This is a genomic window from Methylophilus sp. VKM B-3414, from assembly GCF_032248435.1.
Lineage (GTDB): Bacteria > Pseudomonadota > Gammaproteobacteria > Burkholderiales > Methylophilaceae > Methylophilus > Methylophilus glucosoxydans.
Window position 1 is genome coordinate 1 of the sequence record NZ_JAVTLI010000013.1, and the last position, 57,671, is coordinate 57,671.

Annotated in this window: 44 protein-coding genes, 4 tRNA genes and 1 pseudogene (1 of these 49 running past the window's edge); 36 read left to right on the forward strand and 13 right to left on the reverse strand. The window is 50.5% G+C overall.

Translation table 11 applies throughout. From position 1 onward, the window contains the following. Positions 1–21: 21 nt before the first annotated feature. Positions 22–3,927, forward strand: coding sequence for an Ig-like domain-containing protein (locus Q9292_RS12785; RefSeq protein WP_313988702.1), 3,906 nt, complete (start codon positions 22–24; stop codon positions 3,925–3,927). Between the two features lie 135 nt (positions 3,928–4,062). Here Q9292_RS12785 and Q9292_RS12790 read toward each other — a convergent pair whose 3' ends face one another. The 6 genes from Q9292_RS12790 to Q9292_RS12815 all read right to left on the reverse strand — a co-directional run bounded on the left by Q9292_RS12790 (position 4,063) and on the right by Q9292_RS12815 (position 10,772). Continuing rightward, complete coding sequence (locus Q9292_RS12790; RefSeq protein WP_313988705.1) at positions 4,063–5,523, reverse strand: bifunctional 2-methylcitrate dehydratase/aconitate hydratase; 1,461 nt, start codon at positions 5,521–5,523, stop codon at positions 4,063–4,065. Between the two features lie 95 nt (positions 5,524–5,618). After that, on the reverse strand, positions 5,619–6,794 hold the full coding sequence (gene prpC, locus Q9292_RS12795; protein ID WP_313988707.1) for a 2-methylcitrate synthase: 1,176 nt from the start codon (positions 6,792–6,794) through the stop codon (positions 5,619–5,621). A gap of 32 nt (positions 6,795–6,826) precedes the next feature. Continuing rightward, positions 6,827–7,705, reverse strand: coding sequence for a methylisocitrate lyase (prpB, locus tag Q9292_RS12800; RefSeq protein ID WP_313988710.1), 879 nt, complete (start codon positions 7,703–7,705; stop codon positions 6,827–6,829). A 116-nt stretch (positions 7,706–7,821) separates the two neighbouring features. After that, the gene (locus Q9292_RS12805; protein WP_313988713.1) at positions 7,822–8,820 is read right to left on the reverse strand and encodes an HpcH/HpaI aldolase/citrate lyase family protein; all 999 of its coding nucleotides are present in this window, start codon (positions 8,818–8,820) and stop codon (positions 7,822–7,824) included. Between the two features lie 2 nt (positions 8,821–8,822). Further along, on the reverse strand, positions 8,823–9,881 hold the full coding sequence (locus tag Q9292_RS12810; RefSeq protein ID WP_313988716.1) for a MaoC family dehydratase: 1,059 nt from the start codon (positions 9,879–9,881) through the stop codon (positions 8,823–8,825). A gap of 9 nt (positions 9,882–9,890) precedes the next feature. Next, the gene (locus tag Q9292_RS12815; RefSeq protein WP_194746978.1) at positions 9,891–10,772 is read right to left on the reverse strand and encodes an HpcH/HpaI aldolase/citrate lyase family protein; all 882 of its coding nucleotides are present in this window, start codon (positions 10,770–10,772) and stop codon (positions 9,891–9,893) included. A gap of 181 nt (positions 10,773–10,953) precedes the next feature. Between Q9292_RS12815 and Q9292_RS12820 the strand changes: the two genes are divergently transcribed. The 13 genes from Q9292_RS12820 to Q9292_RS12880 all read left to right on the forward strand — a co-directional run bounded on the left by Q9292_RS12820 (position 10,954) and on the right by Q9292_RS12880 (position 25,640). Beyond that, on the forward strand, positions 10,954–11,688 hold the full coding sequence (locus Q9292_RS12820) for a GntR family transcriptional regulator (protein ID WP_313988720.1): 735 nt from the start codon (positions 10,954–10,956) through the stop codon (positions 11,686–11,688). Positions 11,689–11,880: 192 nt separating this feature from the next. Next, the gene (locus Q9292_RS12825) at positions 11,881–13,083 is read left to right on the forward strand and encodes a malic enzyme-like NAD(P)-binding protein (protein WP_313988722.1); all 1,203 of its coding nucleotides are present in this window, start codon (positions 11,881–11,883) and stop codon (positions 13,081–13,083) included. 4 nt (positions 13,084–13,087) lie between these two features. Then, positions 13,088–13,480 (forward strand): succinate dehydrogenase, cytochrome b556 subunit, encoded by a 393-nt coding sequence (gene sdhC, locus Q9292_RS12830; protein WP_194746975.1) that lies wholly within the window; start codon positions 13,088–13,090, stop codon positions 13,478–13,480. Between the two features lie 6 nt (positions 13,481–13,486). Next, positions 13,487–13,840: a succinate dehydrogenase, hydrophobic membrane anchor protein gene (gene sdhD / locus Q9292_RS12835; protein ID WP_194746974.1), complete on the forward strand. Its 354-nt coding sequence runs from the start codon at positions 13,487–13,489 to the stop codon at positions 13,838–13,840. Between the two features lie 10 nt (positions 13,841–13,850). Further along, complete coding sequence (sdhA, locus tag Q9292_RS12840) at positions 13,851–15,638, forward strand: succinate dehydrogenase flavoprotein subunit (RefSeq protein ID WP_313988726.1); 1,788 nt, start codon at positions 13,851–13,853, stop codon at positions 15,636–15,638. A 1-nt stretch (position 15,639) separates the two neighbouring features. Beyond that, the gene (locus Q9292_RS12845) at positions 15,640–16,386 is read left to right on the forward strand and encodes a succinate dehydrogenase iron-sulfur subunit (protein WP_228518643.1); all 747 of its coding nucleotides are present in this window, start codon (positions 15,640–15,642) and stop codon (positions 16,384–16,386) included. A gap of 9 nt (positions 16,387–16,395) precedes the next feature. Further along, entirely contained in the window at positions 16,396–16,686 is a 291-nt protein-coding gene (locus tag Q9292_RS12850; RefSeq protein ID WP_313988730.1) for a succinate dehydrogenase assembly factor 2, read from the forward strand. Continuing rightward, a complete protein-coding gene (locus Q9292_RS12855) occupies positions 16,683–17,813 on the forward strand; it encodes an HpcH/HpaI aldolase/citrate lyase family protein (RefSeq protein WP_194746971.1) in 1,131 nt (376 codons plus the stop codon). Before Q9292_RS12850 ends, Q9292_RS12855 begins: the two co-directional genes overlap by 4 nt. A gap of 225 nt (positions 17,814–18,038) precedes the next feature. Next, positions 18,039–19,688 carry an acyl-CoA synthetase gene (locus Q9292_RS12860; RefSeq protein ID WP_313988734.1) on the forward strand — a complete coding sequence of 550 codons (1,650 nt, stop codon included), beginning with the start codon at positions 18,039–18,041 and terminating at the stop codon, positions 19,686–19,688. A gap of 25 nt (positions 19,689–19,713) precedes the next feature. After that, the gene (locus Q9292_RS12865; RefSeq protein WP_313988737.1) at positions 19,714–21,219 is read left to right on the forward strand and encodes a fumarate hydratase; all 1,506 of its coding nucleotides are present in this window, start codon (positions 19,714–19,716) and stop codon (positions 21,217–21,219) included. Positions 21,220–21,297: 78 nt separating this feature from the next. Beyond that, the gene (locus tag Q9292_RS12870) at positions 21,298–21,630 is read left to right on the forward strand and encodes a hypothetical protein (RefSeq protein ID WP_379077940.1); all 333 of its coding nucleotides are present in this window, start codon (positions 21,298–21,300) and stop codon (positions 21,628–21,630) included. A gap of 205 nt (positions 21,631–21,835) precedes the next feature. After that, positions 21,836–24,415, forward strand: a complete 2,580-nt coding sequence (gene acnB / locus Q9292_RS12875; protein ID WP_313988740.1) for a bifunctional aconitate hydratase 2/2-methylisocitrate dehydratase — start codon at positions 21,836–21,838, stop codon at positions 24,413–24,415. A gap of 241 nt (positions 24,416–24,656) precedes the next feature. Beyond that, on the forward strand, positions 24,657–25,640 hold the full coding sequence (locus Q9292_RS12880; RefSeq protein ID WP_275354872.1) for a crotonase/enoyl-CoA hydratase family protein: 984 nt from the start codon (positions 24,657–24,659) through the stop codon (positions 25,638–25,640). 41 nt (positions 25,641–25,681) lie between these two features. Here the strand turns inward: Q9292_RS12880 and Q9292_RS12885 are convergent, their stop codons facing one another. Then, on the reverse strand, positions 25,682–27,874 hold the full coding sequence (locus Q9292_RS12885; protein ID WP_313988744.1) for an ATP-binding protein: 2,193 nt from the start codon (positions 27,872–27,874) through the stop codon (positions 25,682–25,684). A gap of 233 nt (positions 27,875–28,107) precedes the next feature. Between Q9292_RS12885 and Q9292_RS12890 the strand changes: the two genes are divergently transcribed. Continuing rightward, positions 28,108–29,223 carry a DUF2914 domain-containing protein gene (locus tag Q9292_RS12890; RefSeq protein WP_313988747.1) on the forward strand — a complete coding sequence of 372 codons (1,116 nt, stop codon included), beginning with the start codon at positions 28,108–28,110 and terminating at the stop codon, positions 29,221–29,223. 60 nt (positions 29,224–29,283) lie between these two features. On the opposite strand, the gene Q9292_RS12895 is transcribed toward Q9292_RS12890, so the two are convergent. Further along, positions 29,284–30,120, reverse strand: a complete 837-nt coding sequence (locus tag Q9292_RS12895; protein ID WP_313988750.1) for a 23S rRNA (adenine(2030)-N(6))-methyltransferase RlmJ — start codon at positions 30,118–30,120, stop codon at positions 29,284–29,286. A 106-nt stretch (positions 30,121–30,226) separates the two neighbouring features. On the opposite strand from Q9292_RS12895, the gene Q9292_RS12900 reads away from it, so the two are divergent. Next, complete coding sequence (locus Q9292_RS12900) at positions 30,227–30,958, forward strand: cation diffusion facilitator family transporter (RefSeq protein ID WP_313988752.1); 732 nt, start codon at positions 30,227–30,229, stop codon at positions 30,956–30,958. A gap of 39 nt (positions 30,959–30,997) precedes the next feature. Next, on the forward strand, positions 30,998–31,177 hold the full coding sequence (locus tag Q9292_RS12905; protein WP_018985002.1) for a tautomerase family protein: 180 nt from the start codon (positions 30,998–31,000) through the stop codon (positions 31,175–31,177). Positions 31,178–31,648: 471 nt separating this feature from the next. Here Q9292_RS12905 and Q9292_RS12910 read toward each other — a convergent pair whose 3' ends face one another. Continuing rightward, the gene (locus tag Q9292_RS12910; RefSeq protein ID WP_313988755.1) at positions 31,649–32,341 is read right to left on the reverse strand and encodes a PEP-CTERM sorting domain-containing protein; all 693 of its coding nucleotides are present in this window, start codon (positions 32,339–32,341) and stop codon (positions 31,649–31,651) included. A 122-nt stretch (positions 32,342–32,463) separates the two neighbouring features. Continuing rightward, positions 32,464–32,778: pseudogene (locus tag Q9292_RS12915) on the reverse strand (transposase); the annotation flags it as partial. 181 nt (positions 32,779–32,959) lie between these two features. Between Q9292_RS12915 and uvrC the strand changes: the two are divergent. The 6 genes from uvrC (at position 32,960) to Q9292_RS12945 (ending at position 35,947) form a co-directional block, all read left to right on the forward strand. Then, positions 32,960–34,759: an excinuclease ABC subunit UvrC gene (gene uvrC, locus Q9292_RS12920; RefSeq protein WP_313988758.1), complete on the forward strand. Its 1,800-nt coding sequence runs from the start codon at positions 32,960–32,962 to the stop codon at positions 34,757–34,759. 30 nt (positions 34,760–34,789) lie between these two features. Then, positions 34,790–35,371 (forward strand): CDP-diacylglycerol--glycerol-3-phosphate 3-phosphatidyltransferase, encoded by a 582-nt coding sequence (gene pgsA / locus Q9292_RS12925; protein ID WP_275354884.1) that lies wholly within the window; start codon positions 34,790–34,792, stop codon positions 35,369–35,371. Positions 35,372–35,477: 106 nt separating this feature from the next. Next, positions 35,478–35,553: transfer RNA gene (locus Q9292_RS12930), tRNA-Gly, on the forward strand. 61 nt (positions 35,554–35,614) lie between these two features. Next, positions 35,615–35,688, forward strand: a tRNA-Cys gene (locus Q9292_RS12935). Between the two features lie 18 nt (positions 35,689–35,706). After that, positions 35,707–35,782, forward strand: a tRNA-Gly gene (locus Q9292_RS12940). A gap of 78 nt (positions 35,783–35,860) precedes the next feature. Next, positions 35,861–35,947 (forward strand) — tRNA-Leu (locus Q9292_RS12945). A 314-nt stretch (positions 35,948–36,261) separates the two neighbouring features. On the opposite strand, the gene Q9292_RS12950 is transcribed toward Q9292_RS12945, so the two are convergent. The 3 genes from Q9292_RS12950 to Q9292_RS12960 form a co-directional block, all read right to left on the reverse strand. Continuing rightward, on the reverse strand, positions 36,262–37,104 hold the full coding sequence (locus tag Q9292_RS12950; protein WP_275354885.1) for a PEP-CTERM sorting domain-containing protein: 843 nt from the start codon (positions 37,102–37,104) through the stop codon (positions 36,262–36,264). A 550-nt stretch (positions 37,105–37,654) separates the two neighbouring features. Next, the gene (locus Q9292_RS12955; RefSeq protein WP_275354886.1) at positions 37,655–38,113 is read right to left on the reverse strand and encodes a GNAT family N-acetyltransferase; all 459 of its coding nucleotides are present in this window, start codon (positions 38,111–38,113) and stop codon (positions 37,655–37,657) included. Then, positions 38,098–38,751: a helix-turn-helix domain-containing protein gene (locus Q9292_RS12960; protein ID WP_194746957.1), complete on the reverse strand. Its 654-nt coding sequence runs from the start codon at positions 38,749–38,751 to the stop codon at positions 38,098–38,100. Before Q9292_RS12960 ends, Q9292_RS12955 begins: the two co-directional genes overlap by 16 nt. A gap of 350 nt (positions 38,752–39,101) precedes the next feature. Here Q9292_RS12960 and Q9292_RS12965 point away from each other — a divergent pair, with 350 nt between their 5' ends. From Q9292_RS12965 to Q9292_RS13025, 13 genes are all read left to right on the forward strand, one after another. After that, complete coding sequence (locus tag Q9292_RS12965) at positions 39,102–40,343, forward strand: FAD-dependent oxidoreductase (RefSeq protein WP_194746956.1); 1,242 nt, start codon at positions 39,102–39,104, stop codon at positions 40,341–40,343. 18 nt (positions 40,344–40,361) lie between these two features. After that, positions 40,362–40,622, forward strand: coding sequence for a sarcosine oxidase subunit delta (locus Q9292_RS12970; protein WP_018987286.1), 261 nt, complete (start codon positions 40,362–40,364; stop codon positions 40,620–40,622). Continuing rightward, entirely contained in the window at positions 40,619–43,513 is a 2,895-nt protein-coding gene (locus Q9292_RS12975) for a 2Fe-2S iron-sulfur cluster-binding protein (protein ID WP_409934501.1), read from the forward strand. Before Q9292_RS12970 ends, Q9292_RS12975 begins: the two co-directional genes overlap by 4 nt. 2 nt (positions 43,514–43,515) lie before the next feature. Next, positions 43,516–44,190 carry a sarcosine oxidase subunit gamma gene (locus Q9292_RS12980; protein ID WP_313988770.1) on the forward strand — a complete coding sequence of 225 codons (675 nt, stop codon included), beginning with the start codon at positions 43,516–43,518 and terminating at the stop codon, positions 44,188–44,190. 42 nt (positions 44,191–44,232) lie between these two features. Continuing rightward, complete coding sequence (gene glnT / locus Q9292_RS12985) at positions 44,233–45,567, forward strand: type III glutamate--ammonia ligase (RefSeq protein ID WP_313988773.1); 1,335 nt, start codon at positions 44,233–44,235, stop codon at positions 45,565–45,567. A 58-nt stretch (positions 45,568–45,625) separates the two neighbouring features. Next, entirely contained in the window at positions 45,626–46,522 is an 897-nt protein-coding gene (locus Q9292_RS12990; RefSeq protein WP_018987290.1) for a class II glutamine amidotransferase, read from the forward strand. Next, complete coding sequence (locus tag Q9292_RS12995; protein ID WP_018987291.1) at positions 46,510–47,202, forward strand: protein glxC; 693 nt, start codon at positions 46,510–46,512, stop codon at positions 47,200–47,202. Before Q9292_RS12990 ends, Q9292_RS12995 begins: the two co-directional genes overlap by 13 nt. Positions 47,203–47,204: 2 nt before the next feature. After that, positions 47,205–48,542 (forward strand): FMN-binding glutamate synthase family protein, encoded by a 1,338-nt coding sequence (locus Q9292_RS13000; RefSeq protein ID WP_194746950.1) that lies wholly within the window; start codon positions 47,205–47,207, stop codon positions 48,540–48,542. A 259-nt stretch (positions 48,543–48,801) separates the two neighbouring features. Beyond that, positions 48,802–48,990: a hypothetical protein gene (locus Q9292_RS13005; RefSeq protein WP_194746949.1), complete on the forward strand. Its 189-nt coding sequence runs from the start codon at positions 48,802–48,804 to the stop codon at positions 48,988–48,990. 2 nt (positions 48,991–48,992) lie between these two features. After that, positions 48,993–49,772, forward strand: a complete 780-nt coding sequence (locus tag Q9292_RS13010) for a hypothetical protein (protein ID WP_313988779.1) — start codon at positions 48,993–48,995, stop codon at positions 49,770–49,772. A gap of 260 nt (positions 49,773–50,032) precedes the next feature. Continuing rightward, complete coding sequence (locus Q9292_RS13015) at positions 50,033–50,887, forward strand: YihY/virulence factor BrkB family protein (protein WP_275354903.1); 855 nt, start codon at positions 50,033–50,035, stop codon at positions 50,885–50,887. 201 nt (positions 50,888–51,088) lie between these two features. After that, entirely contained in the window at positions 51,089–51,337 is a 249-nt protein-coding gene (locus Q9292_RS13020) for a helix-turn-helix domain-containing protein (RefSeq protein WP_194746946.1), read from the forward strand. 351 nt (positions 51,338–51,688) lie between these two features. Beyond that, positions 51,689–57,671 carry the 5' portion of a tetratricopeptide repeat protein gene (locus Q9292_RS13025; RefSeq protein ID WP_313988783.1) on the forward strand. The gene runs 1,160 nt beyond the window's last position, so 5,983 of the gene's 7,143 nt are visible here — the first part of the coding sequence; it begins with the start codon at positions 51,689–51,691; its stop codon lies beyond the right edge, outside the window.

The window sequence follows — 57,671 nt, forward strand, 5'->3', positions numbered from 1 at the left end:
CCACCTAAGGCAGAGATTGCCTTGGATGCTAACTTTGGTGGTGATGGCATCATCAACATTGAAGAAGCCAAGGCGACTTCCTCGATTCCTGTGACTGGTACAGTGGGTGGTGACGCTAAAGTTGGTGATCCAGTGATTGTGACGATCAACAACAAAGATTATGCAACGACTGTAATCACCCGTGCGGATGGCAAGCTGGGCTTCAGTGTGAGCGTTGCCGGTAACGAACTTGCCGCTGACTCAGACAAGACCATTGAAGCGAAAGTGACTGTCACAGACAACGCTGGCAACACAGCCAGCCAGTCTACACAGTTGACCTACACGCTGGATCTGACGCCACCCGTTGCCACTATTTCGCTCGATGCTAACTTCGGTGGTGATGGCATTATCAATATTGCTGAATCTCAACCAGGTGTTAATCAGCCAGTGACTGGTACTGTAGGTGGTGAAGCTAAGCTTGGTGATCCAGTGGTAGTCACTATTAATGGCAAAGATTATCTGACAACAGTGGTGACTCGCGCAGACGGTAAACTAGGCTTCAGTGTTAGTGTGCCTGGTAGCGAATTAGTCGCAGACAGCGATAAAACGATTGACGCTAAAGTTTCCACAACGGACTCAGCTGGTAACGTTGGTGTTGCAACAACTCAACTTACCTATACTGTCGATGTCACTGCACCAAACAAACCGACCATAGACAATATTTATGATGACTTTGGTACGAAAAAAGGAGACGTCCCAAGTGGTGGCGTTGCCGATGATGCGACGCCAACACTCACTGGTAAGGCTGAGGCTGGCAGTACGGTCACCGTTTATGATGGCAAGACTGTGATTGGAACTGCTGTCGCCGACAAAAATGGTAACTGGACCTTTACACCATCGACTGATATTGCTAAAGGCTTGCATAACTACACGGTGACTGCAACAGACAACGCTGGCAACACCAGTGTGCCAAGCGATAACTATGCTTACACTTTGAACCAGTCACCAGTTTTTGTGACTTTAGATGGCAGTGCCTCTGTGTCTGAAGATGGTTTACCAAGTGGTATTCTGGATCCAGGTGAGCCTTCAAACATTATTGCTTCTGGTGATTTAGGTATCTCAGATCCAAATGGTGATTTGCAGAGTGTGACATTGACTGCACCAACTCAAACCTATACGTCTGGTGGCGTGGCAATTACCTGGGCTGGAAGCAACACCGGGACGCTGATCGGTTCTGCTAATGGTCAGGAAATCTTGCGCATATCCATTGATAACTCAGGCAAGTACGCTGTCAAGTTGTCAGGTCCGCTGGATCACCCTGCTCAAGGTGAAGATACGCTTGCCCTGAAGTTTGGTGTAAATGCTAAAGACTCTGATACCACAACTACTGGTTCTATTACAGTCAATGTGGCTGATGATGCGCCGATTGCTACCAATCAGACGGTCACTGCTCAGGGCGACAAAGGCACAAACATTATGTTTACCATTGATGTCTCTGGCAGTATGGCGTCACTGGATGGCGTCAATGGCACCTCACGTCTTGCTAGTGAAGTGAAGTCCATCAATACCTTGTTGGATCAATATGCTTCATTGGGTGGTGATGTCCGTGTCATGATTGTGACTTTCTCTGATGGTTATTATCAGAAAACGCCGACCTGGGTGACAATCTCTGAAGCAAAACTACAGTTGGCTTCCTTGAAAGCACTGTCCGGTACCAATTACGATGCTGCATTGGATGGTAGTAAAACAGCATTTAATTCAGCCGGAAAAATTCCTGGTGGTCAGAATATTGGGTACTTCTTCTCAGATGGCGAGCCCAATAGTGGCCGTGAAGTAGGGGATAGCGATAGACAGGCATGGGAAGCCTTCCTGAAAGCCAATAACATTAATGAATATGCGATTGGTGTGGGTAGCGGCGTTTCAGCGACTCAGGTGGCTAACAGCATGAACCAGATTGCATACAATGGCTCAAGCGGCACGGATACAAATGCAATTCAGGTATCCAACTTTGCGCAATTGGATGCTGTACTGAGCCAGACTGTACCAACCCCTGTTGTTGGCAGTTTGACCAGTGGCGGTGGCTTCGGCGCAGATGGTGGCTATGTCAAATCGGTGGCGATTGAGGGGACCACTTATACCTTTGATGCTAAAACAGGTTCAATTGCCGTCGCTGGGACGAATAATAGCTCTTACAATGCGACCACTCATCAGCTGACAGTGGTCACTAAAGCTGGCACATTTGTTGTAGACATGGACGATGGTAAATATGCCTTCACCCCAGGACAGACAAAAGTAACGCTCATCAACACCACTTTTGATGCCAATGGCAGTAGTCAGCAAACGCCAGTGCCTTTAGGCTGGTACACAGACAACAAGAGTGGCACGATTGAGATTATGCCAAGCACTATTTATGGCTTGTCTGCAAGTTACGGCAATGTGCTTGAGATTGAAAACTATAACGGTGATGGAAATCTATACACTTATATCAATCCAAGCAAAGATGCAGTGGTGACATTAAGTTTTGATTATGCGGCACGTGCTGGTCATACATCAGGGGTTGACTCTGCAATTCAAGTAATTGTGAATGGTAAAGTCATTGATACGGTCAATACTGGAAGCTTGAACATGAGTACATTCTCATACAGCTTCACAGGGACTGGTAGCCAGATGCGCGTGGAGTTTAAATCAGTGGATACGAACAGTACTGGTGGTTTGCTTGATAACATTAAAATCACGACTTCAAGCACTACCCAGCCTGCAGACAGCACTAAAGTTACTTATACATTAAGTGACAAAGATGGCGACACCAGCACTGCTGATTTGACGGTGAATGTGGCGAAAAATAATACCTATACACCTACACCGCAGGTGGCGCCTGATGTCTCTACGGCTGTCGGTGCGGCTGGCTTGATTACCTTGCCTGGCCTGTTGAATGTTGATTTGCTTGACTTCTCAAGTCGTCAGAATTTCACAGCAAGTGATGCCAATAACAACATTACTAACGTCAATATTGCGTTCAATGCTGGGATTGGTGTGATCATCGGCTCTACACTGATGAGTTACTCGCAAGCGGTAGCGAATGAGTTAGGCTTAAAAGTAAGCTATACAGAAAGTAGCGGCTTCCTTGGCTTAATCGGTGCAAATGGCAAACTGGTGGTTACAGCTGCTGACGGTGGCACGATCGACAACCTTGCTCTGAATGAATTCCTGTCAACGGTGAAGGTGAATCCGCAGCTTCTTGGCGTCAATGTGTTGGAAAACTTTACGATCACAGCAACTGACAGTACTGGCCTGCAAGATAGCGCAAGTGCAAGCAATCTGCTCAATCTCAGCTTGTTGAGTAGCAATAACACTACGCCAATTATCGGTGGTGATGCAGGTGACAACGTTGTTAACGGTACCTCCGGCAATGACATTATCTACGGCTACGCTGGCAACGATACCTTGAATGGTGGCGATGGTAATGACATCCTGCGTGGTGGTGCTGGTAATGACACCTTGAACGGCGGTAATGGCAACGACATCCTGATCGGTGGTAAAGGTAACGATACCTTGACCGGTGGCGCGGGTGTGGATGTGTTCAAGTGGGATCAAGGCGATGATGGTGCTGCTGGATCTCCTGCACTTGACACAATCAAAGACTTTAATAAAGCCGCGGTCAGCCAAGGTGGGGATGTGTTGGATATCCGTGATTTGTTGCAGGGTGAAAATCCAACCAACCTGGTCAACTACATGCACTTCGAGAAATCAGGCAGCGATACCATTATTCATATCAGTTCGAATGGTGGCTTTGCTAATGATGCACACAATGTTTCAGGTGCATTCAATAGTGGTCAAGAAACGCAGACCATTGTGGTGGCTGGTGTCGATTTAACCAACGGCCAAACCAGCGATGCAGCCGTGATCGCAAACTTGCTGACACAGCAAAATATTGTTGTGGATCACTAATCGCAGCAGTATTGCTAATAGCAGTTCAAGAGCGACCCTTGTGGTCGCTCTTTTTTTATTCAGCGTTTGGGTTTGATACAGGCAATAAAAAAGAGCGCTGCTTGAGCACTCTTTTTAGAGACTGAGTTTGCGTTGTTAGAGCGCCAGCATATCCACAAACGCATTCACAGCAGTGGCTTCCAGCTTGGCCTGATCCTGACACAAGGCCAAAATGTCGGCTTGTCTTGATGTGTCAAAGCGACGTGCCAGATTGGTTTTGAATTTCTTCACCAGTTCCGGGATGCCTTCGCCACGGCGGCGGCGATGGCCAATCGGGTATTCCACCGCAATATTGCTGGATTGCGTGCCATCCTTAAAGTAAATCTGAATGGCATTGGCAATGGATCGTTTTTCCGGATCCAGATAGTCACGCGTATATTCTGCTTTTTCGACGCAAGTCATCTTGTCACGCAGTGCATCTATGCGCGGATCAGCGGCTGCGGCATCTTCGTAATCCTGTGCAGTTAAACTTCCTTTGAGCAAACCAACGGCTGCCATATATTGAATACAATGGTCGCGGTCAGCAGGGTTATCCAACGGGCCGGTTTTATCGATGATGCGAATGGCGGACTCGTGTGTGGTGATAATAATCTTGTCGATGTTGGCAATGTCTTCCAGGGTTTGCAGACGGCTGCCCACTTCCTTGTTGAGCTGGAAAGCGCACTCCACCGCTGTTTGCGCATGAAATTCGGCCGGGAACGAGATTTTGAACAATACCTGTTCCATCACATAGCTGCCGTAAGGGCGCTGGAACTTGAAGGCATTACCTTTGAACAAGACGTCATAAAAGCCCCAGGTTTTGGCTGTGAGTGCACTTGGGTAGCCCATTTCACCTTGCAAGGTCATCCAGGCCAGACGCACCGCTCGCGAGGTGGCATCGCCTGCCGCCCAGGATTTACGTGAACCGGTGTTTGGACTATGACGGTAGGTACGCAAGCTTTGACCATCAACAAAGGCATTAGACACAGCATTGATAATATCTTGTTTGTTACCCCCCAGTAATTTGGTCACAACAGCGGTAGAGGCAATTTTAACCAGAATGACGTGGTCCAGACCCACTCTGTTAAAGCTGTTTTCCAGCGCCAGTACGCCCTGAATTTCATGCGCCTTGATCATGGCGGTGAGTACGTCTTTCATAGTCAATGGCGCTTTGCCTTCGGCCACATTTTTGCGCGACATGTAATCCGCTGAAGCCAGAATCCCGCCCAGGTTGTCAGACGGATGTCCCCATTCTGCGGCCAGCCAGGTGTCATTAAAATCCAGCCAGCGGATCATGGCGCCAATATTAAAAGCGGCCAGGATAGGGTCCAGCTGATAAGGGGTGCCGGGAACTTTGGCGCCATTCGGCACAACCGTACCGGCAATCACGGGGCCTAGTAATTTGGTACAGGCGGGATAATCCAGTGCCTCGAAACCACAGCCCAGCGTATCCATCAGGCAGTTGCGGGCGGTATCGTAAGCTTCATGAGAGTTGATTTCAAAATCTGCCACGTAGTTGGCGATATCTACAATGACTTGATCGGGATCGGGACGTACATTAGAAATATGGGCGGACATAAGAGATTCTTTCAAGTAAAAATTTACGCAACAGAGGCTACAGCAGAGTTTTCTCTGTGCTCTCTGAGTCCTCTGTGGCTAAAAAATGGGTAAGACTAACGTTTGTCTAAAGGCACAAACGCTCTGTTATCTGGGCCGTTATACTCTGCATTCGGCCGAATAATCTTGTTATCGATACGCTGCTCAATCGCATGCGCGACCCAGCCGGTGGTGCGCGAAATCACAAAAATTGGCGTGAACATGCCAGTTGGAATCCCCATCATGTGGTAGCTGGATGCGCTATACCAGTCCAGGTTGGGGAACATCTTTTTCTCGTTCCACATGATTTCTTCAATGCGGGCCGAGATATCAAACAATTTCATATTGCCTGCATCTTCACAAAGGGATTTGCTTACGCGCTTGATGGATTCATTACGTGGATCGGCAATGGTATACACGGGATGGCCAAAGCCAATAATGATTTCTTTGCGCGCCATACGAGCCTTGATATCTGCTTCAGCTTCATCTGGTGTTTGGTAACGCTCAATAATCTCCATGGCGGCTTCATTGGCGCCGCCATGTTTGGGCCCCCGTAGTGCGCCAATCGCACCGGTGACGCAAGAATACAAGTCGGAGAGGGTGCCAGCGATCACGCGTGAAGTGAAGGTTGAGGCATTGAACTCATGTTCGGCATAGAGCACCAGTGAGGTGTTCATGGCTTTGATATGCAGCTCGGACGGTTTTTTGCCATGCAGGAGATGCAGGAAGTGCGCCGCGATAGAGTCGTCATCAGTTTCTACCTCAATACGTACACCGCGATGGCTAAAGTGGTACCAGTAAATGAGGATAGAGCCGAAACAGGCAATCAAGCGGTCCCCCAGAGCTTGTGCGCCAGCAGTATTGCGGTCGGTAGCTTCTGGTTCCAGTGTCCCCAGCATCGAGCAGCCTGTGCGCATCACATCCATTGGATGCGCATTGGCTGGAATCTGTTCCAGTACGGCTTTAAGTGCACTGGGCAGGCCGCGTAGCTTTTTGAGCTTTTGATGATAAGCGGTGAGTTGTGGTTGGGTGGGCAGCTCACCGTGAATCAGCAAATAAGCGACTTCTTCAAACGTGGCATGTTTAGCCAGTTCGATGATATCGTAACCGCGGTAATGCAGGTCATTACCGCTATGGCCCACGGTACAAATGGCCGTGGTGCCCGCAGCCACACCCGCCAGCGCGACGCCTTTTTTACGCTTGGGTGCTTCGCTAGCGGGAGCTGTGTTGATAGGATCAGTGGTGGTGTTCATAACTAACCTCCTTTATCTCTGGTCGCGTGCGCTTATTTTTTATATAGCGCGTCTAGTTTCTGTTCAAAAGCGTGATAGCCAAGATGCTCGTACAGGTCCGCACGTGTCTGCATCAAATCCAACACATGTTTCTGTGTGCCATCCTTGCGTACGCGCTGGTACACCTGAAGCGCCGCCTGGTTCATCGCGCGGAAGGCTGACAGTGGGTACAAGACCATGCCAACGCCTGCCGTGGCCAGTTCCTCTACGGTGAATAAAGGGGTGGAGCCAAATTCGGTGATATTGGCCAGTACCGGCACCTTGACGGCCTCGACAAACTGCTGATACATCCCCAGCTCCGTCATCGCTTCCGGAAAAATCATGTCCGCACCTGCTTCTACGCAAGCGCAGGCGCGGTCTATGGCAGATTGCAATCCTTCCACCGCCAGCGCATCCGTGCGCGCCATGACCACGAAGTCATCATAGGGCTTGGCATCGACGGCAGCTTTTACCCGGTCTACCATTTCCTCCAGGCTCACAATCTCCTTGTTGGGGCGGTGCCCGCAACGCTTGGCGCTGACCTGATCTTCAATATGCACCGCTGCAGCCCCTGCTTTGGCAACGCTTTTAATGGTACGGGCAATGTTAAATGCCCCGCCAAAACCGGTATCAATATCGACCAGCAAAGGCGTGTCGACCGCGTCGGTAATGCGGCGCACATCGACCAGTACATCTTCCAGACCAGAAATCCCCAAGTCAGGCAGGCCTAAAGAGCCAGCGGCCACACCACCGCCAGACAGGTAGATGGCCTTAAACCCGGATTGTGTGGCGAGCATGGCGTGGTAGGCATTGATGGCACCTATGATTTGTAGCGGCTTTTCGGCGACCAGCGCCGCGCGGAAACGTGCACCTGCTGTAGTGATTTGTTGCATATTAAACCTTTATCTTTAAGCCACAGAGAACACAGGGGTCACAGAGAGATACATCAAACCGAATGAAAAATGTCTCAGATTTTCTCTGTGTGCTCAGTAAGCGCTGTCGCTAAGTATTAAAAGAACGCGTGTTCAGCATCTTCTGGCATGGCCACACCCGTTTGTTTAGCTTTTTGCAAGACCTCCCAGAAGTAGCGATAGGTCGCGCGGTCATGCAATTCACCTGCATATTGGATCGGCCCCCAGTCAGCGGCCTGTGCTGCCAGCAAAATGTTGGCTGCATCCGTCACTTCGTCATAATTCGGTTTCATGGCATCAACGATGGCCTGAATTTGTGTCGGGTAGATACTCCACATGCGCATAAAGCCAAACTCATTGCGCGCGCGTGCGGCGTCGCTAAAGGTCACTTCCACATTCTTGAGATCCAGCGTTACGTTATGGGCAGGCACGACACCATTTGCCAGTGCTGCGGAGACCACTTCCGTTTTGGCACGCGCCAGCAGGCGGTGATCAAACTGGCCAGGGCTGCGCATCGCGGTTGCAGGGATGGCGCCATGGTGGGCGCTGACAAAGTCCATCAGGCCAAAGTCCAGCACTTGCAACCAAGGCAGTTGTGCAATCTCGTGCACTTGGCGCAGGGCGCCATGGGTTTCAATCAGGATATGCACCGGGATTTCGCGGCGTATGCCATGTTGTTTGGCAACTTCTTGAATATAGCCGATCATTTCACGGGCTTGCGCGATGTCGGTACATTTAGGGATCGTCAGGTAACTCAAGACTTCACCCGCCCCCCCCACCAAAATATCGATATCTTTTTTCCAGTGCGGATGCGTATAGTCGTGAATGCGTGCCCCTGCCATCTTGTATTGGTTGGCAGCAGAATTCAGCACGCGCACGATCATTTCCGCATGCGCCTGCTCCTGGCCGCTGGCAGCGCCGTCTTCACAGTCGCAGGTGATGTCAAACACAGGACCGACCGCATTGGGATTGGCCGAGTCTTGCAAGGACAAGGCTTTCAAAATCAGCTTTTCGCTGCCTGCAAAATGCTCACAAGCCGGGATCACCGGAAAGGGTTTTTCGCCACCAAAGAGCGCCTGATTAGGATGAACGGCCATGGTTAGTTTCCTTTTCGTGGAATTAAAACGGTGTAATCAAGATCGAGTACCACATTGGGGTGGTAGCCCTGTGAGGTCTTGATGTTCTCAACATGATCTGGCGGAATATTCTTGAGGCCGATCATGCGTAGTCTGAGGGCGCCGAGCTGCGGGTGGGGCAGCGTCCATTGATCCAGCACTTCCGTCATGCAGTAAATCGTGTCGCCTGCGTAGCTGGGGTTGGCATGTGTGCCGCCATTAATCGCCGCAATCGACAGCGCGTTCTCCAGGCCTTCAAAGCTCAATGCACGGCAGGCGGAAATCACTACGCCGCCATAGACCAGACGCAGGCCTTGTGGCGTGGATTGCATCAGATGAGCATCAAAATGCAGTCTGGCATTGTTTTGGTACAAATGGGTAGCCAGCGTATGATCGCTGTCGTTAATGGTGAGGCCAGCGGGATGGCGCAAACGTTCGCCTACGGTGTAGTCTTCCCAGAAGTAACGGCCACCAGTAGCCACCGCGATTTCCTGATGCACATTAAACGGGGCGGGCAGGCGCAGATCCTTGGCAGCGACAAAGGCAGGCAAGTCAGGGATCACCGTGTCCGGCGCTGGAGCCGCCAGATTTTTCTTGTGCACCATCACCCAGCGCACCCAGCTTAAAACCGGTTGCTGGTCTTGATTAACCGAGGTCGAGCGTACCCAGACCACGCCATTTTTGCCACTTGAGTTTTGCTTGAGGCCGATCACTTCGCTGGAAGTGGTCAAGGTGTCACCGACAAATACCGGCTGGATAAACCGTACATCGGCATATCCCAGGTTTGCCACGGCATTGACCGAGATATCCGGTACCGTTTTGCCAAACGCGATATGAAAAGCCAGTAAGTCATCAATGGGCATCTGCGCATAGCCCAACGACAAGGCAAACGGTGCGCTGCAATGCAACGGATTGCGTGCGCCAGTCAGCGCAATGTATAGCGCAGTGTCACCGCTGGTGATGGTGCGCGGCGTCGCATGAGGGATGACTTCGCCCAGCTTGAAGTCTTCAAAAAAACGCCCGGCGTTGATTTTGCCTGTCATGTTGATTCCTTAAATGAATTCTTCTTCTAGCTCTGCAATCGCTTCTGATAATTTGATGAGTCGTTGCGCAGCTTTAATATGGTGGTGTTCCACCAGTTTGTCGTTGACCACGACCGTCCCTTTACCACCTTCGTTTGCCTCTTTCAGGGCTTTAATGATCAACCTTGCATGTTCGACCTCAGACCTTTGCGGGGTATACGCATCATTGCAATAAGCAATTTGCGCCGGATGCACCAGTGACTTGCCATCCATGCCTATGTCGCGCCCCAGGCGGCAGGCATATTCAAACGAATGCATGTTCTTAAAATCAGACGTAATGCCGTCGATCACGCCTTTGCCATACGCACGCGCCGCCAGAATCACCAGCGATAAGGAGGTGAGGATGGCAGAGCGTTCATGCGTCACACGTGCATGCAGTTGCGAAATGAGGTCAGAGGTGGCCATCACCATGCAGATCACGCGCTCAGAGGCGGCTGCAATTTCCTTGGCGTTTAATACTGCCAGCGGACTCTCTATCATCACCATCATCGGCACATCCTTGCCACCGGCATCATCCAGCAGCTGTTGTGCCTGCAATACGTCTTCGCGAGACTCGATATTGGGGAACAGAATGGCATCTGCGCCAATATTGGCCACTGCCTTGATATCGTCATGGCCCCAAATCGAGTGCAGATCATTGACGCGCACCACCACTTCACGTTTGCCATAGCCACCTTGCTTGACGGCATTAACAACGTTCTCCCGTGATTGCACTTTGACATCCACCAGAATCGGGTCGCCCAGATCCAGAATGACGGAATCGGCCGCTAATGTGCGAGCACGCTCCAAATAGTGCTGATTACAGCCAGGGACATATAGCATCGAGCGTCGTGGTCTGAGTGCATATGACATGGGTTTTCCTTTGTTGCAGCGAGAATTGAATTCATTATTCATGAATAGAAAAACTCTGTCAACAAATATCTTATGTCTTATATAAGATATAAAATAGTAGACAACAAAAAAGCGCTGTGATATAAATTGAATAACTAATTTTTTGGCGTCTTGTGATGCCTGCAAGTGTGGAGTCAAGGATATGGATAAACAAGTCGGATCGGCCAGCTACAGACCGTTATATGACCAGATTAAGGTGTTGATCACCCAGAGCCTGATTGGTGGGGAGTGGCGCCCGGGCGACATGATCCCTAGTGAGATTGATCTGGCTCAGCGTTACAAGGTCAGTCAGGGCACGGTGCGCAAGGCAATAGATAGTCTGGCTACTGAAAATATCCTGATTCGTCGCCAGGGCAAGGGTACGTTTGTCGCGACCCACAATCAGGATGATGTGAAATTACGCTTTTTGCGTCTGACTGCGGAAACCGGCCAAAAAGAATTGTTACAGAATGAGTTTATCTCCTGTATTAAAAGCAAAGCCAGTGTGCATATCGGTAAGGTGCTGGAAATGAAGGCCGGCGCGACCACCATAGAGGTCAAGCGCTTGCTGACTTTTTCCGGTAGACCTCTGATTTATGACCACATTATTGTGCCCGCTGCGCCATTCAAAGGCTTGAATCGCGCCAAGGTGGAAGAAAGCAATGGCTCTATGTACAGCATGTATGAGTCGCAGTTTGGCATACGCATGATCCGTGCTGAAGAGCGGATCAAAGCGGTGGCCGCAGATGCTGAAGTGGCGAAAGCCCTGGGGCTGAAAGAGGGATATCCGCTGCTGAGTATAGAGCGCGTGTCATTCACCTATGGCGATAAGCCAATGGAGTGGCGGTTAGGTTTGTGTCTGACCGATGACCACCACTACATGAGTGAATTGGAATGATTGAAAAATCTTCATTAGCGGCGTTGAGCTGCGCATGTCCGTCTGGCTGCTGAAGTTTTTGAACTATTCGGGATAAAAGAAATGACTTTTGAAAACATATTTTCGCGTTGTTGGGCTTCGCTAGCCTAGCCAACATGTATTTTGAAAAGTCTTGGTCGACGCAAAGACTGGTGAATAGAAAGAGGTTAATGAATGGATGACTTGAAAAAACGCGCGCTGGACTACCACCAGTTTCCCAAGCCGGGCAAGCTGAGCGTGGAGTCGTCCAAGCCATGCGCAACGCAACAGGATTTATCCCTGGCCTACACGCCAGGGGTGGCCGCGCCAGTGCTCGAAATAGAGGCGGATCCTGCCAATGCCTACAAGTATACCAACAAGGGAAATTTGGTGGCGGTGATCACTGATGGAACAGCCGTGCTCGGACTGGGCAACGTCGGTGCTTTGGCCGGCAAGCCGGTGATGGAAGGCAAGGGCGTGCTGTTTAAACGCTTTGCAGATATTGATGTGTTTGATATCGAAGTCAATGCCGCCACGCCTGACGAGTTTATCCAGACTGTCGTCAATATCGCGCCGACTTTTGGCGGGATCAATCTGGAAGATATCGCTGCCCCGCACTGTTTTTATATTGAATCCGAACTGAAAAAACGCCTGGATATTCCGGTGTTTCATGATGACCAGCATGGTACGGCCGTGATTGTGGCAGCAGCCTTGTTAAATGCGCTTGAGCTCCAAGGCAAAACCTTGCCCCGCGCCAAAATTGTGTTTTTAGGTGCGGGTGCGGCGGGTTGCTCATGTGCCAAGTTGCTTAAGCTGATGGGTGCCACCGATATCACCATGGTGGATCGCAAAGGCGTGCTCGATTTGGCGCGGGATGACTTGCATGACAACAACCGTGCGTTGGCGATTGCGGCTGGCAAGGTGAGCTCGCTGGCCGAGGCCATGCAGGGCGCAGATGTATTTATCGGGGTGTCGGCCAAGAATGGCTTGCCAGCAGAGCTGGTGGCCAGTATGGCGGCCAAACCGGTGATTTTTGCACTGGCCAATCCAGATCCTGAAATTTTACCCAGCCAGGTTTTCGCCGTGCGTGATGACGTGATTATGGCCACCGGCCGCAGTGATTTCCCGAATCAGGTTAATAATGCCTTGTGCTTCCCCTATTTGTTCCGTGGTGCGCTGGATGCCAAGGCCAAACAGATTACCGAGCAGATGAAAGTGGCGGCAGCAAAAGCGCTCAGTCAACTGGCGCGCGAGCCTGTGCCGCAGCAAGTACTGGAGGCGTACCAGTTAACGTCTTTGTCGTTTGGCAAGGAATACATTATTCCCAAGCCGTTTGATCCACGCTTGATGGAATACGTGGCTGGTGCAGTGGCACGTGCAGCGCAGGCAGACGAGTAGCAGCATGATTGTTAAAAAGCAGAAAAAACAGCGGCCCAAGAATCTGGATTTATTCACGATCCGGCTGCCGGTCAATGCCGTGGTGTCTATCATGCACCGGGCCAGTGGCGTCGCACTGTTTTTGATCCAGCCATTGCTTTTATGGACCTTGTATCTGTCATTGTCTAGCGCTGCGGGTTATCAAAGCGTGGCCGGCCAATTGCAAACATGGCCAGTCAAGTGTCTGGTCACGGCCTTGGCCTGGGCGTTTTTTCATCATTTTTATGCAGGTATTCGTCATCTGGCAATGGATGTGCACTGGATGACCACCCTGCAAAAGGCAAGATTCTCCAGCCGCGTTGTGCTGGGGTTGGTGGCATTCACCATGTTGTGGATGTTATGGGCGATTTGGGGCTGAGTCAGCATGCTATTTGAACTGCTTACGGCGAAATATCCTGGCATGCGTCGCTGGCTGACGCAGCGACTGTGTGCCTTGTCCATGGCCTTGGGACTGTTGTTATTCTGCATGCGGCTGCTGTGGTTGTCGCCAGCAAGTTATCACGACTGGGTGGCCTTGTTTGCGCCCTGGTGGTGGCGCCTGCTGACACTGTGGTTTTTTATCTGCATGTTATTGCATGCGTGGCTGGGCGTGCGTGATGTGTTGCGGGATTATGTGCCGCATCTGGGCGTACGGTCGGTGCTGCAACGATTGGTAGATATTGCGGTGTGGGGAAATGCACTCGCAGTATTGTGGATTTTATTTGGAATGAAGATTTAAGGTGAATGGCATGACCAAGACAGCGCAGGGGACAGGTGCAAGCAAACTACAGCATCATCAGGTAGATGCCGTCATCGTCGGCGGTGGTGGGGCTGGCTTGCGTGCGGCTTTGCAGCTGGCGGAATCCGGCGCCGATGTCGCTGTGCTGTCCAAAGTGTTCCCCACCCGTTCACATACCGTGGCGGCACAAGGCGGCATTGCCGCCGCGCTCGGTAATGTGTCTGATGACAACTGGTTGTGGCATATGTATGACACCATTAAGGGTTCGGACTACCTGGGCGACCAGGATGCAATTGAGTTTATGTGCCGCAATGCGGCCAAGGCCATTATTGAACTGGAGCACTTTGGCATGCCGTTCGACCGCCTCGAAAATGGCCGCATCTTTCAGCGTCCGTTTGGCGGCATGACCCGCAATTTTGGCGAGCAAGCCATTTCGCGGACCTGTGCTGTGGCGGACCGCACCGGCCATGCCATGCTGCATACGCTGTATCAGCGCAACGTCAAGGCCAACACTCAATTCCTAATTGAGTGGTTTGCCCTGGACCTGATTCGGGATGCCGATGGGGATATCTTGGGCGTGATTGCGCTCGAAATCGAAACCGGCGACATTCATGTCATTCATGCCAAAGCCACCATGCTGGCCACGGGTGGCGGTGGCCGCATCTTCCAGGCCAGTACCAATGCTTATATCAATACGGGGGATGGCTTGGGCATGGCCGCGCGCGCAGGCCTGCCGTTGCAGGATATGGAGTTCTGGCAGTTTCACCCCACCGGGGTATTGAATGCCGGCGTATTGATTACCGAAGGCGTGCGTGGCGAGGGCGGTTATCTGGTGAATAGCGAGGGCGAGCGTTTTATGGAGCGCTATGCGCCCAATGCCAAAGACCTGGCCAGCCGCGATGTGGTGTCACGTGCCATGGCGACCGAGATTAAAGAAGGCCGCGGCGTTGGCAAGCATAAAGACGCGGTGTACCTCAAGCTAGATCATTTAGGGGAAGACATCATCAGCAAACGCTTGCCTGGCATCCGCGAGATTGCCAAAACCTTTGCCGGTGTAGACCCAACCCAGGCGCCTATCCCGGTGGTGCCGACCGCGCATTACATGATGGGTGGCGTGCCCACCAATCTGGATGGTCAGGTTGTGGTACATGACGGCCAGTCTGAGCGTGTCGTCAATGGTTTGTATGCGGTGGGCGAATGTGCCTGCGTCTCTGTGCATGGCGCCAATCGTCTGGGCTCTAACTCTTTACTGGATCTGGTGGTGTTTGGCAAAGCGGCAGGTGACAAAATGGCGGCGGAGATTGCTGCCAACCGTGTGCACAAGCCGCTGCCAGCGAATGTCGCGGATGCAACGCTGGCGCGTGTTAACCGCCTTGAAAATGGCGGGGGCGAGAAAGTGGCTGAGGTGGGCTTGGCGATGCGCCAGACCATGCAAAAACATTGCGGGGTATTCCGTTTTCCTGATTTATTGGCCGACGGCGTAGACGCCATCAAGCAGGTGGCCCAGCGTGCCGGGCAGTTAAGAATTGCTGATACGAGCAAGGTGTTTAACACAGCCAGGGTCGAAGCACTGGAGTTGGATAACCTGATGGAGGTGGCGCTGGCAACCATGCAAGCGGCCCATGCGCGTCAGGAAAGCCGCGGCGCCCATGCCCGTGAGGATTATCCCGAGCGTGACGATACGCATTGGCTCAGTCATTCGCTGTATTTTGCCCGCGAGCAAAAGCTGCTGTACAAGCCGGTGCGCCTCAAACCATTGACCGTAGAACCATTCGAGTTGAAGAAAAGGGTGTATTGATATGCGTTTCTCTATTTACCGGTTTAATCCCGACGTAGACAAAAAACCCTATATGCAGGACTACGAGGTCACGCTGGAAGACAGTGACCAGATGTTATTGGACGCGCTGATGCGGATTAAAGAACTGGACGAAACGCTCAGTATGCGCAAGTCCTGCCGTGAAGGTGTGTGTGGCAGTGATGCCATGAATATCAACGGAAAAAATGGCCTGGCCTGCATTACCAAACTCAGTGATCTGCAAGAACCTGTGGTATTGCGTCCCATGCCTGGCTTGCCTGTGATTCGCGATCTGGTCGTGGATATGACGCAATTCTTTGATAACTATCATTCGGTGATGCCTTATTTGCAAAACCACGACACGCCGCCGGAAACCGAGCGCCTGCAAAGTCCGGAAGACCGTGCCAAGCTGGATGGCTTGTATGAGTGCATTTTGTGTGGGGCTTGTACAACCTCTTGCCCCAGCTTCTGGTGGAATCCGGACAAATTTGTCGGTCCGGCAGGGCTGATGCAGGCTTACCGCTTTATTGCCGATAGCCGTGACCAGGAACAGGATGCGCGGTTGGAGAATCTGGAAGACCCTTACCGTTTGTATCGTTGCCACAACATCATGAACTGTACCGATGTCTGTCCGAAAAAGCTGAATCCAAACGCTGCCATTGCAGCGATTAAAGACCTCAAGATCGAAAAAGCCAAGGCCCATCAAGACAGCAAGCCGGGTAAGAAGATCTTTGGTATCAAAGTGTTATAGGGGGAAGCCATGCTGAATGCTGAAATTTTACGTGACGCCGAGCAGCGGCGACTGACCTGGCGCTGCCGCCGCGGCATGCTGGAACTCGATATCGTATTGCAACGTTTTGTCAGTGAGCAATTTGGCAGCCTGACACTGGCAGAAATGGAGCAACTGGATGCCTTGCTGGAACTGCCAGATAACGTGTTTTGGGACCTGATTCAGGGCATAAAAGCTCCGACCGGAGATCTCAAACCTATGGCAGCCCTTCTTCAAAAATTGAGTGCGAGCCGGCCGACGGCAGAACAGGAAACCAGATGATTCAGCATATGGGAGAAGAGCCGATTGCACTGGATGCCAGTGCCTTGGGGGATTACTGGCCAGGCATACAGTTGTATTACCCGCCAGTGAAATATGCGCCCAGCCTGGGCATTTATGAAGACATGGAGCAGGCGGCCAACCGCATGGTCAAGCATGCACACTTTACCAATGCGCATACGCTGATTTTTGACCTGGAAGATGGCTGTCGGCAGAAAGAAATGAGCCGCACCTTGCTGCGGCAGGAGCTGCCCAAACTGCGCAAGGTCAATGAGCGCGTCACCATTGCCATCCGCGCCAACTCCTTCCGTACCGATGAGTACGAAGAAGACATGAAGCTGGTACGCGACATGGGCGAATTTATTGATGTCGTCATGCTGGCCAAGGCGGGTGAATCCTACGGTGCCGCCGAGGTGCGTGATCTGTCTAGCTTTTTGTTGAGTATCAACCCGCAAATCACCATACAGCCGATTATCGAACACCCCAAATCGCTCAAGATTGCGCCTGAACTGATGCAATACGACACCGTGAAACATGTGGTGTTCGGTATCCATGACTTCTCTAAAGCTTTGGGGATCCACATCACGCCCGAGCATTGGATAGAAGAGCTGTTCTATTTTATCAACCAGTTGATTTTTGAAGCCAGGATCGCCGGTAAAGGTGTGATTGGCGGTGTGGAAACGCTGATTGGCAGCAATATCATGCCAGATAAGTTTGTCGAGCCGCACGACGTGCGTCGCTGGCTGGATTTGCATGGCGATAACGAGTCGCGCGTGGTGTACAAACATGCTTGCCAGGAAGCGGCCATGGGCCTGACCGGCAAGCAGGTGATCCATCCCGGGCATATTCATTTGTGTAAAACCGCTTACACGCCATCGCCTACCGAGATCAACCAGAAGGTGGCGATTTTGAAAGCGGCGATTGAAGCCGATGCCTTGTTGGGTGGGGCGATCAAGTTTGAAGGCGAGATGTTGGACCCGCCCATGTTTGGGAAGGCGTTACAGACGCTGCTGAGAGCACATGCCTTGCGCGCGCTCAAGGTCAGCGATATGGAGTTTGCCTTGCATGTATTGCAGTTGATGCCGGCGCAGGTAGTACGCCAAAACTGGCCCTACGGCATTCTGCTTTAAATCAATGGCTGCGCGGGCGAATCACGGCGTTGCGCGGTACTCGAAATCCTCATGTACTTTTAGTACATTCCGGTTTCTGTGTTCCGTGCGCCTTGTGCTTCATCCCGCTCGCTCATTGATGAGCGTTTAAGCGTCATTGAAGATTTAAAAAGCATTTTCAAAAGAAATGCATATAACAGCATCGCATCAACCATGCGTGCATAGAGTGATTGGAAAGGTTTGAACATGACACAGTTAGCCCCTTATCCACAATGGCAATGGGAAATTCCTGAATTTTTCAATATCGGGGTGGCGTGCAGTGACCGCCACTTGGGCACACCGACAGCCGATGAAATTGCCATGATTGTGGAGGATGACAGTTTTGGTACCAGCATCATCACCTTTGCCGAGTTGGCGGCCAGGACAGACCGTTTTGCGCAGGTGTTGCGTGGATTGGCTGTCAAGCCAGGGGACAGGGTGCTGATTCGCCTGCCGAACAGCCTGGATTACCCGACGGCCTTTCTCGGCACCATGAAAACCGGGGCGATTTCCGTGCCGACGTCTACTTTGCTCACTGCAGAAGAAGTGGCTTATCTGGCTAAGGATTCCGGCGCCGTGGTCCTGGTAACTGACGCGGCCGCCTGGCAGGCGATGTCTGCCAAAATGCAGCAGAATATCGCGCAAACACCCTATCTGAAACATGTGCTGCTGACACAGTTATCCGGGGAGGTCTCGCCCGTGGATGGGTTTAATGTCGTATCGCTGGAGGCAGCCGTGGCGAATGTGACTGACGCAGCGCCCGCCTATACCACGCGGGCAGAAGATCCGGCTTATTTGGTCTATACCTCAGGTACGACTGGCTATCCTAAAGGCGTGTTGCATGCGCATCGTGCCTTGTTGGGGCGCCAGCCAGCCGCCCAATACTGGTTTAACTACAGCGAAACGGTGCAAGACCGCATCATGCACTCCGGTAAGTTTAACTGGACCTATGTGCTGGGCACTGGCCTGATGGACCCGTTATATCTGGGTAAAACCGTGATTGTGCACGAAGGCAAAAATGATGCGCAAAAGTGGCTGGATTTGATTGCCAAACACAAAGCCACCATCTTTATTGGTGTCCCGACCATTTACCGCCAGTTATTGCAAAAAACCACCGCTATCCAGGCAGATATTCCCAGTGTGCGTCACTATATGAGTGCGGGCGAGCATTTGTCGGACGAGGTGTTAACGCAATGGCGTGAGCGTTTTGGGTTAGATATTTATGAAGCGGTAGGCATGAGTGAGTTTTCCTACTATCTGTCACAAAGTGTGTATCGGCCGATTCGTGCGGGCTCTGCCGGTTTTCCGCAACCTGGGCACCAGATTGTATTGCTCAATCCCGACACACGGGAGCCGGTGGCCGAAGGTGAGGAGGGCATGATCAGCGTGCCGGATAATGACCCTGGCTTATTCCTCAATTACTGGAACTTGCCGGAAGAGACCACCAAATACAAGCATGATGGCTATTTCTTTACCGGCGATTACGCCAAGTATGATGCCGATGGCTATCTCTGGTTTTTGGGCCGTAAGGATGACATTATCAAGAGCTTTGGCTACCGCGTTTCGCCGTATGAAATCGAGCGCGTCTATAAAGGCCATCCGGCCGTGGCCGATTGCGCAGCCGTTGGCGAAGAGATTGAAAAAGACAAATTGCTGGTGGTGATTTATGTGATCCCCAAACCGGATGCCGAGATTGCCCCAGAAGAACTGATGGTGTTTGGCAAGCAGCATCTGGCGGCGTATAAAGCGCCGAAAACAGTCTACCTGGCCAAGGAGTTTCCACGCACCAAAAATGGTAAAATCTTGCGTAAAGATGTCAGCCCTGCCATTGCTTATCAGAAAAGCAATGCGCGCTAAAACGCCCGCCTGAAAGATCTAGAACATGGCCCTGATTAAAACCAAAGACTTTATTGAAAGCATTGCAGATGCCTTGCAATATATCTCCTACTATCATCCGGAAGACTATATCCGGGCCCTGGCGGCGGCTTATGAACGCGAGGAATCGGTGGCAGCCAAGGATGCGATTGCCCAGATTTTGACCAACTCACGCATGTGCGCCGAAGGCAAGCGTCCGTTATGCCAGGATACCGGCATCGTGGTGGCCTTTATCAAGGTTGGCATGCATGCCAGGTTTGAAGGCGACATGACGCTGGAAGCCATGGTTAATGAAGGCGTACGCCGCGCCTATCTGCATCCTGACAATACGCTGCGCGCTTCCATCGTCAACGATCCGGCCGGGACACGCAAAAACACCAAAGACAATACGCCAGCGATTACCCACGTGGAAATGGTCGCAGGGGATAAGGTCGACGTGCAGGTGGCAGCCAAGGGGGGCGGCTCCGAGAACAAGTCCAAACTGGCGATGCTGAACCCGAATGAAAGCATTGTCGATTGGGTGCTCGAAGTGGTGCCGGAAATGGGCGCAGGTTGGTGTCCGCCAGGCATGCTGGGCATAGGCATAGGCGGCAGCGCCGAAAAAGCCATGTTGTTGGCGAAAGAATCATTGATGGCCCCGATCGATATTCAGGCGTTGCAGGCACGAGGTGCGCAAAACCGCATTGAAGAGTTGCGGCTGGAGTTGTATGAGAAGGTCAATCGCTTAGGCATAGGCGCACAGGGTCTGGGTGGCTTAACCACGGTACTCGATGTGAAAATTCTCGATTACCCCACCCATGCAGCCAGTTTGCCGGTGGCGATTATCCCCAACTGTGCCGCCACCAGACATGTGCACTTCACGCTGGATGGCTCAGGGGTGGCGGTGCTGACTCCGCCCAGCCCTGAGGTTTACCCGGATGTGCATTGGGCACCTAGTCCGCAAGCCAAGCGCGTGAATCTGGAGACGGTGACGCGCGAAGAAACCCAGCGCTGGAAAACCGGCGACACGCTGTTGCTGACCGGCAAGATTCTGACCGGTCGTGATGCCGCGCATAAACGGATTCAAACCATGCTGGCCAAAGGTGAGCCCTTGCCGGTGGATTTCACCAACAAGTTTATCTACTACGTTGGCCCGGTCGATGCCGTGCGCGATGAGGCGGTAGGCCCCGCTGGCCCGACCACCGCCACTCGGATGGATAGCTATACCGACATGATGCTGAACACCGGATTGCTTGGCTCCATCGGTAAAGCTGAACGCGGTGACGAAGCGCTGACTGAGATTGCCAGACACAAGTCGGTCTACCTGATGGCGGTTGGTGGTGCGGCTTACCTGGTCAGCAAGGCCATCAAACATGCGCGCGTGCTGGCATTTGAAGATTTAGGCATGGAGGCCATCTATGAGTTTGAAGTGGAAAACATGCCGGTGACGGTGGCAGTGAGTGCCGATGGCGATTCTGCGCACAAGAGCGGCCCAGCCCTCTGGCGCAAGAAGATTGCGCTCAAAGCGGTTTAATGTGCTTTCCATCACAGAACATGCGCACGATTTGCTAAACACTACGTCATACTACTAAGCGTCAGAATGGGGGTAAGTATGATAAAAGGATTAAAAGCAAATACAGGTGTCAGCATGTGTTGCGCCGTTGCGCTGATGATGTTGACTGTGCAAGCGCACGCAGAGTCTGCCCTAGAGTATTTTACGGATAGCACTGGCAAATATGCCGGACCGAGTCTGGAAGACCAGGTGGCGTTAATGGACACCGACCATAATGGTTTTGCCGATGTGTTTGAGGTACGTGCCTACCTGGAAAAGCAACATGGCAAGGGCTATCAGAAAGAGCTGCTCGATAAATGGGAGTCCTCTGCTGCTGGCAAAAGCTGCAGTACCCCGTTTGCCAAGCAACTTTACGGAGACAGTACACGCTGACAGCGTTCGCAGTGTTGTTTTGATGCTGACAACGGCTGTCATTTTGATCAATTGCCAGAATGTTACAAGCAGTTAACATTCTGGCGGAGGGAGTGCATTATAATCAAATCAAAAGAATGCCTCGCGGCCAGTGGTTAATACCGGCCCATTCCCCGATTTTCGTTTTATTGCCCAAGTTTGATTTATTAAATAGAGCCTACACATCATGTTAGAAGCATACGACACCCACGTAAAAGAGCGCGCTGCGCAAAACCTTCCTCCCTTACCCCTGAACGCTGAGCAAGTGGCCGCCCTGGTTGAGTTACTCAAGTCTCCTCCAGCCGGGCAGGAAGCCTTGCTGGTGCATCTGCTTGAAAACCGCATTCCGGCCGGTGTAGACCAGGCGGCGTACGTCAAAGCGGCCTTTTTGGCCGATATTGCCAATGGCAAGGCCAGCTCACCCTTGATCAGCGCTGAAAAAGCCGTTGAGCTGCTGGGGACCATGCTGGGTGGCTATAACGTGCAGGCACTGGTGGCTTTACTGGATACGCCCATGGCGGCGCATGCCGTGAAGGCCTTGTCCACGACCATCCTCATGTTTGATGCCTTCCATGATGTGGATGCCAAAATGAAGGCCGGTAACACGCATGCCAAAACATTGATGCAAGCCTGGGCAGAGGCACAATGGTTTACCAGCAAGCCAGCGCTCAAAGATGAGATCAAAGTGGTGGTGTTCAAGCTGGATGGTGAAACCAACACCGATGACCTGAGCCCGGCGCAAGATGCCTGGAGCCGTCCCGATATCCCGTTACACGCCAAGGCGATGCTGGTCAACCGTATGTCTGATGGCCTCAAGGTGATTGAGGACCTGAAGCAAAAAGGCCTGCCATTGGCTTATGTAGGCGATGTGGTCGGGACAGGTTCTTCACGCAAATCTGCCATCAACTCAGTGCAATGGTGGATGGGCGACGATATTCCGTTTATCCCGAACAAGCGCACGGGTGGCGTGGTGATTGGCAGCAAGATTGCGCCTATCTTCTTTAATACGGCTGAAGACTCTGGTGCCTTGCCGATTCAATGTGATGTCTCCAAACTGAATACGGGTGATGTGATTGTCATTAAGCCGTTTGAAGGCAAAGTGTTGTCTGAAGCGGGCGAGGTTCTGGCCACATTTGAAATGAACCCGGTTACCCTGGCGGATGAAGTGCGCGCCGGTGGCCGCATTCCGCTGATTATTGGCCGCGGCCTGACTTCAAATGCCCGCAAAGCGCTGGGCTTGGGTGAGACTGATCTCTTTATTAAAGCGGTGCCTGCCAAAGATACTGGCAAAGGCTATACGCTGGCGCAAAAAATGGTGGGCCGTGCGTGTGGCCTGCCTGAAGGCATGGGTGTGCGACCAGGCACCTATTGCGAACCTAAAGCCACCACCGTCGGCTCTCAGGATACGACAGGCGGCATGACGCGTGATGAGCTCAAAGAGCTGGCCTGTCTGGGCTTTAGCGCCGATCTGGTCATGCAGAGCTTCTGCCATACCGCGGCCTATCCAAAGCCGGTTGATATCAAGTTGCAGCACGAGCTGCCAGAGTTTATGTCCAGCCGTGGCGGTGTCAGCCTGCGCGCTGGCGATGGCGTGATCCACTCCTGGCTCAACCGCATGATTCTGCCGGATACCGTGGGTACGGGCGGTGATTCGCATACCCGTTTCCCAATAGGTATCAGCTTCCCGGCCGGGTCTGGTCTGGTGGCGTTTGCCGCAGCAACCGGGGCGATGCCACTGGATATGCCTGAGTCGGTCTTGGTGCGCTTTAAAGGTGAAATGCAACCAGGCATCACTTTGCGTGACCTGGTGAACGCGATTCCTTATGCGGCCATTCAGGAAGGAACCTTGACCGTCGGCAAGCAAGGCAAGAAAAACGTATTTAACGGCCGCGTGCTTGAAATTGAAGGCTTGCCTGATCTCAAGGTCGAGCAAGCGTTTGAATTGGCCGATGCCTCGGCAGAGCGCTCTGCCAACGGTTGCACGGTGCTGCTGAACAAAGAGCCGGTGATCGAATTCCTCAATTCCAATATCGTGCTGATGCAGAACATGATCGAAAACGGGTATGCCGACGCACGCACGCTGGAGCGCCGGATTGCCAGCATGAAGGCCTGGCTGGAAAAACCGGAGCTGTTGCAGCCTGACAGTGATGCCGAGTACGCCCATGTGATTGAGATTGATCTTAACGAAATCAAAGAGCCATTGGTGGCCTGCCCGAATGACCCGGATGACATCAAACCCTTGTCAGCAGTGGTGGGGGACAAGATTGATGAGGTGTTTATTGGTAGCTGCATGACCAATATCGGCCATTACCGTGCTGCGGGCAAGGTGCTTGAAGGTGCAGGTGGCATCCCAACCCGCTTGTGGATTGCCCCACCGACCCGCATGGACGAAGCACAACTGCGTGCCGAGGGGGTTTATTCCACCTTTGGGGTGGCAGGGGCCCGTACCGAAGTGCCAGGCTGCTCGCTTTGCATGGGTAACCAGGCGCGCGTGGCGGACAAGGCCACCGTGTTCTCGACCTCTACCCGTAACTTTGATAACCGTATGGGCAAGGATGCTCGCGTCTATCTGGGCTCTGCCGAGCTGGCGGCGGTGTGCGCCAAGCTGGGACGCATGCCGACCATGCAGGAATATATGGACACCTTGGGCAGCAAGCTGACCAATACTGCCGAGATATACAAATATCTCAACTTCAATCAGATGACGCAGTATGCCGCCTCTCTGGAAAACAGTAAAAAGATTATTCCGATCAAAGAAACGGCATAAGGGCTTAATCTTCAAGTACAACAAGGGGGCGCAAGCCCCCTTTGTTTTTTATCAGCATCGTTATTTTGTTTTCTGCTGTTGTTTTTCCAGCCGCACATTTGCTTGCAACTGTAAAAGCGGTAACGGCGATATTCGCAGGTGATCTGTTTTGATTATGATGTATTGGCTGTAAGCAATGATGGCTGCGGCTAGCACAGCCATTCATTGGTTTAACAGGTTGCCAATATCCAAGGAGAAACCCATGAAATCGTGCGAACAAACACTGCCTTACCTCCCTCAACAACGCTTGCTTGCTCATGATTACGGCCAGGTGTACTGCCGTTATGATGAAAAATCGCAGGCATTGTGGACTTATCTTTCTCAGCCGCAACGGATTCCGTGCATCAATCACGCCTTGTTGCTGGACTTGCATGCGCACCACCATGATATCGAACGCAGTGGCGGTTATGTTGAGACCGCGAACGGGGCGTCATTGCCGATCCGCTATTCGGTATTTGCCTCTGCCACGCCCGGCTATTTTAATATGGGTGGCGATCTGCAAAAGATGGCTGCTGCCATCCGCCAACAGGACCGGGCGCAACTGGAGGCCTATGCCAGACTCAGTATAGACGTGGTGGCACAACGCGCTTTCCGCTTTCAACTGGCCAATGTCACCAAAATTTCACTGCTGCAAGGTGAGGTGTTGGGGGCAGGCATAGAAGCGGCTTTAACCAGTGATGTGTTGATTGCAGAGCGACAGGCTGTGTTTTGCTTTCCCGAGCTATTCTTCAATATGATTCCAGGCATGGGGGCTTACAGCCTGATTGCACGCAAAGCAGGCATGGCAGTGGCTGACAAGATGATTTTGGGGTGCGAGCGCTATAGCGCGGAAGAGTGCCTGCAAATGGGGTTGATCGATATGGTGGTCGAGCAAGGGGAAGGCGAGCAGGCCGTACGCACCTTTATCGATAAAAACAATAAACACGCCGCAGGGTTTTTATCCGCACAAAAAGCCAAGGAAAAAATTCATCCGTTAAGCTATGATGAATTGACGGCAATTGTGCAGCTTTGGGTTGAAAATGCCTTGCAACTCAGTGAGCGCGACTTGAAAGTGATGGACCGTTTTTATCGTGCGCAGTCACGCTTATTTCAGCCAGTGCCTGCAGATCAGCAGAGAGAAGCTGTGCTGACACCGTCTACTGAAAGTGAGGCGTTCTTCGTGCATGACCGCGTTGTGAACCAGTAAGCGTGTGCTTGATATTTGGGGATGCCTGGCGCTTGCACTAGCTATTTTTTTGACCGCTTGGATGAAAGCTTGTCTCGCTGTTGCATGAGCTGGCCACGGGTTTCTTCGTAGCAGTCTGCAACTGCCTGATATAGCAGGGAAATGGTCGAGGCATCCTTCATGTTTAAGCCCAGCAGGCGACGACTGTGCTTGCTCAATGGAATCAGACCCATGTTGGCGGATTCCCCAGCCAGGCTGTGCGCCAGTGTATGAACTTGCGCAAAGTTGAGGTCCATGCATTGCTTGCCTAAGTCGCGGACCAGGTCATCTGTTGTCTCGATAAACTCGCGGATAAGTTTGTTTAAAAACGCCTCGCTGCCACCGAGCTTGAGCAAGTGCGCCATACGGTCCTGATCCAGCAGCGGCTCGGTCATCGGTGCAATGGTCGGGATACTTTCTGCCATTGCCGAGGGATGCGCATCTGCTGGCGATTGCGCTTTGCCACGTTTTTTCGAAGCGGCTGTGGTGACGGCAAGCGCCTCTGCGCCTGCTTGCGTGTCAAGCGTGCTTGTAATGGCTTCCACCAAAGTTTGAATCTGGCGCGACACCACTGGCTTGGTCAATACCTGATAGACCCCGGCGCGCAAACAGCGATCCTGTGTGGCTTTGGTGGCATCGGCGGTGAGGATCACGGTACGGATAGGCTGACTGCCCGGCAAGGCATGATAGATCCTGAACACTTCCAGGCCATTCATTTCCGGCATGTTGTAATCCAGGATCATCAGGTCAAACTGATGCTGCTCCAGCATATCAAGCGCGGCATCACCGTTGTCCACGGATTTCACCACACAGTGCATTCTTTGCAGGGTCTCATTCAGGATCATCCGGTTGACTACATTATCATCTGCAATCAGCACACGGATTTTTTTGCGGAATCGGGTGTGGCTACTTAATGGCACCACATTGGAGGCGTTATCCAGGTTGATTTCGGTGCTCCGGTCAACACTGGGCGCGATTGCGTGGGTCAGTGGCAAGCTGACCTCAAACACTGTGCCTACATTTTCCTTGCTGCTCACGCTAATGCTGCCACCCATGACCTCAACCAGTTGCTTGGCAATCGTCGTACCCAAGCCCGTGCCGCCATAACGCCGGGTGATGCTGCTATCGGCCTGGGTGAAGCTGTCAAAAATAAAAGGCAAGGCTTCTGCCTTGATGCCGATGCCGCTATCCTGGATGCGGAAACATAACAGGCTGCGGTTGGCATACTGTTCCTGGACACTGACCGTGATCTCGACGCCACCGTGCTGCGTGAATTTAATCGCGTTGGCGATCAAATTAGTCAATATCTGCTCCAGATGATGCATGCTGCCAGAAAAGTGCCGTTCCGCTTCATTGGCGAGATTGAACTTCAACCAGAGTTGCTTCCGTTCCACTTCAAGTTGAAACACGAGGTGCAAGCGGTTGATCAAGTCTGGCAGGTAAAAAGCAATCTCTTCGAGATCGACTTTACCTTTTTCAATCTTGCTGATATCGAGCACGTCATTGATGAGCTTTTTCAGGCTGCTGGCTGAGGCTCCAACCATATTCAAGAATTCGGCTTGTTTGCGGTCAAGCTTGGTCTGTGCCAGCAGTTCACTGGCGCCAATAATGCCATTGAGCGGTGTGCGCATCTCATGGCTGATATTCGACAGAAAGTTTGTCTTTGCCTCGCTGGCCTGGTCAGCCTCTTTGGTGGCTTTTTCCAGGCTCACCAGCAACCGTAGGGCATGCGGTGGAATCAGTAACAGCGTCAGCAAAAAGCCATAAGCCAGATGCTGGTGTTCTATCCAATAAGGGTTTAAATACAAGGTTAGACTAAAGCCCACCAGGCTTAGCATATAGCAGCCTTTGAAAAACTTGGTGCCATAACGCAAGCCATAGCCAATAATCAGCCACAGATAAATGCCGATAAATACGCCGGCCATCGCCCCCGAGATCATTTGCTCTAGCGAGGTGGCGGTGATGTCCATCACCATGGCGGTCCATTGCCGTTTTTCGTTTTTGGCCGGGTTGCGCAAGATGTTATACAACATCAGAAAACCAAAGCCCAGATAAATCAGACACAACAATACGGGTTCATAGCTGCTGCGATTAATCAGCAAGTAAAGCGTGATCATGCTGACAAAAAGCACACGGATCAGTGCCTGCTCAGTTTCATAACTGACAGATTTGATCTCGCTTACTTTGTACACCAACTGCTTTACTAGGGTTCGCATGTTTGATGGGATATCAGGGTATTAGCCAATGATTAGTGAGAGAAAAACTTAACTTTATTGATAGTTAACGGCTTTTTCTTAAGATAACTTAAAGTTTAACAGGCAAGGTTTGATTATCAAAGTAAGTTTACTTTTCAAACGCGCAAAATAAGATTGTGTTTCGTGCAGCGCATGCGCAAAATACCGCCCTGATACAAAACGCTGCCTGATGACAGATGTGGAAAGTGTAATGAATGATGACTGATCAAGCGCCAGCCCTTTCAAGATGGTCACGTTGGCTCGCCCGTAGCCGCATGGCGCTGCCGATCGTGTTTTTTATCGGCGGCTTTGTCTGGGACGCGATTACCATAGGCAAAAAAGTCGCGATGTCCGACATGATCATTTTTGCCTTGTATTTGCTGGTGGCCGCTATTCTCATGTACCAGTTGGCCGAACCTTCTTCTTCCATCCGGCGGCTGGGCGAGCGGCTGTTGAGCTTCCAATGGGTACAGCACAAAGTCACGCGCTGGCCAGTACACGATTGGCCATACTGGGTATTACAATTTTTGTTTGGCAGCCTGTTAAGCGCTCTGTTTATTCTGTACTTCAAAAGCTCCAGCGAGGGCGTGGCCTGGATTATTACCCTGGTGTTGGGCGCGTTGCTGGTCGCCAACGAGTTTCTTGAGAGTGAATACCGGCGCCTGAGCTTGTGCTGGAGCATGTTCGGCCTCTGCTCCATCCTGTGGTGTAACTTTGCCTTTCCCTTTTTGTTTGGCAGCGTGCATGCGGCTTGGTTTTACCTAAGTACCTTGCTCGGGGCGACCATCACTTATGTGCTTTACCAGCGCGCGCCGCATCACAGAGGCAGAATCTGGCCGGTGTGGGCAATTGCCGGGTTACTCATGCTGGCTTACCGGCAAGACATGATTCCGCCTGTGCCGTTGGTCAAGCAAGCCGTGGTGGTAGCCTACGATCTGGAAAAGTCACCACAAGGCTACTGGATGACGGTGGAAAAGTCGCCCTGGTGGCAGTTTTGGCGGGTGGATACCGACCATTTTTACTTGCAGCCCGGTCAGCGGCTGGTATGCTTTTCTGCCATTTTTGCGCCACAAGGCCTCAAAACCCATCTGCTGCATGATTGGCAGAAGAAACAGGGTGACCAGTGGGTGAGTGTCTCTACCCCGGGGTTTTCATTGACTGGCGGACGTGACAGCGGTTATCGCGGCTATACCTATAAAACCAATCTCACGCCAGGCGAGTGGCGGGTGCGTATCCAGACTGGCAACCAGCAAACCATCGCCAGCCATCAATTCACCGTCACGCTTGGGCAGGGCAGGGATACGCATAAACGCATCCGTATCCGCTATTAGTGGCATGGCTGTTTGCCCATTTCAGCTCGCCTAATCAAGACTAGTTGAATCAAGTCCAGTCTAGCGCTGTTTGCCTTCGCAACTGGCCTGCGCGCCTGCATCTTGCGCTAACACTTGTGCCAGCCACGGCAGGTGCGGCTCTACCGATTGCCGCAAGGTCCACGGCGGGTTAATCACCCACATGCCACTGCCATACATGCCAAAGCCATCGGCTGAAGGTTGTTCTACATCCAGCGTCACATGCAAAAAGTCGGTGTCCAGACGGCGCAGCTTGTCTATCATTTGCTGCGGTTCTGGGCGTTGCAAGCGCGGGTACCAGATTAAATAAGTGCCTGTGGCAAAGCGCTTCAGACTGTCTTTAATGCAATCCACCACGCGTGAGTAATCATCTTTGACTTCATAAGGCGGATCAATCAGCACGATGCCACGTTTGGTCGGTGGCGGCAGGCAAGCCTTGATGCCCTCAAAGCCGTCTTTTTGCTGAATCGCGATTTGCCGTTTTTGTGATGCAAATTGCTGTTCCAGCAAAGCCGCATCGGCCGGGTGTAGCTCAAACAAGCGTAATTTATCCACCGGGTTGATTAGGTGGCTGGCCAGCCAAGGTGAGCCCGGGTAAAGCATCTGCTGATCTTTATTTGCTGCAGCAATAGCCTCCAGATAGATTTGAAACGGCTCAGGCGCCTGGCTTTGCTGCAAACGCAAAATGCCATCCACGTATTCCGCCGTTTTATTTGCCACGCTGCTATCCAGACGATACAGCCCAGCGCCGGCATGGGTATCAACCACCCAGTAAGGCTTATCTTTCTGGTTAAAATAATCCAGCACCAGGCTGAATATCCAGTGTTTTAAAACGTCGGCATGATTGCCAGCATGAAAGGCGTGTCTGTAACTTAACATGATGATTTTCTCTACAAGCCAGCATTATCCCAGATTTTTCAAAAGAGACTGTTTTATGTCGGATAAGCTATTGTGAAAAGCAGCTAATTTGCATTAGCATGCCATCATGAAACCTAGCCATACAACTCACGAACACTCTCACTCATCTGGTCGCTGCCCTTATGGTCACGATCACGCAGATCATCACGGTCATGATCACAATCATGAACATGCGCATAGCCATGATGATCACGAACACGGCAACCCGTTCTCGCTACCATTTCTCGCCATTTCCATCTTTACCGTGGTCGAGTTTATCGGCGGCTGGTGGACACAATCTCTAGCCTTGCTCAGCGACGCCTGGCACATGCTGTTTGATGTGCTGGCCCTTGGCCTCGCGATGTGGGCAGCACAGCAGGCACGCAGCGGACATCCAGCCTCCAAGCAAACCGAGCGCCGCGTCTCCATGATCAACGCCGTCTCCATGCTGCTAGTCACCGGCTGGATTGTGTACGAAGCCATCGAGCGTCTGCAAAATCCGCGGCCAGTCGCAGGCGGCTATGTCAGCATTATTGCCCTGGTCGGTTTACTGGTTAACGTCGTTGTTGCCAAACATATGCATCATCAACACGAGCATCATGGTGCCGATGCAAACTTAAACCACCGCGCCGCCTTTTTGCATGTGTTGGGCGACTTGCTCGGCTCAGTCACTGCTGTGGTCGCAGGCGCAGTTATCTACTTTACCGGCTGGATGAACATAGACCCCATCTTGTCTATCCTGATTTCAGTACTGCTGCTGGTGGTCACGCTCAACCTCATCCGCGATATTCTCCGCGGCGGCGCAGGACATCACCACTAGTTTAAAGATCATTTAACCAACCACAGAAGGAGCGTCAATATGCCTTATGTCAATGTGAAACTAGCAGGCTCAGTCACCAAAGAGCAGAAAAAACAAATTGCCAAAGAGATTACTGAAACATTGCAAAAGCACGCCCACAAGCCAGCGAATTACACGTATATCGTGTTTGAAGAGGTCGAGTATGAGGATTGGGCGATTGGTGGGGAGCTTTTAGGGTAGGTCAATGCAAGCGAAACGAAAACCGAAAGATTTTAATCACGTTGCGTTTGTGGAATTTATGAAATATAAGGCTATAAAAAATTGCCTAACCAATCTCTAGAGGGACTTCCCCTTGATGTCAAGCGAAACCCACCTGAACACTCGAGAATTCGGGTGTTTTTTGTTTGTATTTCATATTCCCAGCATCACACCAATCATCCTGCTAGTTTTCAATATCTTAAAAGGGTTAAACTGCCTCTGGCCTTGATGCGGATCAGTGTTGGTTACGCGGGCCAGGATAATAGCCGCGCACAAAGACCTCATTCCATCATCGGCCTGACAAGAACGAATCATCAGTACCAGATTCTATTCTTAGATGAGCACATTCCATGATGAGACTCAACGGTAGTGACTTGGATTTTTTATTCCAATTTAAATGAAAAAGCCCTGCATAAAACAGGGCTCGTTTAGTATTTGTGATTCAAACTATTGTCATGTGCGCCTTGCAGTAAAACTTAGTAAACCCAATCCTAGAACCAACAACGCGTAAGTACCCGGTTCTGGGACTGGTACTGAAATAGCATTTCCATACAGTCTAAAGGCTAAGTCGCTCTGGACGGTCGTGTAACCATTAAACTGCGCAAAAGGATTATCTGGGTAGGCGGTGATAAGTACTTTATGAGAATTATTTCCATAAGGAGCATCCATAATTCCTAATGTTGGAATCCCATAAAATGAAATCCAGTAATTTTTGTTAGCTTCGAGCGTCACGGGACGAATAATTGTCCCCTTTGCTTCAACATAAGCATATAAATCACTCTCAAGTCCCTTTGTTCCAGTTAACTGCACTTTCTCAGAAACAATGATCTCTCCTGGGGTTCCGCTCAGATCCTCACGAATAATTAAATTAGTTTTATATGGCGACCAATCTCCGTCTACGATAATCGGAATAAAAGCAAAACGAGAATAGTAAAGATCTACTCCGGTCAAAGAAACGTCATTAGTGAAATTTATTTGTTCGTAGTGCTGACTATAAAAATTATTTGACCAAGATGAATTGTAGATGTTGTATTGATCAGGACCATATAATTTTCCGTCGGTACTTTCTGGACTAAAGTCCCATAAAACAGTTGCATTAACACTAAAGGAAAATAGCAGGAAAGCTATTGTTATTATTCTTAACATTTTTAACCTCTCAAAATTTTAGTTAATTATTCTTATTCATGAGTCTAGCAATCTTACATTTACTTGTAAATCGGATGATATGACTATTGTGCTTTAATCGGCTCAAAGATGGGCCGCCATTTATAGCGCGTTTGATGTTTCGGAATCAGTTGTGGCTCGAAGCTACCTGCGTGGTCTCCGGGGATTTTGTAGGCAATTCGCCAAAATCACCTTTGAGGCTTTTGCGGCTTTTACCATTACGGGTGTTGTCAGTGGCATTCTTTGACTGGCTCATGCTTATCGTGGCTAAGGTGTTCGACCATCTCTGCTTAAAGGGCGCGTTCAATTAAGGCTTGGGTTATCTGTTTGAGCAATCCATTCTCACCAATTAAATTTTCGGGCTTTTTATAGTTCGCCAACAATCCATCAATCAGGTCGTTGGGGGGGGATACGGTCATTTCTACTCTGACATTTGGGGCCAGAGCAAAAACGTTTATTAAAATTTAATACTTTTTAGCTTGGCGCTTGTAATTCACTTTTAACCTGAAACCAAAATTTATGCACATTGAAAATAAATTGTGCATTTACGTTGTTGAATGGCTTAAAACTCGAGTGAATATCTGGTGTTAAAATACTTAGATGTTTGACCCCAAACCCATCCTGAAAAACCTTCCAAACCTGCCCGGCGTTTACCGCATGCTCAATGCGGAAAATACTGTGATCTATGTCGGTAAGGCCAAAGATTTAAAAAAGCGGGTTTCAAGTTACTTTAATAAAAATCTTGCTAGTCCGCGTACCAAAATGATGGTGTCGCAGATTACCAATATCGAGACCACAGTGACGCGCTCTGAGGCTGAGGCGTTGCTGCTTGAGAATAACCTTATCAAGAGCATCATGCCGCGTTACAACGTGTTGTTTCGCGACGATAAGTCTTATCCCTATATTAGCCTGACGGGCGATGCGTTTCCGCGGCTGGCGTTTCACCGCGGTACGCAGCGCAAGGGGCATCAGTATTTTGGGCCTTTCCCCAGCTCGCCTGCGGTACGTGAGAGCATACAGTTACTGCAAAAGGTGTTTAAGCTGCGCACCTGTGAAAACACGGTGTTTGCCAATCGGTCACGGCCTTGTTTGCAGTATCAGATTGCGCGGTGTACTGCGCCGTGTGTGAACCTGATTTCGCAGGAAGACTATGCGAGTGATGTGCGCCACGCGGCGTTATTTTTGCTAGGCAAAACCAGTGAGGTGATTGATTCTTTGGCGGATGGGATGAATACCGCAGCTGAGGCGATGGAGTATGAGCAGGCGGCGGTGTTGCGTGACCGTATTCAGGCCTTGCGTCAGGTACAGGCCAAGCAGTTTGTGAGTGACTTTAGCGTGAGTGATGCGGATGTGATTGCCTGCGCCGAGATTGAGGGGCAGCACTGCATTAACCTGGTGATGATCCGTGGCGGGCGCCATTTGGGCGACAAGAGCTTTTTCCCCAAGAACGCGCAGGATGCCGAGCTGGTAGAAACGGTAGAGGCGTTTATTACCCAATATTATGTGGCGCAAAACACGCCGCCTTTGCTGGTGTGCGGGGCAGAGATCGACAAAACCGAGTTTGAAACCATGCTCAGCGAGCAGGCTGAACGCAAAATCCGCGTGCTGACCAATGCCATTGGCGATAAAAAAGTCTGGCTCAAAATGGCTCAGACGAATGCCGAGTTGGCACTACAACAACGGTTGGCGACTTCGGCCAATCAGCAGGCACGCTTGCTCTCTTTGCGTGAGGCGCTTAACCTGGCCGAGAACACCGAGCGCATTGAGTGCTTTGATATCAGCCATACCATGGGGGAAGCTACGGTGGGCAGTTGCGTGGTGTTTGACCGTGGTGATATGCAAAACAGTGAATACCGCCGCTATAACGTCACTGGTATCACGCCAGGCGATGATTATGCTGCGATGCGGGATGTGCTGACCCGGCGCTATAAAAAAGTCGCTGCGGGCGAGGGCAAGCGCCCTGACCTGATTTTTATTGATGGTGGCAAGGGCCAGTTGGGCGTGGCGATGGAGGTCATGCAGGAGGTCGGTTTGGACGATATCCTGCTGATTGGTATTGCCAAGGGAGAAGAGCGCAAACCGGGTCTCGAAACCATGATTTTCTCCGACACCGGCGAAATGCTGAATTTACCCGTGGATAATCCCGGCCTGCACCTGCTACAACAAATCCGCGATGAGGCACACCGGTTTGCCATTACCGGCCACCGGGCCAAGCGCGCCAAAGCGCGCATTACCTCTAGCCTGGAGGAGATTGAAGGGGTAGGGGCCAAGCGCCGCAAAGCCTTGTTGACGCGATTTGGTGGCCTGGATGCGATAAAAAGTGCTAGCATAGACGAGATTGCACAAGTCGAAGGCATTAGCCTGGCACTGGCGCAAACCATATACGAACGATTGCATTAAGCCATTGCAACAGCCCTGAGCAAAATAACCATGTGGAATGTCCCCAATATACTCACCCTGCTACGCATCGCGATGATCCCGGTGTTTGTTGGTATCTTCTTTTTGCCCGCGAATGCCATCGCCAGCGACGGGCTGCCAGCACACTGGGTAAACCTCACCGCTGCAAGTGTGTTTATTCTGGCCTCATTCACCGACTGGCTGGATGGCTACTGGGCCCGCAAATATCACCAAATGTCCAAGTTTGGCGCGTTTCTTGACCCCGTAGCTGACAAGCTGATGGTGGCCGCCGCCTTGATTGTGCTGGTGGAGTTGCACCGGGTCGGCGCTGTCGTTGCATTGATTATCATCGGCCGCGAAATTGCCATCAGTGCCTTGCGCGAGTGGATGGCCAGCATAGGCAAAAGTGCCAATGTTGCGGTCGCCATGGTTGGGAAAATCAAAACCGCCGCACAAATGGTCGCTATCATCCTGCTACTTTGGTTTGATCCGCTGTTTGGCATCAACATCCAGTGGCTGGGTGAATGGCTCATTGTGATTGCCGCCTTGCTGACCCTGATCTCCATGGGTTACTACCTGCGCGCGGCGTGGCCGGCGATACGCGAAACCATCTAAAAAAGCAAGGCGAAAAAAGACATATTATTTTCAAAATCTTCCTTGACACCGGTCTCAAAATCATTAAAATGCCAGCTTCTTTACGACACATGACGTAAGGAAATACGCGGGAATAGCTCAGTTGGTAGAGCGCAACCTTGCCAAGGTTGAGGTCGCGAGTTCGAGACTCGTTTCCCGCTCCAAATTCTGGGGAAAGCGCCGCTTTCCCTTTTTAACATAAGTTGTTTTTATGTTGTTGGTTCTGGCGCGATAGCAAAGCGGTTATGCCGCGGCCTGCAAAGCCGTTTAGGCCGGTTCGACTCCGGCTCGCGCCTCCAGTCTCATGTAGTAAATATGCGGGAATAGCTCAGTTGGTAGAGCGCAACCTTGCCAAGGTTGAGGTCGCGAGTTCGAGACTCGTTTCCCGCTCCAAATTTCTCTCAAGCACACATTCTGGCCGCTATGCAAAATAGACGACAGTGTTAGAATACAAAGCTTGCTAGACCTACCGCCCGGATGGTGAAACTGGTAGACACAAGGGACTTAAAATCCCTCGGCTTAACGGCTGTGCCGGTTCGATTCCGGCTCCGGGCACCAGTAAAAACTCAAATAAACCAGCGACTTAGCTGGTTTTTTTGTTTTTTCATTTTTCTTTGAATATCTCTATTTTTCATTCGCACTGTGGCGCAATTGTGGGGCGAGCTGAGTTGCAACTATTTTAATTTTGGGTTATCTTGACTCACGAATATTTTTCACTCAACACCAAAAGCCACTCCTAGGCATTAACTTAGGCCATACACCTGACGCGAAATCAGGCGTATTAGATAGGGTGGAAAAAGAAGTGACTCGAACTCTCATGCCTACAAATAATAAAGGCCGGTTATCCCGGCCTTTGTTTTATCAGGTGTTAGTTATGCTTGTTTATTACGGCGTACTGCAATACCTAGCAAACCTAAGCCTGCAAATAGCATCATTAGGCTTTCGGGCTCTGGGACGATAGTGATCTGACCTGGAGTAATAGCCCAAGCATAGAGTAAAGCATTCTTGTAGTTGGTTGACCTTGAACCAGCACTCATTAAAAAATACCATGAAATAGTATTTTCTGTATTTGGTTGTCCATATTCTGAACCAGACCAATATCCATCAAACATCTCGTTATCAAATTTATTATCGAGATCCTGGATCCCAAAAGGAAGGCCAAGGTCTATGACATTAAAACCATTTCTATCTCGGAAGGAGTTACTGCCTAATTCCAGATGAAATAGCTCTGGTAATTCATCGCCACCGATTGTTCCATTCGTAGCTACGTTATATCCACAATTTGATCCCCCAACGCTGTCAAAACAAAAAGTGGGGTTGGTGAATGTAGGTATCTCCCAATGCGTACTACCTCCATAACTGATACTGTTTAAATAATTGGCAAATGCCATAGCACCAAACCAAGTGGTTCTACCTAGTTGAGTGTCACTGAAATCATCGGCACTAAGCGTATATGTTCCGGTGGGACTGTAATAGTTAGGATAGTTTGAGATGGTCGGGCTAGCACTTAAAATATTATTTACCACAGTATTAAAACCATAATTTGCAATCATGCTACCAAGTAGGTTGCCATCTTTTGTCCAAGTAGCATCACTCACCGAGCTGTAAACTAAATCCTTACCATTAGAATTATAAGAAGTTAAGGTGGCTTGTGCGTTGAAACTGATTAATGCGATGGATGCTGCGAGAATTGCTTTTTTTATTGTTGAAGCCATAAAACTACCTCTCCTAAATTATTTTTGATTTTTGTAAAACGGCGTAATAACGTCCCTCGCGATTATGCCTAAGTTAAGTTAAAGCAAAAAGTCTATTGTTATGGCCCGAATGGGCTATTAGAGGTTCTTAGAGATGAGATTTAAAGACTGTGACTTTTATAAAAATGTATAACATTGTGTATAACTACAATGTAGTATTTTAATGGAATGGCTTAAATATTTGGCATAAACGCAACATTCGGTTCAGGCTCCGGCACCAATACTTCCCTTATATATTCTGGCTAATTAGGCTGGTTTTTCATTTTCAAATTTTTCTACACCTGTCTGTGAATGACTGTATTTTTTATGCATGCTGTGGGGTTGGTGTGGGATTCATGTATTCGGTTGTCTAACAGCGCGGGTGAGGTCCAGATATCCATTTAGGTGGGGCAAGCTCCGTTTTCATTTCTACCTAGTGACAAAATAGGCACTGAGAAAACAGTAGTTTGGTGAATGAGCATGCTTTCTCACCTTAGTCGGTGAGAGATGACTAGTTAAAAATGTACAACAATTATAAAAATAATCTTCTCGCATTTAACTGAGTGCTTTCCCAACCCAGGTGCCGGTAATACCCTATCGCGGGTTCATTTTCAATATCGACCAATAGCTGGGCACGAGTCGCTCCTTTTTCTTTTGCCCAATCTAATGCCGACTGCAGTAATTTTTTACCAATTCCTTGCTGTCTAAATTCTGCATGAACGACCATGTCCTCTACCCAAGCAGAGCGTGCTCCTTGTGCAGTAGAGATGACTAGTTGCGCGCTAACCATTCCAATCAGTTTCCCGTCTTCTGTAAATGCCGCCTTGATTACCCCATGTTCTGGTTGTGATATCAGCATAGTTAAACCGGCTTTTTGTTTCTCCATGTCCGGTTTGAAATCGGCTTCTATACTAAATAGCGCATGTAGAAGGTTGGCTAGTTGAGCGGCATCTTTTTCTTGTGCATCTCGAATACTTATGACTGCGTCCACTCACTGCCTCCTGAATGATCAACTGGGTCGTGATGAATAATAGCCAGGAAACGGATTGGGACCTCTATGAGCTTGGCTGGCTGATGCGGCTGGTCTCCTCTAAAGGTCAGTGAGTCGCCTGGCTCAAGTAAGAAAGTCTCCAAGCCTACCTTGTACTCTAATACCCCCTCCAGCATATGAATAAATTCAGTCCCGCCATGTTCAAAAGGGGGGAATTCTTCTGCCTGATCTTCCAGCGTGATCAAGAACGGCTCAAAAGTCTTTTGAGGCCCTTGGTCATAGGCTAATAAATGATATGTGTGGCCGAGCTTTGTGCCGCGGCGTACCACTTCCATACCATGCCCTTTTTTAACGAATTGTGCATTTCCTGAGGGAGCGTTGTAGTCGCGGAACAGCCTTGAAAGCGTTACGCCAAGCGCGTTGGCTACTTGTTCCAATGTTTCAAGACTAGTCGATACATGACCATTCTCAATTTTACTGAACATTCCAACACTAATATTCGCTCTCTCAGCGACATCAGCAATGGTCAGGCCATGTTGTTTTCTGACCTCTTTAATGACATTCCCCAAGTGTTTACCCAAAGGTTTGGATTCTGTTTCAGTAATAGGGACAACATTTTTTTTCAAATCAGAGGTCATTGGCGGCTAAAACTCCCATATCCATTCTTCTCGTTCAATTATCACAGGCCCAATAAATCAAGTGACGGCAAATCAAGCTCCTGCTGGAGAATTAATTGACTAACTCTTTCTTAGTCATTAACCCATCCTCAGCCACTTTTTTAAGAATATTCACATGCTCTAAATGTGTTCATCAGACCAAATTATGCACCAAATCATTGCAAAATAGGTAAATTTATTCCTGACAGGAAAAAAATATTCATAAAGCCGTTGACAGCGGTTTTTGCAATGCGTATAAATGGAATTGTTGTTTCCTGCTGGGAATAAAATTTTCATGTCGAGATTGATATTGGATCGTTGCGGAGCGTTGAATGCCTCTAAGATTGCTTAAATATGCGTTGAGTAAAGAGTACAAAGAGACTCGGTTTTTTAGGGAGAATGTGACCCCTAAGAAAAGTTACGACGCAGTCATTATTGGCGGAGGCGGACACGGTTTGGCTGCAGCCTACTATCTGGCTAAAGACCATGGCATGACTAATATTGCCGTGCTTGAAAAGGGTTACTTGGGTGGAGGCAACACCGGCCGCAATACCACCATTGTCAGGTCTAATTACCTGACCCCAGAGGGCGTGAACTTCTATGATGCCAGCGTCAAAATATACGAAGGTTTGTCCGAAGAGTTAGATATCAATCTATTCTATTCAACGCGCGGCCATTTCACATTGGCGCATACAGAGTCAGCGATGCGGACAATGCGTTGGCGTGCTGAGGTCAATAAACATGTGGGCGTGGATAGTTATGTCGTTGGTCCGGATGAGATCTCAAAAGCCTGCCCCCAGCTAGACATCAGCTGCAGTGGCCATGCGCCCATTCTCGGGGCTTTGTATCATGGGCCAGGTTCTGTGGCTCGGCATGATGCTGTCGCTTGGGGTTACGCCCGCGGCGCCGATAGGTTAGGTGTCGATATATTTCAGAGTACAGAAGTGACTGGCATCGATATCAAGGGCGGTAAGGTTCAAGGGGTACAAACGAGCCGAGGCTATATCTCTACCCCCAGAGTGCTTTCAGCGGTGGCAGGGTTCACTCCCCGCATCTGCAAAATGGCTGGCATTGATACGCCTATTGTCATTCATCCATTGCAAGCCTGTGTGACTGAGCCAATGAAACCCTGGCTGGATTCAATCCTGGTTTCCGGTAGCTTGCATGTCTACGTCAGTCAATCTTCCCGTGGCGAATTGGTCATGGGGTCTTCGTTGGATCCCTATGAGGTTCATTCGACCAGGTCTTCTTTAGACTTTGTGGAGGGACTGACGTCTCACATGTTAGACATGTTCCCATTCCTCTCCAATGTGAAGATCGTCAGGCAGTGGGGCGGCATGGCAGACATGACCCCTGACTTCTCTCCCATTATGGGCAAGACACCGGTGGAAGGGTTTTACCTCGATGCTGGCTGGGGAACATGGGGATTCAAGGCCACACCGATCAGTGGAAAAACGATGGCTGCCACGATTGCTAACGATATGGCGCCAGATCTCATCAAGCCTTTCAGACTTTCAAGATTTGAAGAGTACGAATTGACTGGCGAAAAAGGTGCGGCTTCGGTCGGTCACTAAGCATCAGGAAGATTAGAAATGAAATTACTTACTTGCCCGATTAATGGCGTGAGACCACTAAGCGAATTTGTCTTTGGTGGTGAACTTCGTGATATGCCCGAAGCTGAATGCAGCGACAAAGAGTGGGCCGATTATGTTTATAACCGTAATGGCGCGCCAGGGCTAAAAAAAGAATGGTGGTATCACTCACCTAGCGGAACCTGGTTTGTTGCAGAAAGAGACACCTTAACCGACAACGTAGCACGTACATACTTATACGAACAGGAAGCTGCTAAATGAGCATGAGGTTGCAAAATACTTCCGGTGAGTGGATCAATCGGAACAACAAAATTAAATTCTCATTTGAAGGTAAGGAATATGAGGGTTTTGAAGGGGATACGATTAGCAGCGCCTTGTGGGCTGCTGGCGAGAAAGTGTTAGGGCGTAGTTTTAAATACCATCGGCCCAGAGGCATTTTTACCCTGGCAAATCATGACGTCAATATCATGGTGACAGATGGTGTCGATACCAATATCCGAGCCGATGTTGTTCAGGTTAAAGCGGGGATGAAACTCCAAGTAGTGAATGTTGACGGCGGGGTGATGGCGGATAAGAAGCGCTTTCTTGATTCGATATCGGCGCTCTTACCCGTTGGTTTTTATTACAAAGCATTTCATACCCCACGTGGTTTGTTTCCATTTTGGGAGCGCATCATTCGCAATGCAGCTGGTTTGGGCGTGGTGAACTTTAACTATCCACGGCTCTTAAAAAAGAAACAGCATGCGCATTACGATCTCATTGTGGTTGGCGCTGGCCCTGCAGGGTTATCTGCTGCTTTGACTGCAGCCCGTGAAGGCTTAGAGGTTCTGTTGGTGGATGAAAATGCCAACCCCGGCGGAAGTTTTGCTTACGACAATGCAGGCAATTCAGCGCATCACGAACAGTTAGCAAATATGGTGAGTGAAGCACAAAGCCTGCCTAATTTAACAGTGAAAACTAACGCTTATGCAGCCGGATATTATGCTGATCATCTGATCCCGATCGTAGACGAATCTGGAATCACAAAAGTACGTGCTAAAGCTGTGATTGTTGCCAGTGGCGCCTTTGAGCAACCTCCTGTGTTCAGAAACAACGATCTACCGGGTGTTATGCTTGGTTCCGCCGCGCAACGTCTCATGGCACGATATGCCGTTAAGCCATTCTTGAAAGGCTTAGTCGTCACCGCTAATAGCCATGGTTACCGTGTAGCGCTTGATCTGATTGCATCTGGCGTAGAGGTCGCGGCGATTGTTGATATGCGAGCGGATGGAGAGACAGATGCCATTTCCAGTGTGGTCGCAAATAAAGGCATACCAATCCATAACGGTGCTTGCATCTATGAGGCTGTGCCGGTATCCGGCAAGTTAGGCGTCAAAGGCGCGATTGTTGCGGATTACGATGAAGCCTCTGCGCAGGCCGATATTCGGAAATCCATACAGATTGACTGTGACGGTATCGTCATGTGTGCAGGCTGGGCGCCTGCTGCTGCATTGCTTTATCAGGCTGGCACCGGCATGCGTTATGACGATCAAATACACCAATTCGTACCGTCAAAACTGCCCAATGGCATTTTCGCTGCAGGTAAGGTAAACGGTGTTTTTGGCTTGAATCAACGCCTCCAGGATGGCGCCCGTGCTGCCTCTGATGCCCTCAAGTATTTGGGGTATGTTGGAAACGAGACCACAGTAGACAGTTTTTCCGGCTCATCGCCTAGCCATCCTTATCCGATTGTGATGCATCCCAAAGGTAAAAACTTTGTAGATTTCGACGAGGATATCAGCGTAAAAGATTTCATTCATGCGGCTCAGGAAGGCTTCGATAACATCGAATTAATGAAGCGTTTCACGACAGTTGGCATGGGGCCTAGCCAGGGCAAGCATTCAAACATGAATGCGATTCGTATTCTGGCGCGCATTAGAAGTCTTCCAGTCAATAAAATTGGCACGACGACTGCACGGCCCTTCTTTCATCCCACACCAATAGGTCATTTGGCAGGCAGGGGGTTGCATCCTCATCGAGATACCCCGCTGCATCAGTGGCACGCAGAACACGGTGCAGTGTTCACGGATGTTGGCGCATGGAAACGTCCAGCTTACTACAAAGTGGATGGGCAAACCAAAGAGCAGTCTATCCAGAACGAAGCAAAAGCCGTCAGAAGTGCAGCGGGCATCATTGATGTCAGTACCTTGGGCAAGATAGAGATTCATGGCGCCAATGCCGCTGAATTTTTGGAACGTTTCTACACTGGTAATTTTAAAGATCAAAGGCTTGGGCGCTCCCGATATGCCTTAATGCTGGACGAATCAGGGGTAATGGTAGATGACGGTGTCGCTTGCCGGATCGGAGAAAATTTCTTCTATGTGACCGCAAGTACCAGCAATGCAGCCGCGGTTTACCGTGAGATGCAGCGGTGGAATCAGATTTGGGGCCTGAATGTGACTTTCATCAATGTCACGGGCGCATATGGCGCGGTGAACATTGCCGGGCCATTAGCCAGAAAGGTGCTGCAGAAAATCACCCTTTTGGATCTCTCTGAAGACCAGTTTTTATTAGGTGCAGTGGCCGATACGTCCATAGCAGAAATAAAGGCACGAGTGATTCGCGTTGGATTCGTCTCTAACCAGGCCTATGAGATTCATGTGCCTGCTTCATCTGTGCTTAAGTTGTGGAGTTTGCTGCTAGACAGTGGAAGCGTTGATGAGCGTGTTAAACCATTTGGGACAGAGGCACAAAGATTGCTTCGATTGGAAATGGGCCACCCATTAGTTGGGCATGATACCGACGGTCTTACCAACCCCTTTGAGCTTGGTGCTGACTGGGCCATCAACCTCAATAAACCTTTCTTTATCGGTAAACGCAGTTTGCAAATTATCCGCAAACGTCCTCTGCTAAAAAAACTGGTGGCTTTTTCGTTTAAGCCAGATTTCCAGGGCCCTCTGCCATGTGAATGTAATTTAGTGATCAGCAAAAGTGGCCAGATTGAGGGCAGGGTCACCAGTCTATCGTTGAGTCCTACACTGCAAAGATTCATCGGGTTTGCATATGTATCCCCAGCGAATACAACGTTGGGTGACGTCTTGAGTATTAGAACTGACAGCGGCCAGATGGTGGAGGCCTATGTTGTCCAGTCACCATTTATTGAAGGGGATTAAATATGGAAATGGTATTTGACCGACACTCCCCCGTCAGTTTTGCGCAGTCAGGGTTAACGATGAAGAAAGCAATCTTGAACGGGATGGAAATCGTTCTAAGTTATGAAAATACGGATATCGAGATGCAACGGATGAAGAAGCTCGGTATTTGTGATGTGAGCGCATTTTCCAGAGTAGGCATTAAAGGCGCAAAGGCCGTTGAGTGGCTTGAATCCCAAGGATTTACCATACCAAAAGCACCCAATACATGGCGTAAAGATCACGCTGGAGGATTGGTGTTAAGACTTGGGCGGAGTGAATTTTTATTAGAAGGTTTCCACCAGGGGAAGATTGCAATCAATGCAAATGATGCATCAGAGCATCTTTATGAAGTGGCGCGTTATGACGCTTCGTTCATCCTGAGCGGCGTGCATTTCCGCAGTGCATTCAGTGAAATTTGTGCACTAGACCTGAGTGAAAGCGCATTTGCTGCGGATGCTGTGTTGATGACCAGTGTGGCTGGCGTGTCTGTGACTTTAATCCGCCAATTGCTGAATGGGGAGCTGGTCTACCGCTTATGGTGCGATGGTAGCTATGGTAACTACATGTGGAGCACGCTCACCGAAATCGCCGGGGAGTTTGGCGGAGGCGCTGTTGGCCTGGATGTTCACTTCAAACAGATGATAACTAGTTCTTGATCGTTTCGAATTTTAATTAATAAATTTTAGGTGAGGCACTCAATGAAGTCTTTGCAGGAAGCACAAAAGTTTTTGCAGGAAAACAAGGTCAAGTACGTCCTTGCCCAATTCGTCGATATTCATGGGGTAGCCAAGGTCAAGTCCGTGCCGGCTGAGCATCTCAACGATATCCTGACGAAGGGCGCAGGTTTTGCTGGTGGTGCAATTTGGGGGACAGGCATTGCACCCAATGGCCCTGATTACATGGCGGTTGGTGAGCTGAGCACTATCGGCTTGGTGCCTTGGCAACCTGGTTATGCGCGACTGGTGTGCGATGGACATGTCAACAATAAACCACATGAATATGATGCACGCGTCGTTCTTAAAAAGCAGATTGCCCGGTTATCCGAACGTAGATGGACTTTCTACACTGGATTAGAGCCAGAGTTCTCATTACTGCGTCGTGACGAACAGGGTCAGATTCAGCCGTTTGATGAAACTGATACGTTGCAAAAACCATGTTACGACTATAAAGGGATCACAAGACACTCTGAGTATCTAGGTAAGTTAACTGAGTCGCTGATTGCGGCAGGGATGGATGTTTATCAAATTGATCATGAGGATGCGAATGGTCAGTTTGAAATTAACTACACCTACTCCGAATGCCTCAAAAGTGCAGACGATTACATTTTATTCAAGATGGCTGCGAGTGAAATCGCCAATGAGATGGGCATGATCTGCTCGTTCATGCCTAAGCCATTTAGCAATCGGCCAGGCAATGGTATGCACATGCATATGTCCATAGGGGATGGAGAAAAAAGCCTGTTCCAAGACGACAATGACCCCTCTGGCTTGGGGTTGTCTAGCCTGGCCTATCATTTCCTGGGTGGGATTCTTGCGCATGCCCCGGCACTGACCGCCTTATGTAATCCGACCGTAAATTCGTACAAAAGACTGGTCGTTGGGCGCTCATTAACCGGTTCAACGTGGGCGCCAGCGTATATCAGTTACGGTAACAATAACCGTTCGACATTGGTGCGTATTCCTTATGGCCGCTTAGAACTGCGGCTCCCTGACGGCAGCTGTAATCCATATCTTGCAACCGCAGCCGTGATCGCAGCGGGCTTGGATGGCGTTGCCCGTCAGTTAAACCCAGGCAAGGGACATGATGAGAATCTCTACGATTACAGCCCCGAGGAACTTCAAGCGTTGAAGATTGGCATCCTTCCGCAGAATCTGGGTGAGGCATTGGATGCGCTTGAGAGTGATGAGGTCATCATGGATGCGCTGGGGGCAAATCTTGCCCAAGAGTTTTTAAAGATCAAACGCATGGAGTGGATAGATTATCAACGGCATGTCTCCCAGTGGGAAATTGATAGGTATGTTGAGTTCTTTTAATTGTTTGATGTGCGTGACGCATGGGTCATCGAACATGAAGTATTGATAGGAGAAAATGATGTGTGGGATTGTAGGATTGTTGGTTAAAAACCAGAGTATGCGCGCAAATATCGGCCAATTGATGATGCCGATGCTGATTGGGATGACAGAGCGAGGGCCGGACTCTGCTGGCATGGCGGTGTTTACATCTCCAGTGGATGCAAATGCGTTGAAATATAGCCTGTATGCACCGACGGCAGATTTTAGCTGGAAGGCATTGGAGCAAGCATTTAATTCTGAGCACTCAGACCAAGTCACTCTCGCGGTGAAGGGGAATCATGCGATTCTCACCTCCGCAGTGGACACCGTGAAAGTAAAAAGCTGGATCAAGCAAGCCTATCCGCAGATTCATATCCTTTCTGTGGGGCAATCGATCGACGTTTACAAAGATACCGGTCTGCCTGCGGATGTGGCTGCGCGTTATGATTTGCCAGCGTTGAGTGGCACGCATTTGGTGGGGCATACACGGATGGCGACTGAATCTGCCATTACGCCAGCGCATGCGCACCCTTTTACAGCAGGCACAGACTGGTGCCTGGTGCACAATGGATCTCTTTCTAACCCCAACAGCCTCCGTCGCAAGCTGCAACATGAAGGGATCAATTTTGAAACCGACAATGACACTGAAGCAGCCTGCCGCTTCCTTGAGTGGCGTATGCGTGAAGGTGACGATTTGAAAACCGCCCTGGAACATGGTTTCGACGAGCTGGATGGTTTCTATACATTGCTGATGGGTACCAAAGATCAATTGGCCTTGGTGAGGGATCCATTTGCGTGTAAGCCTGCCGTGGTCGCCGAGCATGATGATTATGTTGCGATCGCTTCAGAGTTTCGCTCTTTAGCCCACCTTCCTGATGTGAAGAATGCTCACGTTTTTGAACCTTCACCAAAGGAGATGTACGTATGGAAAGTCTAAAATTTGACTTGGAAAATACCGAGTTGCGTACCGTGAATCAATATCTGCATCGTCCTGCAGCAGAGTTGAGTGGTAAAAACGTGGTCATTAGCAACCCCAATGGGGCTCACAACATCGCAGTCGGCCTCAATGCTGAGGTGAATGTCACGATCGATGGTCACGCCGGATATTACGCCGCAGGCATGAACCAACTGGCGACAGTCACTGTGACCGGCAGTGCATCTACTGGTGTGGCGGAGAATATGATGTCCGGCGTGGTACATGTGAAAGGCTTCGCTTCTAATGCTGCTGGCGCAACGGCGCAAGGTGGTTTGTTAATCATTGACGGTGACGCCGGGCTGCGCTGCGGCATCTCGCTCAAAGGGGCTGATATTGTGGTTGGCGGTTCTGTGGGCAGCTTTTCCGCATTCATGGCACAAGCTGGCAATCTGGTGGTGCTTGGAGACGCAGGTGAGGCATTAGGCGACTCATTATACGAAGCTCGACTCTTTGTGCGCGGTAACGTCAAGAGCTTGGGTGCCGATTGTGAAGAGAAGGAGATGGATCAGGAGTCACGCAATATTTTAGTGGATCTTCTGGCCAAATCCGGGCACGCAGAGGTGGATCCGGATAGCTTCAAATTATTTGGCTCTGCACGCACTCTCTATAACTTCCATGTTGATAACGCAGGAGCATATTAATCATGAGCGACACCTCTAAAAAAACTCCGCAAACAGAACCGCGTTTTTCTGCGACGTTCGATCCGGGAACGATGTCAGAAATTCGCCGTGCAGCAGCCACCGGCATTTATGATATTCGTGGCGCGGGTGCTAAACGAAAATTGCCACATTTCGATGACCTATTATTCTTGGGGGCTTCTGTCAGTAGATACCCACTTGAAGGCTATCGTGAGAAATGTGGCACAGATGTGGTCCTCGGAACACGTTATGCCAAGAAACCTATTCACCTCAAGACCCCAGTAACGATTGCGGGCATGAGCTTTGGTGCGCTGTCTGGGCCAGCAAAAGAGGCGCTGGGCCGTGGGGCTAGCGCAGTCGGTACCAGTACAACCACTGGGGATGGCGGTATGACACCTGAGGAGCGTGGTCAGTCTTCGATTCTGGTCTATCAATACTTGCCTTCTCGGTATGGCATGAACCCAGATGATCTGCGGAAAGCGGATGCCATTGAAGTGGTGATTGGCCAAGGCGCGAAGCCTGGTGGCGGGGGGATGTTGCTGGGCCAGAAAATTAGTGACCGTGTCGCGAAAATGCGTTGCTTGCCTAAAGGCGTTGATCAACGTTCTGCATGTCGCCATCCAGACTGGACTGGTCCAGATGACTTGGAAATTAAGATTGCTGAACTGCGTGAGATCACAGATTGGGAAAAACCAATTTATGTGAAGGTGGGGGCGACGCGTCCATATTTTGATGTCACTCTCGCTGTTAAATCGGGTGCCGATGTTGTGGTACTCGATGGTATGCAAGGTGGGACCGCTGCCACACAAGAGGTGTTTATTGAACATGTGGGCATCCCTATTCTTGCGGCAATTCGACCAGCTGTTCAGGCGCTGCAAGATATGGGTATGCACCGTAAAGTTCAGCTGATTGTTTCGGGTGGTATCAGAAATGGTGCTGATGTCGCTAAAGCCTTGGCGTTGGGCGCAGACGCTGTCGCTATCGGCACCGCTGCATTAATTGCGTTGGGTGATAACGATCCACATCTGGAAGAGGAATACCAAAAACTTGGGACCACTGCCGGCGCTTATGATGATTGGCATGAAGGTAAGGATCCTGCAGGGATTACTACACAAGATCCAGAATTGATGAAGCGTTTAGATCCGGTGAAAGCTGGCCGTCGCCTTGCAAACTATCTCTCTGTGCTGACGATGGAGGCTCAGGTGATTGCTAGAGCATGCGGTAAATCTCACTTGCATAATTTGGAACCTGAGGATTTGGTGGCACTCACGATTGAATCCGCTGCGATGGCCAAGGTTCCGCTCGCAGGCACTAACTGGATTCCAGGCGCGTCTTCGTTCTGACATAAAGCGACTAATCAATACTGCAAGAAGGGGCAAGGCTAAGAGATCTTGTCCCTTGACGTTTGGTAGATGATCGTACGGTTATCCTTTGGCCTTTACTCTATCCAATGTGCTAGTAGAGGAGAGCTGTTGGTTTTTGAACGTTACTATTACTCCATTCAAGGTTTAATATTTCAGACTGCTGCAAAAATAGCCTTAGCCATCCTCATAGTTGACAAGGCTGCGAGATTGCGACATTCTTAGCCCAACGGAGGTCGAAATGCTATTCCTAAAGATGAGCGCCAATAGTAAGTTGCTGGCAGAGCAGGTCAAAAATGCCAAGAAAAAATACCCGACATTAAAAGTGGTCGGTCGTGGCACGGTGACAATTAACCCGGCCAGCATTGTCAATTCAGCCAGTTTTCAGGCAGATGCTTCAAAGATTGCGAATCTTCCCCTGCAAAAATAGCCATGGGGGTGTTATTTGTTCTGCTGATATTGGTTTCAGGGTTTCTTGTTTGTCATTACCATCCCCAGTACTTCTTTAAGCTGCATCGATACGAAGGCCAGTATCTTTACCTGCAAGCGGCCTATCTCGGTATTCTCTGCCTGATCTCGGCGGCCATTTTTCATTTTTTGTTGATCAATCTGTCAGCGATCGCGGTGTTTGAGGGGACGCGTACTCTTGGTATCGATTATGTCGATTTGCTGGCCCGTTATCTGCCGGATAGCCTGGGACTCACCGAGGGGGATAAAAAACGCTATGTGCTGTTAGGTGTGATTGCCCTGACGACATTGTTGATGCCGTTATTGATTTCAAAGTGGGTGTATTGGCGGCTTAAACATTATTTGCAGCTCGATAGTGATGAAGAAGTGGATATTGTCATTATGTCGGAGTTGTTTTCTGACAGTCCTTTGGACCAGTTGCTGTTTTCGGCGATGATTAACGATCGCAACCTGATGTTGGTGCTGGATGACCGCAAGGTGTATGTGGGGCGGGTGGCCACTATGGGCGAGCCCAACGAGAATGAGGGTGCGGATCAGGAAATCAGTTTTCTGCCTTTTGTGAGCGGTTATCGCGACAAAGACACGTTGCAGGTGATGTTTACTACCGATTACAAAAAAGTCGGCGACAATTTGCCGCTGGTGATCCGGCAAGAGTCGATTGTCAGTGCGCGTGAGTTTGATTTTTCTGTGTATGATACCTTTCAGGAGACTGGTAGACCTTCAGCAGGTCTAGCCACTACCTAATCTGTAAGCGGATCCCAAACGGTTGGGTGATGCCTTACAAATCTTTGAATACCAATCCCGCATGCTTCGCCGTAACTCTGTGCGGTCAGCCGCCGCGCAGTCCGTCGGCCATTTCTGACAGCGAGATACCCCTTTGACCGATAGGGCGTGGCCGTGCCCTTGGGTATGCTGGAGTCAGGTTTCTGCTGCGTTTAACGTTGGCAAAGCTACCCCTTGCTGCTAAACGGCAAGTCTTTATAGTCTATGCATGGATAATCTGGATGAAACAAGTCTGGCTACTGGTGAAAACGGCCTTTATCGGTTGGCGGGATGATTACGCACAAAGCATGGGTGCCGCCCTTGCTTACTACACGTTGTTCTCGATTGCACCGCTTTTATTGATAGTGATTTCAATTGCGGGGCTGGTATTTGGGCAGGAGGCTGCGCGCGGTGAAATTATTGGCCAGTTGAATAGCTTGATGGGGCAACGTGGCGCGGTGGCAATACAAACACTGCTAGAAAGCGTGAGCCGACCGTCCGAAGGCATTGCTGCCACTGCCATTGGGGTGGTGCTATTGCTGGTAGGGGCGACTTCTGTGTTTGGCGAGTTGCAGGATTCGCTGGACCGTATCTGGAAAGCGCCGGTGCGGGAAGGCAGCGGCTTGTGGCACTTGTTGCGGGTGCGCTTGTTATCGTTTGGCATGATTCTGGGCATAGGCTTTTTGCTCATGGTCTCACTGGTGTTTAGCGCCGGGCTGGCGGCGATCAGCAAATGGTGGTCGCCGGTGTTTTCTGGCTGGATACTGATTGCGGGGATACTGAATACCGTGTTCAGTTTTGCATTGACGACTGGTATGTTCGCCATGATTTACAAGACCATGCCACGTGCACAAATTCAATGGGATGAAGTGTGGATAGGCGCCATCATTACGGCAGTTTTATTCACCATCGGTAAGTGGCTGATTGGCATTTATATCGGCAACAGTGCATTTTCCAGTGCCTATGGGGCAGCCGGGTCCATTTTGGTGTTGTTGATCTGGGTTTATTACTCCGCGCAGATATTCCTGATGGGCGCCGAATTGACGCGTGCCTATTCGCATGTGATGGGCACGGCAAAGCGTATTGACGTTGATTGAACCAAGTCAGCCTAGCATGCGTCTTTTCACGTATCGCAAACACTTTATAAAATTGTATAATGTTTTGTGTCCTCAGGCAGTCGCGTAGTTGAGGAGGATTGATATCGATCAAGCCCAGGCATTCATGTGCAGACTACACTTTATCCAAGTGTGGCATCGCGCTTGAAACACGCGAACAATCAAAAGTTGTCAGGAAGTTGTGTGATTTACGTAGAGTTAAAGACCGTTATTTTAAAAAAACAATTAGAGTGGGGCAGAACCATCACCATCACCGAAATTGCAGATGCAAGCGGGATTAGCCGCATGACTTTGCACAGAATGCTCAAAGACCGGACCTATAATGCCAGTACCGAGCACTTGAACAAGCTGTGTGCTTACCTGCAGTGCGATTTATTTACCCTGATCCGTTGGGAGCCTGATCTGCCAGTCGCGCAGGTACATGTTGCCTGAACATCGCCTTGTACTTGATCACATGTCGTCATCGCCAGGCTTCTTCCCTGGCCAGACTGTCCTTTCCGCTATATTTGTTATCCCACCTGGTTTTCTTGCCGGTCATGTCTCATGAGCGGGGCATGTTTACGGCAGCCCTGATCTTTTCTTTAATGGTTGCGCGTGTTGGTATGCTTCTGACATAAAACGGTATTTTCTCCTCAATCCAGAGCTGGTGCGGCTTGGCAAGCATTTCGTCTGGGCTGTCACCATGCTGAACACATAAGCTGGCTGGTGTTTTCCGCTTTTTTTAAGCGATGCCTTTGCACAGGAGTTTTCAATAATAAGAGAAAATTTTTGGAACTCTCTGTTATGAACAAGCTTGCTGTCACCCCGTTTGCCCAGGATAGCCAAACACATGGCAGCGCACCTGGCCGCCAGCAACTGTTGCAGCAGCTGGCACAGCTTTGGCAGCAAGGCGCCACTGAAGCCTGCTTTAGCATTGCCCGGCAGTTAACCAGTGAGTTTCCAAAAGAGGGGATTGCCTGGAAAATTTTGGGCGGTTTACTGCAACAGCGCGGTGACCTGCAAGGCGCCGGCGAGGCCCTTGCACAAGCCGTCAAGCTGCTTAAAAAAGATGCAGAGGTATTCTTGAATGCCGCGAATGTGGCCGCGCAACTGGGGGATGTGACCCTGGCCACCAAGCATTATCGTCAGGCGATCCGTTTGAATCCATCCATGACCCGCGCTTATGCCAATCTGGCCAGCTTGCTCAAAGAAGCCGGGCAGCAGAAAGAAGCCGAGAAACTGTTGCGTACCGCTTTGCAGCTTAACAAGCGCGATGCACTGGTATTGTTTGACCTGGCAGCGTTGCTGCATGAATCCGGCAAGTCACTTGAGGCTGTGCAATATTATCGTCAGGCGCTAGAGATTGAGCCTGACAATGCCGTGCTGGCCTACAACATGGCACAAGTCTTGTTTGTCCTGGGTAACCTGGATGAGGCGCTGGTACATTTTCAGCGCGCCATTGATCTGAACCCGACCTATTTTGATGCACTGCACCAGTACGGGCATTGTCTGCGGCAAAAAAACCGTTTTAAGGAAGCCGAGCAAGTGTGGTTGCAAGCCAGGGTGCTCAATCCTGAGAGCTGGCAGTTGCTCAATGACCTGGCTCAACTGTATAAACAGTTACAACAACCGCTGGAATATGAAGCCTGCGCCAAGGCCATCATGCAGGTCAAAGCGCCAGAGATCGAAGAACTCAATAACTTTACCTCTACCCTGATTAACCAGCAGTTGCTCACTGAAGCAGAACGTTATTGCAAGCAAGCGATGAGCCTGGGGATCGAAGATCCGTTTACCTATTGCAATATGGCTTTGCTGCTGTATTACAAACAAGAGTATGCACAATCTCTGGAATATTATGAAAAAGCGTTGCAGCTCAAGCCGGACTGCGCCGCTTTTTGGAGTAACTACAGTGTTTCGCTGCGTTTGGTTGGTGAGGTGGAGCGTGCCCGGCAAGCTCTGGAAAAGGCGATTGCGCTGGATCCTGAGTATCTGGACTCTTACATCAATCTGGGCAGTGCCTATCTGGAGCAGGGCGATGTCAAGCTGGCGGTGGAGACTTATGTCAAGCTCATCGCACGCGCACCCCATTTGGATAAAGCTTACCGTAACCTGTTATATACCAACAGTTTTGCCAATGAGCTGAGCCCGAAAGAGCATTTAAAGTATGCACGTGCCTGTGGTGAGCAGTTTATGGCCAAGGCTGCACCTTTCAAAAACTGGTTGGTCAACGCGCAAGACCAGCGTTTGCGCATTGGTCTGGTGTCTGCAGATTTGCGCAGTCATCCGGTGGGCTATTTTCTTGAGCATTGGTTAAAACATATCGATGCCGGTAAAACAGAAATCTATGCTTACTCAGCCGATGGGCGTGAGGACAATTACAGCCAGGTCTTGAAAAAACACTGCACGCAATGGCGTTCATTAGCAGGCATGAATGATGCCCGTGCTGCCAGCCTGATCCGTGAAGATGGCATTCATATTTTGCTCGACCTCTCTGGCTATACGGCAGATAGCCGCGTGTCATTATTTGCCTGGCGTCCGGCGCCCGTGCAGGCCTCCTGGCTGGGCTACTGGGATACCACAGGCTTGCCTACCATGGATGCGGTGATTGCTGACCCGGTCAGCGTGCCTGCGGGTAGTGAAGGGCAATTTACCGAAAGCGTTGTCAAACTGCCGCATACCCGTTTGTGTTTCTCAGCACCTGACTCCAATGAGCAGGTGAATCCGCTGCCTGCCTTGCAAAATGGCTATGTGACCTTTGGTTGCTTTCAAAAATACAGCAAGGTCAGCGACGAGGTATTGGCGGTTTGGGCTCAAGTGTTTCTTGCACTGCCTGCGGCCAAACTTTACTGGCAGTGCAAGGCCTTTCAAGATGATCAGATACAAGCTGAAGCCCTGGCCAGACTGCAACAAGCCGGTATCCAGCCTGAACAATGTGTCTTGATGCGTCCCACAGCGCGAGATGCCTATTTCAAAAACTATCATGCCGTGGACATGATTTTGGACAGCTTCCCGTTCAACGGGGGCACAACGACCTGCGAAGCCTTGTGGATGGGCGTACCTACGCTAACCATGCCGGGCGAGACCATGATCTCCCGCCAAGGCGCCAGCATGATGACCAGCGCTGGCTTGCCAGAGTGGGTTGCCGAAGATAAGAAAGCTTTTGTAAAAAAAGCAATCCAATTCGCTGCGGATTTACCTGCCCTTGCCAATCTGCGGGCAGGCTTACGTGCGCAAGTGATGCGCTCCCCATTGATGGATGGCGAGCGTTTTGCACGCGATATGGAACAGTTGCTGTGGAATGTCTGGAACGAGCGGGTGACGGGTATTGCCGACGCGCTGTTGGCTAAAGCACGCATTCAGGACGCTTATGCCGGTGAGGATCCAGTCTGGATCATTAGCGCCACCCGGGCCAGTGAAGAAGCCTTCTGGGCTTCTTCTGCACTCGGCGTATCGCTCAAGCGTCATATGCAACAAGATGCCAGAATCGTTCCGTATGTGTATTACGAAAATACACGCGGTCTATCCGAAGTTTTTAATGAGGCCGTTGCCATCGCGCCTGACAATGCGCTGGTCATTTTTGCCCATGACGATATCTGGCTGGACCAGAACCCTTTTGTGCAAACTGTGATGGATGGCCTCGCGGCCTATGATGTGATTGGCGTCGCCGGCACTGCGCGCATGTTGCCCAAGCAACCAGCATGGTTATTTACCGACCTTGCCTTTACCTGGGAGCAGTCTGCGTTCTTGCGTGGCAAGGTTGCGCACAGCGAACATCCGTTTGGGCACAACACCTATTTTGGTGCTGAACAAGGCGATTGTGTCTTGATGGATGGTGTCTTCATGGCCGCCTACAAACGCACGCTGACGCAAGCCAATGTGCGCCATGACCCGCAATTTGATTTTGAATTTTATGACCTGGATTTTTGCCGTACAGCGACCCATGCCGGGCTCAAGCTCGGTATTTGGCCGATCAGCCTGACGCACCAGAGCATGGGCAATTTTGGCAAGCAGCGCTGGCGTGACAAATATCAGATGTATCTGCGTAAATGGGGCGAGGGTGAGGCCGTAGTTGGCACGCCGATGACGGCTGAACTTGGCGCGGCGCTTGAAGAAGTGTTTACACTGGCTCTGCAGCATCAGCAAGCGGGTGATCTGCAAACCGCGACACAGTTATATCAAGAGATTCTGGCGGTTGCTCCACAATCCGCCCCTGCCTGGTTTAATCTGGGACTCATCGCCTGGGCGCAGGGGCATCAGCAAGAGGCCGTGGCCTGTTTTGCGCAAGCCCATGCTGCACAGCCGGCTGAGTGGGAGTATCTGCAACATTATTTGGTGGCCATGCATGCCACGGCGAGTGCCGATACCTTGGCTGCTACCTTTGAGCAAGCCATGGCATTGCCGCAGCATGCGGAGGCGGTGCACCAGCTTGCCGAAGCGTTAAAGATGCCTGGGTTCACTCGCCAATCCGTGCAACATGCACAAGCTTCGTCGCAAGACGCAGCCATGCAACCGGATGCCTCCCAGCAACAAGCCTTGCTTACAGCGTTTGAGCAGCAACAATATGGACAAATGGAACAGGCCCTGCACACCTATTTGGGGCAATATCCGCAGTGGCTAGCGGGCTGGAAAATGCTGGCGGATGTCTTGATGCTGCAAAAAAAGGATGCCAGCGCTGCGGCCAAACAGGCCCTGACATTGAATGCGCAAGATCCACAAGAACATTGCTATTACGGCATCGTCCTCAAGGCCAAGGGAGATCTGCCTGGAGCGGCAACTGCCTTTCAACAAGCGATTGCCCTCAAGTCGGACTACGCTGCGGCTTACAATAATCTGGGGACAGTCCTCAAGGATCTGGGTCAGGTAGAAACGGCCATCGAGCACTTTAAATGCGCATTGGCCTTGCAACCCAACTATGCCGATTGCTTCAGCAACTTGCTGTTTTGCATGACCCACGCAGAACACATAGACAATGCCGCACTCATGCAAGCACATCAAGCCTATGCCGACTTGTATGAAGCGCCGCTCAAAGCAGCCTGGCTGCCACATCAGAATACACGTGACGTGCACAGGCCACTTAATATCGGCTGGGTCTCTGCAGATTTCAGGGCCCATTCGGTCGCGCACTTTATGCTGCCTTTACTTAATGAGCTGGCCAAAGAAACCTCTCTGCGCTTGGTTGCCTATGCCAATCAACCGCTGGTGGATAATGTCACCACCCAGATGCAGGGCTATTTTTCAACATGGTACGAAGTCTCATCCTGGTCAGACCAGGCACTGGCCGAGCAAATCCGGGATGACGGCATTGACATCCTGATTGATTTATCCGGCCATACCTCAGGCAACCGCTTGCTGACATTTGCGCGCAAGCCTGCACCTGTTCAGGTGAGCTGGCTAGGCTACCTCAACACCACCGGCTTGAGCAGCATGGATTATTACCTGGCAGACTCATATCTGTTGCCCCCCGGCCAGTTTGATGACCAGTTTACTGAAAAGCTGGTGCAGCTGCCGGTGAATGCAACTTTTATCCCATATGAGCAAGCGCCAGAGGTGAATGCCTTGCCTGCACTGAGCAACGGCTATGTCACGTTTGCTTGCTTTAACCGGGTCCTCAAAATCACTCAGGCCACCGTGCAACAATGGGCCGCGTTGATGCAAGCCTTGCCTGACAGCCGCCTGGTAATTGGTGGGGTGGGAGAGGGCGAAAGCACGCAGCATTTGCAAACCTGGTTTGCCGAAGCTGGCATTGCCGCTAACCGCATCCGCTATTACGCACGCACTGACATGGCAAGCTATTTAGGCTATTACCACGAGGTCGATATTTGCCTGGATACCTTCCCCTCCAACGGCGTCACCACCACGGCACATGCGCTGTGGATGGGCGTGCCCACGTTATGTGTTGCCGGTGACCGCTTAGCAAGCCGTGGCGCCATGGCATTGATGCAGCATCTGGGGTTGATGCAATTTATTGCCTCGGACCATGACAGCCTGATCAAGCAGACCCTGGACCTGTGTGCTGACTTTACAAAGTTGGCAGCGTGTCGCGCCCACATGCGTGAACACTTTTCTAACAGTTTGCTCGCCAAACCTGGCTTGCAAGCAGAGGCGTTACGCCAGATGTTATTCCAGATGTGGCAACGCTGGTGTGCGCAACAGGCCCCAGCTTCAATTCAAAGCAGATGGGTGGATGCCGACCTATCTCACCCCACTCTACATATGGAGCCAGAGATGCTTGTGGAAGAAATTGATACTGTAGAAGCCGTAAACACACTTTCTCCTGTCACGCCTAGTAGTGATTTAATGGCTGCCGCCCAGAAATTACAGGCAGAAGGAGAGATTACGCAGGCGGCTGAACTTTATCTTGCCTTGCTCAAGGCAGAACCCCAACATGCGGAAGCCAATTTCCAGTTGGGATGGATTGAAACACATACCCGCGGTGTCACATTCGCTTTGCCAAGACTGGAGCAAGCAGTCATGCAGCAGCCAGAAGTAGAGCAATATTGGGTCACCTATATTGATGCATTGATGATGCAAGACAACATTCGGGCAGCGCTCTTGGCTATTCAGCAAGGGCAGCAACATGGGTTAACCGCTGCGTCAGCAGCCATGCTGATGAATGATTGCATGCAAGCGGCGAGCCAACAGTTTGCTGAGAAAAGTACGCCTGATTCAGCCCTGGTTTCTGTCGAGCAATTACAACAACAGCTATTTGCTGAAAGCAAGATGCAGACAACTGTTAGCAATGACGTGCCAGTGTCCGTTGTCCCTCAGCAGCCTCTGTTAGCGCAAC

Excerpts from the sequence above, each read along its gene's own strand:
- Q9292_RS12790 (WP_313988705.1), bottom strand. The coding sequence starts at position 5,523 with ATGTCCGCCCATATTTCTAATGTACGTCCCGATCCCGATCAAGTCATT.
- prpC (WP_313988707.1), bottom strand. The coding sequence starts at position 6,794 with ATGAACACCACCACTGATCCTATCAACACAGCTCCCGCTAGCGAAGCA.
- prpB (WP_313988710.1), bottom strand. The coding sequence starts at position 7,705 with ATGCAACAAATCACTACAGCAGGTGCACGTTTCCGCGCGGCGCTGGTC.
- Q9292_RS12805 (WP_313988713.1), bottom strand. The coding sequence starts at position 8,820 with ATGGCCGTTCATCCTAATCAGGCGCTCTTTGGTGGCGAAAAACCCTTT.
- Q9292_RS12810 (WP_313988716.1), bottom strand. The coding sequence starts at position 9,881 with ATGACAGGCAAAATCAACGCCGGGCGTTTTTTTGAAGACTTCAAGCTG.
- Q9292_RS12815 (WP_194746978.1), bottom strand. The coding sequence starts at position 10,772 with ATGTCATATGCACTCAGACCACGACGCTCGATGCTATATGTCCCTGGC.
- Q9292_RS12820 (WP_313988720.1), top strand. The coding sequence starts at position 10,954 with ATGGATAAACAAGTCGGATCGGCCAGCTACAGACCGTTATATGACCAG.
- Q9292_RS12825 (WP_313988722.1), top strand. The coding sequence starts at position 11,881 with ATGGATGACTTGAAAAAACGCGCGCTGGACTACCACCAGTTTCCCAAG.
- sdhC (WP_194746975.1), top strand. The coding sequence starts at position 13,088 with ATGATTGTTAAAAAGCAGAAAAAACAGCGGCCCAAGAATCTGGATTTA.
- sdhD (WP_194746974.1), top strand. The coding sequence starts at position 13,487 with ATGCTATTTGAACTGCTTACGGCGAAATATCCTGGCATGCGTCGCTGG.
- sdhA (WP_313988726.1), top strand. The coding sequence starts at position 13,851 with ATGACCAAGACAGCGCAGGGGACAGGTGCAAGCAAACTACAGCATCAT.
- Q9292_RS12845 (WP_228518643.1), top strand. The coding sequence starts at position 15,640 with ATGCGTTTCTCTATTTACCGGTTTAATCCCGACGTAGACAAAAAACCC.
- Q9292_RS12850 (WP_313988730.1), top strand. The coding sequence starts at position 16,396 with ATGCTGAATGCTGAAATTTTACGTGACGCCGAGCAGCGGCGACTGACC.
- Q9292_RS12855 (WP_194746971.1), top strand. The coding sequence starts at position 16,683 with ATGATTCAGCATATGGGAGAAGAGCCGATTGCACTGGATGCCAGTGCC.
- Q9292_RS12860 (WP_313988734.1), top strand. The coding sequence starts at position 18,039 with ATGACACAGTTAGCCCCTTATCCACAATGGCAATGGGAAATTCCTGAA.
- Q9292_RS12865 (WP_313988737.1), top strand. The coding sequence starts at position 19,714 with ATGGCCCTGATTAAAACCAAAGACTTTATTGAAAGCATTGCAGATGCC.
- Q9292_RS12870 (WP_379077940.1), top strand. The coding sequence starts at position 21,298 with ATGATAAAAGGATTAAAAGCAAATACAGGTGTCAGCATGTGTTGCGCC.
- acnB (WP_313988740.1), top strand. The coding sequence starts at position 21,836 with ATGTTAGAAGCATACGACACCCACGTAAAAGAGCGCGCTGCGCAAAAC.
- Q9292_RS12880 (WP_275354872.1), top strand. The coding sequence starts at position 24,657 with ATGAAATCGTGCGAACAAACACTGCCTTACCTCCCTCAACAACGCTTG.
- Q9292_RS12885 (WP_313988744.1), bottom strand. The coding sequence starts at position 27,874 with ATGCGAACCCTAGTAAAGCAGTTGGTGTACAAAGTAAGCGAGATCAAA.
- Q9292_RS12890 (WP_313988747.1), top strand. The coding sequence starts at position 28,108 with ATGATGACTGATCAAGCGCCAGCCCTTTCAAGATGGTCACGTTGGCTC.
- Q9292_RS12895 (WP_313988750.1), bottom strand. The coding sequence starts at position 30,120 with ATGTTAAGTTACAGACACGCCTTTCATGCTGGCAATCATGCCGACGTT.
- Q9292_RS12900 (WP_313988752.1), top strand. The coding sequence starts at position 30,227 with ATGAAACCTAGCCATACAACTCACGAACACTCTCACTCATCTGGTCGC.
- Q9292_RS12905 (WP_018985002.1), top strand. The coding sequence starts at position 30,998 with ATGCCTTATGTCAATGTGAAACTAGCAGGCTCAGTCACCAAAGAGCAG.
- Q9292_RS12910 (WP_313988755.1), bottom strand. The coding sequence starts at position 32,341 with ATGTTAAGAATAATAACAATAGCTTTCCTGCTATTTTCCTTTAGTGTT.
- uvrC (WP_313988758.1), top strand. The coding sequence starts at position 32,960 with ATGTTTGACCCCAAACCCATCCTGAAAAACCTTCCAAACCTGCCCGGC.
- pgsA (WP_275354884.1), top strand. The coding sequence starts at position 34,790 with ATGTGGAATGTCCCCAATATACTCACCCTGCTACGCATCGCGATGATC.
- Q9292_RS12950 (WP_275354885.1), bottom strand. The coding sequence starts at position 37,104 with ATGGCTTCAACAATAAAAAAAGCAATTCTCGCAGCATCCATCGCATTA.
- Q9292_RS12960 (WP_194746957.1), bottom strand. The coding sequence starts at position 38,751 with ATGACCTCTGATTTGAAAAAAAATGTTGTCCCTATTACTGAAACAGAA.
- Q9292_RS12965 (WP_194746956.1), top strand. The coding sequence starts at position 39,102 with ATGCCTCTAAGATTGCTTAAATATGCGTTGAGTAAAGAGTACAAAGAG.
- Q9292_RS12970 (WP_018987286.1), top strand. The coding sequence starts at position 40,362 with ATGAAATTACTTACTTGCCCGATTAATGGCGTGAGACCACTAAGCGAA.
- Q9292_RS12975 (WP_409934501.1), top strand. The coding sequence starts at position 40,619 with ATGAGCATGAGGTTGCAAAATACTTCCGGTGAGTGGATCAATCGGAAC.
- Q9292_RS12980 (WP_313988770.1), top strand. The coding sequence starts at position 43,516 with ATGGAAATGGTATTTGACCGACACTCCCCCGTCAGTTTTGCGCAGTCA.
- glnT (WP_313988773.1), top strand. The coding sequence starts at position 44,233 with ATGAAGTCTTTGCAGGAAGCACAAAAGTTTTTGCAGGAAAACAAGGTC.
- Q9292_RS12990 (WP_018987290.1), top strand. The coding sequence starts at position 45,626 with ATGTGTGGGATTGTAGGATTGTTGGTTAAAAACCAGAGTATGCGCGCA.
- Q9292_RS12995 (WP_018987291.1), top strand. The coding sequence starts at position 46,510 with ATGGAAAGTCTAAAATTTGACTTGGAAAATACCGAGTTGCGTACCGTG.
- Q9292_RS13000 (WP_194746950.1), top strand. The coding sequence starts at position 47,205 with ATGAGCGACACCTCTAAAAAAACTCCGCAAACAGAACCGCGTTTTTCT.
- Q9292_RS13005 (WP_194746949.1), top strand. The coding sequence starts at position 48,802 with ATGCTATTCCTAAAGATGAGCGCCAATAGTAAGTTGCTGGCAGAGCAG.
- Q9292_RS13010 (WP_313988779.1), top strand. The coding sequence starts at position 48,993 with ATGGGGGTGTTATTTGTTCTGCTGATATTGGTTTCAGGGTTTCTTGTT.
- Q9292_RS13015 (WP_275354903.1), top strand. The coding sequence starts at position 50,033 with ATGAAACAAGTCTGGCTACTGGTGAAAACGGCCTTTATCGGTTGGCGG.